Genomic DNA, 51,360 nt, shown 5'->3' with positions numbered 1-51,360 from the left:
TCGGACACAACCTCACTCTTTTGCCTTTGCCTTGTCTGAAATTGGTTCATCTTCGGACACAACCTCGCTCTTTTGGCTCTTCCTGGTCTGAAGTTGCTTCGTCTTCAGACACAACCTCGCTCTTTTGGCTCTTCCTTGTCCGAAGTTGGTTCGTCTTCGGACCCAACCTCGCTCTTTTGCCTTTGCCTTGTCCGAAGTTGGTTCGACTTTAAACACAACCTCGCTCTTTTGGCTTTGCCTTGTCCAATGTTGGCTCGACTTCAGACACGATCTTGACTTTTTTGCTTTTCCTTGTCCGATTATTAAACTGCCTCTATTTGTGGTAAGGTTCACAGCACCTGTTTAACCTGCAGCTTTTTGCAAAAATACATAATATAAAGGAATTCATGTATTTCCAAATACCAAAGACTAGAATACCATAAAATCGGTATTTTCATTAAAAAGACCTGTTGCAGTTCCCCTCATATCTCTTAAAATGGTTTGAAATTTTTCAAATGAAATTTCACCACGTGCATAGTGCAGACGTACTATTTCAGCAGCATCAATAGTTGATGATTTTTCACTTATAAAAATAGGCTATAACAAGGCTACAATTGATGGATATAAACCTTTGATAGAACAACAAAAAGGTATGCAAAATATTCACAATCTCGCATACCTTTTCCATATACTTATTTATATTTGTACTTCAAGACTGAACTCCCTAAAATTCAGTACAGTTTTATTCCGAATAACTATAAATGTCTTTTCTACCATATCCAATTCCTCATATTCCTTTAGAGCTTTTGTCCATTGGAGTGAATAACCTCTTGATACCAATAAAAACTATCTTTTTTGATTCTTCGTAGATCCATATTGTCATCATCAGTTCTATTAACGTAGACAAATCCATATCGTTTTCTAAATCCGCTGGTTGTGCTTAATAAATCCATGTACGACCATGGGCAATAACCAAATAATTGGACACCATCGCCGATGGCTAAACGGCACTGTTCAAGGTGTATTTTCAGATAATCTATTCGGTACTGATCATGTACTTTTTCATCCTCTGTTAACAAATCAACGGCACCAATGCCATTTTCTGTAATAATGATTGGAATTTGATAACGATCATTCAATTCATTCAACAGTGTACGAAGTCCAATTGCATCGATTTCCCAATCCCAATCTGTTTTTTCTACATATGGGTTTGAACTTCCCTGGTAAATACCCGGAACCACTTCAAACTCAGTCTCACCTTTTTTACCATTCATATTGATACTCATATCTTTATTCTCCATCGTTTCTGGAGCAAATTTTACAACCCTGCTTTGGTAATAATTAATTCCTAAAAAGTCAGGCTTTGCCGATTGAAGAAGTTCCATATCTCCATCCTCGATAGTGGGCGTTACACCGTTTTCCTCCATGTATCTCCAAACATTATCCCGATACTTGCCATGCATATATAAATCGGTAAACAAATAGGTTCGGAAATCATCGGCTTCACGGGCTGCTTGGACATCTTCAGGTCTGCAAGTCTCTGGATAATTTGGTGAAAGCCCAATGGCTGGTCCAATCTTCGCATTAGGAATCATTTCCCGGCACAAGTGAATGGCCTTTGCATGTGCAAGTGTCATAATATGATTCATTTCATATTTTTGCTTTTCCAAAGGCGATTCTTTATTAAATTCCATCAAATATGGCAGAAGAAACATATTGCTTTGTTCGTTAATCGTAAACCAGTATTTGACCTCTTCACCAAATTGCTCAAACAAAACCTTACAAAAGTAGGCAAACTCGTCAATAATCTTTCTGGAAGACCAACCTCCGTATTTTTCTTGAAGGCAAACAGGTAAATCAAAGTGGTAGATGGTTACTAATGGTTCAATCCCATTCTCCCGTAATTCATTTATAAGCCTTTTATAAAAATTAACTCCCTTTTCATTCACCTCTCCACGGCCATTTGGCAAAATACGAGGCCATGAGATTGAAAAGCGGTAGGCCTTCATTCCTAGCTCTTTCATGAGTGCTACATCCTCTTTGAACTTATGATAATGATTTGATGTAACACTTGTATCGGCATAATTAGGATTGATATTCTTATCAACAATGGATAAAGATTTGCCATCCTCCAAATGGGCACCTTCAAACTGGTAAGCTGCCGTCGCGGCTGCCCAGAAAAAATCCTCCGGAAATGCTATAGAATCTTTATATTTCATGATCCTTTCCTCCTAAAGGAAAATGCCAGACTATACCTGGCATTTTCCATAGTAACTATCTTTCTTCAAGCTTTCTCAAACGTTGATCGTACACTTCAAATAAACGGACAATATGATTAGCTGTATTCCACTCACTCATTATTGTCATTAATGTGTCTTGAGCATGGGCAAACAAGAGGGAGAATACAACCTTCTCACCACGTGCTTCTCCCTGTATAGTTTCTGTCTGGGCAGAGTGAGCAGCAGTGATTTTCTTTTTTGCTTCTGTTAGCTTCTCTTTGGCCATTTCAAAATCACAACCTGCAACATAATCTAGTGCTTCCTTTATAATCAATCTTGCATCTCCGGCATTCATGATTATGATCATAGATACTTCAGTCATATCATTGTCTCTCAAGCTGTTGTCGTTCATTATATAATCCTCCACTTTTAGTTCTATTCTTCCTGTTCCTTTTTAAACAATTGTAGGTCATAAACCTTAAAGAACGGGAACCAAATCAACCATGATACTACTATTATTACAACTAATAATAGTAATCCTCTTAAGTCTGAGTTAACCAGAAAGGTAGAAATCCCAACAGGCAAATACCATAGCTGTAATAGTTTTGCAGGAATTGTAACCCATCCTAAACTCAAAACAATGTAAGTTATAGCCGGAATAATCAGTCCATTTAACCACATTGGAATCATTAATATTGGGTTAAATGCTACTGGAGCACCAAAAATGACAGGTTCGTTAATATTGAATATCGCTGGAGTAATCGTTACCTTACTAATTGCTTTTAATTGATTAGACTTTGCAAAAAATAACATCATTAGCACCAATGGAAGTGTTGTTCCCATGCCGCCAACCCATACCCAGCCCATAAGGGATTCAAATGTATGGATATTATGAGGCTGTAGCCCCTGTTCCAATGCTTTGGTATTTGCTTGAATACCTTCTAACCAAACGGGATACATAATTGGGTACAATACCCAAGCGCTAATTCCGAATGAATAGAGGAAAATACCAATGAATGTGATTAAGACAAACCCAACAAAGCTTTGCGCAATTAATGAAAGCGGTTGGAAAAGTTTTAAAATTAAATTATACAAATCGATATGCATTTGGAACGCGAACAGCCATCCTACAAGCAATAAGAGAGTTACCGGTATAATTGTATCAAACCAAACAATGATAAAATCAGGTAAAGAACTGGAATTTTTAAAAAAGGATACCTTGGTGAATAGAAACATTACCGCACCCACGAGAAGACCTACGATAAGTGCAACAAACATGCCGTTCCCACCAAATCGCTCAAGTGTAAAGGTAATCCCGCCATCCGTTGTGAGCTTAGGCATAAGTAACATTAAAAACAAGGAAACACCTGTTAAACCCGAGATTATTTTTCTGTCGTTCTTTTTCTTTTTTTCCATAATGAAATAGGGAGTTAAAAGTGCAACAAAAATACTAATAAGTCCGAATGAAAAGGTCGTGATTGGTGAAAAATCAGGCATTTTCGAAAAGTAATTATTCAGGATTGAAATCAGTGTAATCAGCGATCCAACCAAAATCAACGGCAGAATCGCCATGAGGGCATCCTGGATGGATGAAACCCATACATTTCTCGTTATTTTATTCATTTTTGGCGTAAAGTTTTGGTTCATCCAATTAATAAACGTATTCATGGAATAACCTCCATTCTATTTATTTTTCGTCAAGCAGTTCCAAAATAAGGTCTAGACCTTTGTTTCCGTCCAAAAGGCCATAAATAGTCTGAGGGATGACCACAGCCGGAATGTTATAAGGTTTAACCTTCAATTTTAAATCCTCCTCCATATATTGCAGATGCGGTCCGATTAACAGAGCATTAATTTCATTCAAATATTCATCTACTTCAGACTCACTTCTTGCCATTACGTTTAGTTCAACATTTCTTTTTTTTGCTGCCTTTCGGATGTTTTGAGCCATAAATCCACTTGAAGCACCGCCACCACAAATTAATAAGATATTTTTTTCAGTCATTTTAAATTCCTCCTATGAAGTAAGATTGAATTAATCTTCCTGATGTAATTCTCCTACTTTAGTATCTTTCCGCTCAAGTTGAAAAAGTTCCTAGGGGTAGGAACTTTTTCAACTATAATTTTATTATTTGTTTTTTTATACTATAAAGTGGAAAACTAACGATAAATAAGCTCTGGAGGTTCTGAGTCATGAAAAGGGAGAGAGAAAAAGCGGTTATTCAATTTTTATTAAATAAGAATGATTGGGTAAAGGCAGATATTTTGGCGAAGCAATTCTCTGTGTCCAGCCGAAGCATTCGTAAATATGTAAATGAAATAAATGAAACCACCTCTCCATCTGTTTTGATTATGTCCTCTAATCTTGGCTATAGATTAAATGAGAGTGTTTACTATGAGATGCAACAGCAGGAGGAGCAGAAAGAAACACCTGACGGACTGAAACCGCTTGAACGGCTTTATTATCTATTAAAGCAATCCATAACCTATTCCGAGGGTATGGATATATTTGACCTGAGTGAAGATATTTATGTAAGTACCTCTACTATTGAGGGTGATTTAAAAAAGGCTAAAGGTCTATTGGCGCAATTCAACTTATCCTTCAAACGTAACGGAGATTTAATTATTTTAAATGGTTTGGAAAAAGATAAACGGAAGCTCATGAGTCATATTTTTCATGAAGAAACAAAGGAACAATTTTTGCATGTAGACAGTATTCAATCAGCTTTTGGTTATAATTTAAAAGACTTCAAGGAGGAGCTTATCAAAGTACTGGCCTCCTATGATCTTTTTGTTAATGAGTACACAATCGGCAACATTTTGCTCCATATAGTGATTGCAACGAAACGTATACATCAGCACAGTACTGTATCTGAGGAAAACATAAAGACATTGACCAAAACGAAGGAGTATAAGGCAGCATCAGGTATTGCCAAATTAATTAAAGCAAATTTTGGTGTAACTTTTGACGGAGCGGAGCTTTATTACTTAACGATTCTTTTAATTAGTAAAACTACGATCCTGAGCTATGACAGCCTTAATAAGGATAATCTCAATGAATATATTGAGCAACGCTACATTAATTTAGTAAATGAAATCATTCAAAAAGTAAAAGATTATTATTTAGTAGATATTTATGATGATGAATTTTTAATTAAATTTACGCTACATATTCGCAATTTAATCAACAGAGCAAGGCATAATTATTTGTCAAAAAACCCATTGACTAAACAGATTAAATCGTCCTATCCATTGATATACGATTTGGCAGTTTTTATTTCGAATCAGATACAAAAAAAGGAACACATACAAATAAATGAGGACGAGATTGCTTATATTGCTTTTCACATCGGTGCCTTTCTAGAACGTCAAAAAACGCTGGAAAATAAAATTACCTGCACTGTTATTTGCCCAGAGTATTACAATATGCATATTCCGATGTTAAAAAGACTTGACCATTCTCTCGGAGACCAAATTGAAATTAGCATAGTCATTACCGATGTCGATATTGAAATGGAACAAATAAACACTGACCTAATTATAACGACCATTCAAATTCCAAAATTGATGGGTTATGAATTAGTTAGTATTAATCCATTTATTTTAGATGAGGATATTCAAACGATACAGCACAGTATAACAAAAATTAATAAAAGGCGAAGTCGTATAAAGCTGAAAAATCATTTAATCAGCCTATTCGACCCCCACCTGTTTCAACAGAATATTTACCTAAATGATGAGTTTGAGATGATTCGGTTCATTGGAGTTAAGATGGTGCAATTAGGCTTTATCGAAATAGGGTCCATTGACGATATAATCGAAAGGGAAACCATGTCTTCTACTTCGTTTAATAATAATGTTGCGGTGCCCCATTCGATGCATATGAACGCATTAAAGTCTGCTATTTCGATTGTACTAAATGACAAGCCTGTTAATTGGGGAAACAATTCCATACAAATTATAGCGCTAATTGCCCTAAATAAGGATGAACGAAGCATTTTTCGAGATATCTATGATAGTTTTATCAAAATATTATCAGAACCGGAAAATGTCTATCTGCTATTAAAATCTAAAAATTATGATGAGTTTATAAATAGCCTTTTATCATTAATGGATGATTGAACATAACACTTTTAGCTTAGGAATTTTAATAGGCATCCAAAAATATAATGAAATTAATAAAAATTTAAATTAAATGAAAAAAGGAGCCTCGTTTTACGAAACAAAACTGGCTCCTTTTTTACACTTAATTTACTATTCAATCTCCATTTCCAAAATAGGAATAGATTTCGATATATAAATCTTTTACCTTTGGTACGATTCAGAGAAATTTTTGTAAAAAAACTGCCTCTATTTATGGTAAGGTTCATTCCGATTAATTCTATACGCCCGATAAATCTGTTCCACTAGAATCAGCCTCATTAATTGATGGGGGAAGGTCATCCTTGAAAAAGACAGCTGTTCATTTGACCTTTTAATCACCTCATCACTTAAACCAAGCGATCCCCCGATCACAAAGGCTACCTTACTTTTTCCATATGTAGCTAATTGATCTAAGTTTTTAGCCAGCTCCGCCGATGATTGCAATTTTCCTTGAATTGCTAATGCAATCACATAGGTATCTTGGCTAATCTTAGCTAAAATCCGTTCGCCTTCTTTTTGCTTCACTTGCAGCATTTCCAGTTCACTTAATTCCTCAGGAGCCTTTTCATCGGCAACCTCTACCATTTCAACTTTTGCATAGGCAGTTAATCTTTTTAAATATTCCTCGATACCCTGCCGTAAATATTTCTCTTTTAGCTTACCAACCGTTATGATCGAGATATTCACAATCCACAACCCTTTTCAACTAAATTACAAACAGCTTACAAACAAGATATCCACAGAAGTTATCCACATATTCACATTTTTTATCCACATCTTGTATGGAATCATTTGTTCGCCACCATATATACAGCTTGTTTTTCGCAATATTCACAACCTGCGTTTGAATTATCCACAGGCAATTGTGATAAAACTGGATATGTTTGATATTTATCCACAATATCATCTAAAGCAATGTCCACATGCTCCTCACAGCTATAAATCATCTTTTCTCCTCGCTTTCACTAAATCATTATCATTATTTTTACCCTTCTCACAGCCATCATACTTTTAACCTCATTTATCATACCATACAAATAAAAACGGGAAAGTGAATGGCTCACTTTCCCACAATGTGTGATTACTCCAGTTTTTCACCTGACAATGTTAAAGTAGTTTCCTTTAGCTTTCCTTGACGATAATACTTCACCTTTAACTTTTCGCCAATTTTCTTTTTCTGATATAAATGTTTACGCAGGTCGATCACATCATTAATTTTTTCTCCATCCATTTCCACAATCACATCCAGCTCTTGTAAACCCGCCTCGGAAGCTGGTGAATTAGGCATTACCTGGCGAAGTGCGACACCATAATTGACATCACGTGGTAATTTTAATGTTTGCGCTTGATAGTACGCAGGAATTTCACTAATCGACTTTAGATCAACACCCATATATGGACGTTTAACAACACCAAACTGCTCAAGGTCATCAATAATAGGTTTAGCGGAATTGATGGGGATGGAGAGACCAATTCCTTCAACAGCCTCCTGAGAAATTTTCATTGAATTAATCCCGATCACTTGACCTTCCATATTGATTAACGCACCGCCACTGTTACCAGGGTTAATCGCGGCATCTGTTTGTAATACCTCAGACTGCCAATCGACCACACCGTCCTGGTTGATATCGACAGGAATGGTCCGTTTTAGACCAGAAATAATTCCTTGCGTTACGGAACCAGAAAATGTCGCCCCAAGCGGGTTTCCGATGGCTATAACCGGTTCCCCCAACTTCAGACTGTCAGAATTTCCGAATTCCGCTACTTTTTTAATCTTACTTGCATCAATTTCAAGAACAGCTAGGTCTGTCCATATATCACTGCCAAGCAGATTAGCAGCAATCTTGGTTCCGTCATCCAGGCTTACTTCTAGACTGGCAGCCCCCTCAACAACATGGTGGTTTGTGACAACATATGCTTTATTGCCTGCTTTTTTATAGATAACTCCCGATCCCGTCCCCGCAGCCTCTTCTGATGAATCGCCGTTACCAGACCAAAAGCTAGAAGATTGGATGTTATTAATACCGACGACTGCTGCTCCTGCTTTTTCAACAGCCTTTGTCGTGTTGGTATTCACATCATAGGAAACCTTTTCAACTACATTCTGCTGGTTATCATGATTATTTGTTTCTGCTGCCTGATTTTGGTCCGCTGTTAGTTTATAAGGCAATACTCCTTGCTTTGATAAAGTTGGGATGGCAATAATCACTAGGATTGCCCCAATTATTGCTCCAACCAGGCTTGCTAGTAATACACCGCCTCTTTTACTGCTCTGCTCCCGATAGCGTCCCTGTGTATGATCGTCATAATAGCCCATTTACACCATTCCCTTCTTCGAAAAGTGCTAGTTATTATTTTGTATATACCACTTATAATTATAATCATTCTTCCTAAAATTACTAAGCTATTTCCGTATTTGTTGTTTTTGCGAACTTTAAACTTAAAAAAAATAGAGACCTTTATGGCCTCCATTCATTCATTATACCGCTGTTAAAATCGTTGGGGTTTTTGGATCTGTATCATAAAGTTCAAATTGTTCACCAACCATTAGACCGCGGCTTTCTAATGTTTGTGCAACCGCCATTTTCGCAAGGTCCTTCATATTATTATCAAGGCTCAAATGGGCGAGATAGACCCGTTTCGTCCGGTCACCTACTACATCACTCATGGCGAGGGCGGCATCTTCATTGGAAACATGCCCCACATCACTTAAGATCCGACGCTTAATATTCCACGGATATCTGCCCATCCGCAGCATTTGTACATCATGATTCGATTCAAAGATGTACACATCCGCATTAGAGATTGTCCCCTTCATCCGGTCACTTACATAGCCCGTATCCGTGATCAGCACCAGTTTTTTTCCCGACTGATGAAACACATAAAACATTGGCTCTGCTGCATCATGGGATACACCAAAAGACTCGATATCTGTTGAACCAAAACTTTTTACGGTTTCCATATTAAAGACAAACTTTTGCTCTGTAGGAATTACGCCTACTGAACTTTCCATGGCCCGCCATGTCTTTTCATTTGCATACACAGGCAAATGATATTTACGGGCGAGGACACCAATTCCCTTGATATGGTCACTGTGCTCATGTGTGACAAAGATGCCGGAAAGCTTGCTGATATCACGATCAATCTGTCCAAAAAGGGATTCCATCTGTTTTCCGCTGAAGCCGGCATCAACCAAAAAGGAATGCTCATCAGATTCTACAAACAAGGCGTTTCCCGTACTGCCGCTTGCTAGGATACTATATCGTAACGACATACTTTTTCACTCCACTTTACTATTTTCCTCACTATCACTATTAAACTCAATAATCTGCCCTTCAAACGCATTGACAAACAAGCTCTCCTTATCATTCACCACAAAGTGCCACGTTGGGGCTAATACTTGCGATGCAGCCAGCTGAATGAGTGTTGAATAGCCAAGCTCAATCTTCGTTATTTTACTTTTTGGTTTTAAGGCGCCCTTTTGATGCAAGGTCTCAATCGCCTTTAACGGCGGAAGAATTTCTTCCTTGGCCGTCAGCTTTTCAATTTCCTCTAAATAGGTTTGCTGATAGGAAGTAATCTGGTTTTCCTCATTTACATTAAATGTAATCATCCCATTAATATTTTCATAAAAGGGGTAATTATCGTATTGTTGAAAATAGGTAATCGTATGTTTCTTATCATCCTTCTCCCAAAATTGATAATGATCACCGTAAAGGATTCCTGCTTTTATAAAAGAGGCAATATCTGCTGGTTCAAATTTAGAACTTAGCTGAATCGGTTTATCAAGCATGACAGAGAGAGTCGAAGTCGGTTCCGTTGATAAGACCTTCTGTCCTTTTAATTTTGACATATCCCCTTTTGTAAACGTCTTTGGCTTTGCACTTAGATATTGGTCTTTAATCGGGGCTTTCGGAAGCTCCACATACGTAATCTCATCTGCCTTCAATTTATCTTCAAAGGAAGTTGGGGTTATCACTTCGTAATTATTAGCATCACGCATTTTCATAAATTGGAATAAGAGATACACGTCTAATATTAAAAAAGTAATGATAAAAATGGTTTTAATTTTACTCCAATCCATCTACAGAACCTCCTCCCAGGTCACTCAGCATAATTTGCCCCCAAGATTTGTTATACCGATAAAACCAAGCAGGTTCTAAGAGAATCAGTTTATTTTCATCCGAACTCCTAACCATTTGATAGCCAAGGACTAATTCTTCGAGAAGCTCCGGCTTAAAGTTCTTATTACTTTGTAAAATGGCTAAGATTTCATGTCCTGAAGGAGGAGTAACAGTTTGCATTTCTGTTGTTAAGGGAAGATCTAAGGTAATATTCGGACGGACATATTTATTAATCTCATCGCGTCCCCACTCCTCGGTCATTTCAGATAATCCATTATTATTAAAGATAGGATAGCCATCCGTACTATATAATCGAAACGTAACCGAGCGTTTAGATTCACTTTTAGAAACATAACGAAACGAATCTGTCCAGCCTCCATGTTCATTAACAAAATCAATACTTCTCTTGACCAAATCGTAGGAGCTATCTACAAAGCTGTCTTCTGGTGTCGGATTGATGTATTGCAAAATGTTACTATCATAGTTAACCGTCATTTTACTTGAGTCATTCGTAAATTCCTCACCATGAGGAATAGAGCTCCTTTGAACGAAACTTGGATCGTCAAAAAGGGCATCTTTAAATTCATCAGAATTAAGCGTTACAGGTAAATACTTATAGGTAGTCATTTTTACTTTAGCCTCTGGCAGATAAATGCTGCGTTTATCAGAAGACTTATAGGCAAAAAACTTTGGATAACGAGCCGCATTTTTATAGTAATCCCGATTAAACTCATTTAAATTAGCCGAGGAAATACGACTTACATAAATTTGTCCCGTTTCAGTAGAGGCAAAATAAACACTGCCATTCCCATTATCTAACTCATTAACATTTATAATAATCCGATTAAAATTGAAGGGAGGAATTTTCTTACCTTCAATATTTAAAACACTTAGATATAACTCAATCGGAATGTCCCCAGGGAAGACGAGTTCAGCATTGCCGCTGCCATGGATAAAACTGTCCAAATTCCCGGCCTTTTCGGTATAGTTTTTCACATCAGAAATGGTCCAGCTGCTTATTTCTTTCATTAACTTATCCAATTCATCAGGATTACTAGTTCCGTAGTGCTGCCCTTTCACATGAAATAATACCTGGTCAGGCCTTACTATTTTTGTTACATCTTGTTTTTTATCTACTGTTACCTCTGCTACTGTTTTACTTTTTTCCATCTTGTCATAGTTGGGCTGGTAAGTCCAAAGATTCCAAGTGAGCAGCAGACTTACCAAGACCAAAACGGTTAAAATTCCTGATTTTATATTTTCATATCTCATGACCATTCATCCTCTTCAGAACGTTCATATGGCAGGGAAAAGGATATCTTTGTCCCTTTACCTTCTTCACTTGTTGCCCAAATCGATCCGCCATGAGCCTTAACCATTTCCTGAGCAATCGCGAGTCCTAAACCTGTTCCGCCCAATTTACGAGTTCTTGCTTTATCCACCCGGTAAAAACGATCAAAGATTTTTCCAATATTCTCTTTTGGAATTCCTACTCCTTGGTCCGATACGCTGACAATAATCTTATCCTCTTTTTCTTTTATCGAAAAAGTAACCTGTCCGCCTTCAGGAGAATACTTTAAGGCGTTAGAAATAATATTGTATAAGACCTGGGTCATTTTATCCTCATCTACTTCCACAAAGATCGCCTGTTTCGGAAGCTTACGTTTAAAGGTAACGTTCTGCTCCTTTGACATTTCAAACCGATCAATAATGTTGTTGTAGAAGTCGACAAAGTTTACCCATTCCTTCGTTAACTTGTAATCAGTGCTATCCATTTTTGATAATTGTAGAAGGTCATTGACAAGACGAATCATTCTTTCTGTCTCGGTCCGCGTTACTTCTAAGAAATTAGGGGCAATTTCTGGGTCTTGCCATGCACCATCTGCAAGTGCCTCTAAATAACTGCGCATCGTGGTGAGAGGTGTCCTTAATTCATGTGAAACATTGGCCACAAATTCTCTTCTTTCAGCGTCAATCTTTTCTTGGTCTGTGATATCATGTAAAACGGCAATCAAACCATTAACGAAACCTGTCTCCTTTTGGATAATAGAGAAATTAGCTCTTAGTATATAGCGCTCTGCTTTTGTACTATAGTCTAAAATCAATGACTCATTTTCCTCCAAGAGGTCTTCAAATGTGTTCGTATCATCCAAGTCCAGTAATTCAACAATCGGTTGAGATAAAACTGTTTCACGTGAAACATTCAGCATTTCTGCTGCAGGATCATTAATTAAAATGACACGGCCTTTGCGGTCTGTCGCAATAACCCCATCTGTCATATAGGACAGGACGGAGGATAGCTTTCTACGTTCCCCTTCCGTCATCGCCTGGGCTTCCTGCAATTTTTTCGTCAAGTGGTTAAAGGTAACTGCAAGCGTTCCTATTTCATCCTGGCCATATACCTTTACCTTCCGAGAGAAGTTCCCCTTGGCCATAGCAAGTGCTTGTTTCTTCATATCCGCTATTGGCCGGGTAATCGTTTGGGCTAATAAAATTCCCAATACCGCCGTTATCGATAAGGCAATCGCTGTACCTGTAGCAAAAATATTATTAATGGTCTTCATTTGCTCAAACACATTTTCAATTTTTGCGACAAGGTAGATGGCCCCAATGACTTTTTTACCAGATTTAATAGGCGTTGAGAGGACCCAGATTCGATGCCCGGTTTTTTGTTCAATCTTAATGGAGCTTTGATTTTCTTCTAAAACCATCGATTGTTTTACCTGAAGAACTGTGGTCCTTTGACCAACAAGTCCCTGGTTACTGGATTGAGAAGTACCAAGGATCTTTAAGGAACGATTTTCAATCACTTGGACCTCTGTAATATCACTATCACCTTCATCAAAGTCCTTAAGAACTTTCTTCAAATCCTCTTCAAGTGTCGGGTCTTCTGGCTTTCTATCTTTTTTCATTTCCTCGACCACATTATAAGCAAGTAGATCAACCCGCTGTTGAATCGAAGTTTGAAAGTTTGTTCGCAATGTTTGTTCAAGTTGTTTGACAAAGTAAACACCGATAATTTGCATTGCTACTAGGATAAGAAGGACATAGATGAGAACAAACTTTACATGTATCGAGCGAAAGAAACCAACCTTTTTCATTAATTAATTACTCCTGTTCAGGATTGCGTAAATAGTAGCCAACTCCGCGGCGAGTGACAATCCATGTTGGATGGCTTGGGCTATCCTCAATTTTTTCACGTAATCGCCGTACTGTTACATCGACGGTTCGTACGTCTCCATAATAGTCGTATCCCCATACAGTTTGCAGTAAATGCTCCCTCGTCATCACTTGACCAATATGCTGTGCCAAGTAATAAAGCAGTTCAAATTCACGATGAGTTAGTTCAATTGTTTCGCCACGTTTTGAAACCACATAGGCATCTGGATGTATCACGAGCGAACCAATCTCAATTTCATTCGTTTCATTTTCAGCATCTGACTGTGCAATAATTTGATTATGACGACGTAAGTTTGCTTTGACACGGGCAATTAATTCCCTTGTACTAAAAGGCTTTGTTACGTAATCATCCGCTCCTAATTCCAGTCCTAACACTTTATCAATTTCTGAATCCTTAGCGGTCAGCATAATAATAGGCATTTCATATTTCTTACGGACTTCACGGCAAACTTCCATCCCGTCACGTAATGGAAGCATAATATCTAAGAGGATTAGGTCAGGCTGAATTTCATCCACTAATTGGAGCGCCTCATTGCCATCATAGGCACAATAAACGACATAGCCTTCTTTTTTTAAGTTAAATTGTAAAATATCTGCAATTGGTTTTTCATCATCCACAACAAGAATTTTCTTTTCCATACCATTACTCCTTTTTGTTCAATTGATCTAATCTATTCAATTAAAAGCCTTTAGAAGTCATACCTATACTACTTTACTTTACCATTTTATAAGTAAGAATTCACCTATAATCAGCATTTGGCAGGATTGGTATAACCTTCTTTGACTATTTTTTTAGCAAAATAGAAGAGTCTCTAGCCATGAACTAGAGACTCTTACCATTAATGTATATAAGATAACGGATTGACTAGACTTCCGTTTTTATAAACCTCAAAATGAAGATGGACTCCGGTTGCATCACCAGTTGCCCCCATAATTCCAATTGCTGTACCCTTTGACACCGTTTGTCCCGCTTTGACATTTAAGGAAGACATGTGTCCGTATAGAGTACGGAAGCCATTGTGGTGATCAATAATAACTTTGTTTCCATAGCCATTGCTCCAGCCTGCAAAAACAACTACGCCATTATCAGCCGCCTTAATGGTCTTATTACTAGGTCTTGCGATATCTATTCCTTTATGCATTTTCCCCCAGCGCATCCCTTGCTTACTTGAAATATAACCGCCGACAGTCGGCCAGGCAAAGCTGCCCTCCCCGCGCGAAGGAATGACTTTCGTTCCTTTTAAAACAATATGAGTAACAGGCTGGATGAGAATCTTCTCATCAGACTGATCTTTTTTAACTGTTACACCGTTTTGTTCTGAAATTTGATAAGTAACCAAACGCGACCCATTTTGTCCGGCTTGTTTTTCTTTTGTTTCCCCCTTTGGGATAGAGGAATCCTCCACAACTTGATTAGCAAATGGAATCGTTTCTTTTTGATTGACTTCCTTATCAACGATTACTTCAACAAACGGTTTAATCGCTGTAACATTTATTTCCTGGCCAATCTTTAATAGACTATCCGATGCCAAGCTAGGGTTTAATGTGATTAATTCTCCTACTGTTAAGCCATGATTATGAGCAATTGTTTCAAGAGCATCGCCTTTTGCTACCGTATACTTCTTTTCCTCTAAAGTACCCTTTTGTAAATAAGCTAAGGCATCCTCAGTGCTCATGATTTTCTCTGGGGTAATATTTTTCTCCTCAATCGATTCTTCCTTTGATAAGCGTACATCTAAAAGACGTGTTTCATTCTCTTGTAATGGTGGAAGTGCTGCATCTTTTTGATTTTTTCGTGCTTCTAGTTCGGTTAGCTGTGCGTCAGAAACATATTGCTGTTTGAGCTTTTTTATAACTTCCTCAGCAGAGTCTTTATTATCTAGATAAACGATTGGTGTTCCACCGATGACAATGGCGGAAGATTCCGCCTCCAATTGGAAGATATCATTAAATTTTTGAACTGTTTCCTGATTATTGACTGTTGAGTGCAAGACTTGTTCAGGTATATATTGAACTTGCGGTTCAATCTTCAGGTTAAAACTTGTAAACAATTTCTTTGCGTTCTCCACTTTTTCAGCAATTAACGTGTTCACTACACTTTTATCAGTAACATTACCTACATAAGTACCATTAAGGTAGACATGGTAGATTTTAGTTGAATTTGCTGATAGGGCAAAAGCAAGAGGTCCATTACTAAAGGCAACAACTGAAGCAGCGATTGCCGTAATGACGGTTGTTTTTAGCCATAAAAACTTATTTTTTTTAATTTCTCTATTTGAAAATAACATTTTTTCCCCCTAAACCACGGTAAAACCCTTCTCAGTCTGCTATGTATGTCTAATAAAGAATTTTCCATATTTTTGACCTCTATTACTTTAACATAGTTTTTTTTAGAAAGATTAATAGTCTTAGTAATGTAACAAAAATGTATAACACCTGACATTTTTCACATTTTAACGACATATTCCAGGTCTATTATCCCAAAGTTATTGGGGGAGTTTATTTCTAGGATTAGGAGAAAAAACCTTATAATGTATGAATTTAATAGGGCAAGAGTCACCCTGGTATCCACATAAAAGTTTTATGAAAAAAGAGGGAAACTACAGGATCTTTGCAGAAATAAAAAAAGAAGCTTGCAGATGCAGCTTCTTTTTTTATGGCTCAGGACGGAATCGAACCGCCGACACAAGGATTTTCAGTCCTTTGCTCTACCGACTGAGCTACTGAGCCAACTATGGCGGTCTGGACGGGACTCGAACCCGCGACCTCCTGCGTGACAGGCAGGCATTCTAACCAACTGAACTACCAGACCATATTTTAATTGATCATCAGCAAGGAAACCGTCCTTGCCAGTCACTCACTGACAATCAAAAGCCAATGACCCCTACGGGACTCGAACCCGTGTTACCTCCGTGAAAGGGAGGTGTCTTAACCGCTTGACCAAGGGGCCATGTTTAGATTTAAATGGTGAGCCATGAAGGACTCGAACCTTCGACCCTCTGATTAAAAGTCAGATGCTCTACCAACTGAGCTAATGGCTCGTACTCATGAAGTTTCCTAAATCTTGATTTTCGTCGGATGCCCACGCCTCAGTAAGTTTATTCAAGCAGCAGCTCGGCGTGTGCCCTGATGCTGTTTCAATGAACCTTATTCGATCGTGCTCTACCAACTGAGCTAATGGCTCGTAACTTTTTGTCGTATCGTGACGACGCTTATTAATATATCATGGATGTAATTATTAATGCAATACTTTTTTTAATGTTTTTCAAAAAAGTTTGAAGCCCTCACAAATGAGGGCTTCATTGTTAATTAGATTTGTCTCCATGGGCTGCGAACGACGTTTGTTTGCATACGATCGGGTCCGACAGAGAAGGTGGTTAATGGTACTCCAGTAAGCTGTGTTACTCGTTCTACATAATGACGGGCATTAACAGGAAGTTCATCCAATGATTTCACACCAGTAATATCCTCAGTCCAGCCTGGAAGTTCCTCATAGATTGGCTCACATTGTGATAAAATCCTTAAATTTGCAGGATATTCAGTAATAACTTCATCCTTATAGCGATAAGCCGTACAAATTTTCAACGTTTCAATCCCTGTTAACACATCAATTGAGTTAAGGGATAAATCAGTCAAACCACTAACACGGCGAGCATGGCGCACAACGACGCTATCGAACCAGCCGACACGACGAGGACGGCCTGTGGTTGTACCATATTCACGTCCTACTTCACGGATACGGTTTCCAATTTCATTATCTAATTCCGTTGGGAATGGGCCATCACCTACGCGGGAGGTATAGGCTTTACAAACACCGACTACATGGGTAATTTTAGAAGGACCAACACCTGATCCAATCGTTACTCCACCTGCAACAGGATTTGAGGAGGTAACGAATGGGTAGGTACCTTGGTCAATATCAAGCATAACCCCTTGGGCACCTTCAAATAATACACGTTTCCCTTCATCCAGAGCATCATTTAATACAACAGACGTATCACAGACATATTTCTGAATCTGTTGCCCATATTCATAATATTCGTCTAAGATATCTTCTTTTTTAAAGCCGTCGGTCTCATAAATCCGTTCAAATAAGCGGTTTTTCTCTTCAAGGTTTTGTTGTAATTTTTCTTCAAAAATTTCACGATCAAGCAAATCAGCAATCCGAATTCCAACACGGGCAGCTTTATCCATATAGGCAGGGCCAATTCCCTTTTTAGTTGTACCGATTTTATTTGCACCCTTACGTAATTCTTCCACTTCATCTAATTTTAAATGATAAGGGAGGATGACATGGGCACGGTTACTAATCCGAAGATTATCCGTAGTCACACCCTTTTCATGTAAATAAGCAAGTTCTGCTACAAGTGCTTTCGGGTCAACAACCATTCCGTTACCGATAACACTAATTTTTTCTTTATTAAAGATCCCAGATGGTATTAAATGTAACTTGTAAGTTTCTCCGTTAAATTTGATTGTATGGCCAGCATTGTTGCCGCCTTGATAACGTGCGATTACTTCTGCATTCTCAGAAAGGAAATCGGTTATTTTCCCTTTTCCCTCGTCTCCCCATTGCGTTCCAACAACTACTACTGATGACATGTAAGGCACCTCCAAATTAAATGGGCTTTCCTATTTACCATACACCAGTTTATCAATTTTCAGGTCTAAAAGCAAACGAAACACGAACATTTAAATAAAATTATAATATTATGTTCGTAAAATATTATTATAGTTATCTAGTCACTTTTTGCAGCAGTAAAATAAACAAGAAAAAAGGCCAGCCAAAGTGGGCTAGCCTTTCAACCTACGCACCTGGAGGCTCATAACGCGTCTCCAAGTTTACGAACTTATTATATTCCTTTACAAAGGCTAACGCTACCGTTCCGGTCGGGCCGTTACGCTGTTTAGCAATAATGATCTCTATAATATTTTTATTCTCGGATTCCTTATCATAGTAGTCATCACGATATAAGAACGCAACAATATCAGCATCCTGCTCAATACTACCGGATTCACGGATATCCGACATCATCGGACGCTTATCCTGACGTTGCTCAACGCCACGGGATAGCTGGGAAAGAGCAATAACTGGGACCTTAAGTTCACGGGCTAATTGCTTAAGAGAGCGGGAAATCTCAGAAACTTCCTGCTGGCGGTTTTCACCCGATCTGCCGCTTCCTAAAATCAGCTGCAAGTAGTCAATCAATATCATGCCGAGACCATGCTCTTGCTGAAGACGGCGGCACTTTGAACGAATATCACTAATTCTAACCCCTGGAGTATCATCGATAAATATCCCAGAGTTTGAAAGGCTGCCCATAGCCATCGTCAGCTTGCCCCAGTCATCGTCTGTAAGCGAACCAGTCCGGAGCCGTTGTGCATCTATATTGCCTTCTGAACAAAGCATACGCATAACGAGCTGTTCAGCACCCATCTCAAGACTGAAAATAGCCACATTTTCATTCGTTTTTGTAGCTACATTGGCGGCAATATTCAAGGCAAAGGCTGTTTTACCTACAGAAGGACGGGCACCTACAATGATTAAATCATTGCGCTGGAATCCTGCTGTCATTCGATCAAGTTCAGCAAATCCAGTTGAAATACCAGTAATCTCGCCAACCCTATTATGCATTTCTTCAATATTATCATACGTACGAACAAGAACATCTTTGATATTATGGAAAGCTCCAGCATTCTTTCGTTGTGCTACTTCCATAATACTTTTTTCTGCCTCACTTAAAAGTGCTTCAACCTCGTCTTCACGAGAATATCCATCAGAAGCAATATTTGTTGCTGTCCGGATTAATCTTCTTAAAAGAGATTTCTCTTCTACAATTCTAGCATAATATTCTATGTTTGCAGCCGTCGGTACAGACCCAGACAATTCACTTAAGTAACTAACACCGCCAATATCCTCAATCAGTTTGGCAGCAGCTAATTCCTCCGTTACGGTCACAAGGTCAACAGCTTTACCTTGGTCATTTAAATCCAGCATAACATTAAAGATCTTTTGGTGAGAGGCACGATAAAAGTCCTCAGGGATTAATATTTCTGATGCAACAGTAAGCGCAGAAGGCTCTAAAAAGATAGCTCCTAACACGGCCTGTTCCGCCTCAATATTTTGCGGCGGCATACGATCTGCTAATACATCATTCATCTATCAAAACCTCCTAGTCTAGAAGGATAATTAAAAACGATATTAAAAGTATCATATCTCGGAAAGAAAAAAGTGACCAGTTATAACCGATCACAAGAAATTTGCTACATATTATTCTATCATGTTTATTGTTACTTTCGTACTGGCAATTTTTCACCTTATTTTACTTCAGTTACTGAAACCGTTAACGTTGCTGTTACTTCATGATGGAGCCTTACTGGTACCTTTGTATGTCCTAAAGTCCGAATCGCATCATCTAACTCCATTTTGCGTTTATCAATTTTAATGCCATGTTTCTTTTGTAATTCTTCAGCAACTTGCTTAGTGGTAATAGAACCGAAGAGTCTGCCGCCTTCGCCAGCCTTAGCTTTCAGTTCAACTGTAATCTTATCTAACACTTCTTTCAGCTTTTTAGCCTCCGCAAGCTCCTCGGCCGCAGCTTTTTCTTCTTTTTTCTTTTGAGCATCAAGTGAACTGATATTGGCATTGTTTGCCTCAATCGCCAAACCTTGCTTAATTAAAAAGTTATGAGCATAGCCATCCGCCACGTTTTTAACTTCTCCCTTTTTTCCTTTTCCTTTAACGTCCTTTAAAAAAATAACTTTCATTCTTTTTTCACTCCTTCAAAATATTCATTAATGGCCAATTTTAATCGGACCTCTGTTTCGTCAATCGTCAGTCCAGTCAGCTGGGTAGCTGCATTGGTTAAATGGCCACCGCCCTTCAGGCTTTCCATGATCACCTGAACATTGATATTTCCCAGCGATCTCGCACTGATGGCGATTACACCCTCATCCCTTTTAGCGATCACAAAGGACCCGCTCACCCCATCCATAGCTAATAAGGTGTCTGCTGCCTGGGCAATGATTACTTGGTCATACTGGTCTTGTTCTGAGCCTTTAGCAATCGCTATCCCATCATGGTAGAACGAAACCGATTCAATTAACTTTGACCTTTTTATATAGGTATCAATGTCCTCTTTCAAAAACTTTTGAACTAGGATCGTATCGGCTCCATGCGCTCGAAGATAGGATGCTGCATCAAATGTCCGTGAACCGGTTCTTAATGTAAAACTTTTTGTATCAACAATGATTCCAGCTAAGAGAGCGGTCGCCTCAATCATTTCAATTTTACTCCGTTTTGGCTGATATTCCAAAAATTCCGTCACAAGCTCTGCAGTTGATGAAGCATATGGTTCCATATAGACAAGTAAAGGGTTTGAAATAAAATCTTCACCACGGCGGTGATGGTCAATTACCACCACGTGGTCAATTTTATTTAATAACCGTTCCTCGATCACCATGGAAGGCTTATGGGTATCAACAACAACAAGTAAAGTCTTTTCTGTGGCAATTTCTAATGCGAGTTCAGGTTCAATGAAATAAGAATATAATTCTTCTTGGTGGCGTATCTCTTCCATTAACCGTTTTACTCCGCTGTCCATTTCCTGCTTATTAACAACGATATAGGCTTCCTTCTGGTTCATTTGGGCTACCTTGTAAATCCCAATGCCTGAACCAATTGAATCCATATCAGGATTCTTGTGACCCATAATAATGACTTTATCACTTGCAATAATCAAATCTCTGATGGCATGTGAGATAACCCGTGCCCGCACTCTTGTCCGTTTCTCAACAGGGTTCGTTTTGCCGCCATAAAACTTCACTTTGCCGCTCGGCAGTTTAATTGCCACCTGATCTCCGCCTCTTCCTAAAGCCAGGTCAAGGCTTGATTGGGCCATAGCACCCAATTCTGGAAGGGAGGATACGCCTGTTCCCACACCGATGCTTAAGGTGAAGCTGACATTTTGTTTAGAAGTCATTTCTCTTACTTCATCGAGGATTGTGAATTTTCCTTTTTCAAGACTGCGAAGAATTCTTTCGCTAAATACGGCAATAAAACGCTCAGATGAAACTCTTTTCAAATAAATCCCATTATCCTGGGCCCACTTATTTAAAATCGAAGTAACTAAATTATTAATGCTGCCGCGCATTTGATCATCCATGCCTTGGGTCAGGTCATCATAATTATCAAGAAAAATGGTCGCAATAGCCGTTCGATCATCTTGATATTTTTTTTCAATTTCAGTTTGCTCGGTGACATCAAAGAAATATAACAGCCGTTCTTCACGTTTATGGACAACGCGGAACTTCCGCTCATGAAGGGTAATTACTTCTGTTTCCACCTCTTGTTTAATCAAAGGAATCAACGCATCAGCAACATCATAAAGGGATCTGCCTACCAATGTAGTTTCATCAAAACAGGAGGAAAGATAAGGATTCGTCCACTCAATATAATACTCCTCGTTGATCAGCATGATCCCGATTGGCATTTCCATCAGGGCTTCTTCGCCAACCTTCTTCACTCGGTAGGAAAGGGTGGAAATGTATTCTTCCATCTCTTTTCGCTCTCTGCGGTCAATGATTAACATATAGTAGAGGGGGACTAACATTAATAAGAACCCCGCTGTGCTTAAAATCCAATTATATAACCACAGGATGATAAGCAGAATCACCGTAACGCCAATTAGCCCATAAAAAGGGTAACGAATTGACCGCTTTTCAAAAAATGCAGGCAAAGTCTTCAGCTCCTTGACGTTTTTACTCTTTTTTTACGAATCGATTTCTAAAATCAAACCCTAAATCGGTAATGCCTAATATCATTATTATATAATGAACAATCGGCAGGATGAAAGATAGAATTACAATGAACACTGCAAGTCCTTTTCCAATGGACCGCTGATAGAAAATATAAAATAAACATGCTAACCCTTGGATTAATAAAAATAGCTCCAATACAAATCTCGCGTTAATTAATGCTAGGTATAGATAGGTGCCGTCTTGGGGATGAAACAACAAATATCCGCCTAATGCCGCTAAATAATACCATAAAAGGCTTTTCGGCAGTCTAAGATTTCTAAATTTCCCCCAAGAAGGAACTGTAATTCCAAACCTTTTGGCAATAGGAAAACAAATCCATTGGGTAATAAAAGCATAGACAATTGATACAGTTATTAGATATCCTGGCGCTAATTGTTGAATGTTTTTAATTAAGTTGGCAGTTTGCGCCTGCATCAGCTTAATTTGCTCTTCATTCCCCAATGCTTTCAACATTGCCGCTGATTGTTTCATTGATTGGTTTAACATTGTATTCATTTCTTGGATAAAATTGATGTTCATAAAAGTGACGAGCACGACATAAAAAATGATTAAACCTACAATAAAGGTTAGTGTACTTCCAATTAAAATAGCAGAACGGCTTTTTGTTTTTTGAGTCATATAGCCCATGACCGCACCAGCAGTCCCAAAAAGCACCATCAAGCCCAGCCCTTGAAATGAACTTGAAATAAACGAAATAATAATGGCAGCGATAAAGAAAACAGCGATATATTTCAGATCATTTTTGGCCGAAAACATGATAAAAGGCAGCGGCAGAATAAAGACACTAATGATGCTTAAAGGCGGGATGTAGATGGTTATTAATAAAAAGATAGTTAAGGCAGCTAAAAGAATAGCCCCTTCCGTTAAGTTACGGACATTTTTCACTTCAACACCTCTTACAATTAAATCTATCTCTTTATTTTAGCCACTTACTTGATTTGATACAACTATTGAGAAAAGAAAAAGACAGTAAGGGAAATCCTTACTGTCTTTTTAGACACAATTTATTATTCTCCAGCCACGAATGGTAGTAATGCCATTTGACGTGCACGTTTGATTGCAACTGTTAGTTTACGTTGATATTTAGCGCTAGTACCAGTTACACGACGTGGTAAAATTTTTCCACGCTCAGAGATGAATTTTTTAAGTAAATCTACATCTTTATAATCGATGCGAGTGATACCATTTGCTGTGAAATAGCAAACTTTACGACGCTTTGCGCGACCGCCTTTACGTCCTCCTGCCATGAAAATTCCCTCCTTTATTTATTTTATGAAACCCATCAAAAGGTTACTTTTTTAGAATGGAAGATCGTCATCAGAGATGTCAATCTGGCCAGTTCCCGCAAATGGATCTTCATCCATACGAGTAAACCCTTTGTTTTGATTTTGGTTTGGACGTTGATTCTGATTGCCGCTGCCATAGGAATTACCTTGTTGTGGTTCCATAGGAGGAGCACCATAATAATCGTTATTGCTTCTTCCGCCACCACCAGAAGAGGACTTAGGCTCTAGAAATTGAACACTTTCCGCTTGAACCTCTGTAACGTAAACACGTTTACCATCTTGTCCCTCATAGTTGCGCGTTTGAATACGGCCATCAACACCTGCAAGACTGCCTTTTTTTAAGAAGTTCGCCACATTTTCAGCTGGTTTACGCCAAACAACACAATTAATAAAGTCTGCTTCCCGCTCACCTGATTGACTAGAAAATGGACGGTTAACTGCTAAAGTAAAAGTAGCAACAGGAACCCCATTTGGTGTATAACGCAAATCTGGATCTTTTGTTAAACGACCTACAAGCACGACACGATTCATCATCAGAATCAACTCCTTTTCTTTTGGAAATATGTTCCACGTGGAACAATTTTACCAAGAAATCTATATAATTCTTAAGCTTCTTCTTTAATTACGATATGGCGAATGATATCTTCGCTGATTTTTGCAAGACGAGAAAATTCTTGTACTGCAGCAGCTGAAGATGTAGTTTTAGCGATTTCGTAGTATCCGTCACGGAAATCGTTGATTTCGTATGCTAGACGGCGCTTACCCCAATCTTTTGTTTCAGCAGTTTCCGCACCGTTTTCAAGAAGAATTGTGTTAAAACGCTCAACAAGAGCCTTCTTTGCTTCATCTTCAATATTTGGGCGGATGATGTACATGATTTCGTACTTATTCATCACAGTCACCTCCTTTTGGTCTAAACGGCCCAGTTATGGGCAAGGAGCAATTAATTAATTACTCACAAGTTGAAATTATAGCACATAATAAATGAAAATGCAATGACGTTCATGTTTCTGCCATTTAATTCATCCTAAATCTTTTAAATTAATGAAAAGAAGGTGTCCCAAAAGTATAACTTTTAGAAGCACCCTCTTTTTTTTATTCATTAAACTGGTCTGTTGATTTCCGCTCCAGGCACTTCGCTTTCCGCGGGCGGTCCGGGGAGCCTCCTCGTCGCTTCGCTCCTGCGGGGTCTCCCTAGCCCCGTACTCCCGCAGGAGTCTTCGTGCCTTCCGCTCCAATCAACATAGTGTGCATAATTTATTCATCATCCACCTATTGGGTCAGCCTCAAAAAATAACTTATACGTTAAAGCGGAAATGGATAACATCGCCGTCTTTTACTTCATAGTCCTTACCTTCTAAGCGGACCTTTCCTGCTTCCTTTGCTGCATTATGGCTGCCAGCAGCTAACAAATCATCAAAAGAAACGGTTTCCGCACGAATAAATCCACGTTCAAAATCAGAATGAATAACGCCGGCACATTGCGGAGCTTTCATTCCTTTTCTGAAAGTCCAGGCACGTACTTCCTGTACACCCGCTGTGAAGTAAGTAGCTAAACCCAGCAGGCTGTATGCAGCACGAATTAATTGATCTAATCCGGATTCTTCAATGCCTAACTCAGAAAGGAACATCGCCTTCTCTTCACCTTCAAGCTCAGCGATTTCTTCTTCAATTTTGGCACAAATGACAATCACTTCGGCATTATCTTTTGCCGCAAATTCACGTACCTTTTGTACGTATTCATTATCAGCTGGGTCAGCAATATCATCTTCGCTCACATTGGCAACATATAAAACCGGCTTAATCGTTAACAAGTGAAGACCCTTAACTAGTTTTAATTGTTCATCGGTAAAGTCAATAGTACGAGCCGGCTTCTCAGCTTCAAAGGCATCGCGCAGCATCGCAAGGACTTCAAATTCAGCTGCAGCTTCTTTATCTTTTTGCTTAGCCAACTTTTCCACACGGCTAATTCTTTTTTCGACTGATTCCATATCAGCAAGAATTAACTCAAGGTTAATCGTTTCAATATCATCAATTGGATCTACCTTACCAGATACGTGGGTGATGTTTTCATCCGCAAAGCAGCGGACTACCTGACAAATCGCATCTACTTGGCGAATATGTGAAAGAAACTTATTTCCGAGTCCTTCACCTTTACTAGCCCCTTTAACAATCCCGGCAATATCGGTAAATTCAAATGCCGTTGGAACCGTCTTTTTTGGCTGCACAAGTTCCGTTAATTTTTGCAGACGATGGTCAGGTACTTCAACAATTCCTACGTTCGGGTCAATCGTACAGAAAGGATAATTCGCTGATTCCGCTCCTGCTTGTGTTATTGCATTAAATAATGTCGACTTACCAACGTTCGGCAAACCGACAATACCAGCTGTTAAAGCCATTCACGTTCACTCCTAGTAATAAGTATCTATATAAAAATAAGTTCTTTATATATTAAAAAGCCTCTCACAATTATAAGACAACAAACACAAAAAATACAACTGCCGCTTTTTTTGCAGCAGTTAGTTGGTTTCCCACTTTTCGAGATTTACTAGACAATCGTAAAGGGTACTGCCCATCCCATTATCTGATTCCCGGCTCGAGGTCAGTTGATTAACAGAACCGCCAAACCTCTTCCAGATGCCTTCATCAATATTAATCGTGTTAGGATGTGCCTTCACTAATATGGAAATATACCCCTTCACTTCGCCGCGGTCATTCCATACTCTTACAAAATCACCGTTTACTAACCCTTTTTCTTCGGCAATATTTGGGGCAACCTCTACTTTAAGTCTAAGGGTCTCACCTAAAAGATGATAATTTTGGGAATGGTTCGAACGCATTGGATGGATGGTCAGCAGCTGATAGGGAAAGTCTTTGGCAAGCACAGGATTGTTCCACTTGGATTCCTCCGGAACGGCTAACGTTAACAATCCGTTTTTACCTCTTTGTTGACCTATTTTAGAAGTAAATTCAAATTTCCCGGAGGGGGTTTGAAATTCACGATTATGCCATGGCACCTTTTCAACTGGCAGTTCCATCGTGTGCTGCTCTTTTAATTTTTCAAGAGTAATGCCTGAATCTTTCAGCGGCTTTAAGGTCATCCTTAACCATTCATCTTGCGTATAAGCAAAATCATCACCGAATCCAAGTCTTGCTGCCAGCTGTGTCCAAATCCATAAATCGGATTTTGCTTCTCCAGGGGCCGAAACAAGTTTTGGACTGTAATTTACATAATGATGATACATAGAAGAATAATAAAAATCTTCTTCTTCAAAAGCAGTTGTCGTAGGCAAAACATAATCTGCAACTAATGCGGTATCCGTCATAAATTGCTCCAGCACTACAACGGTCGGCACAGAAGAGAAGGCCTTTTCAACTACGCCGCTATCCGGGACCTGTGTAAGCGGGTTCCCGCATGTCACCACAATCATTTCAATTGCTGGATCGGCAGCCTTTAAGGTCTCTTCCGCCTGTTTCATTATAGAGAATTGGCGGCTCTCTTGTTTACGATGAGGGAGGGTTAACTCATGAAAAGCGAAACTTTGGCCAACCTGGAGATTAGCATAATTGGCTCCTCCTCCAGGAAGGCCAATATTTCCACTGATAGCTGCCAGGGCATCGATCAAACGAATAGTATTTCCGCCATTTTCATAGCGCTGCATTCCTAAGCCCATAAAAGTAGCGGTGGGTCTGTCACTATAGACAAGTGCTAATTTGGTAATCATCTCATCAGACACTTCTGTCATTTCACTGATCTTTTCTAGGGAAATACTATCAAGAAGCCCTACTAAATCTTCAAATCCGAGTGTGGCTTGATTAATAAAATCCTGATCTTCTAGTCCAAGCCGGAGTATTTCTTTCATAATACCAGCAGCCAATATTCCATCCATTCCCGGTTTTATGGTAATAAATTCATCCGCTTGTTTGGCCGTCGCATTATAAAGCGGATCAATCACATATAACTTAACACCTTGTTTCTTTGCCTCTAGCAATCTTTCATATAAATGCATATTGGTTCTGGCAACATTTCGTCCCCAAATAATAATATTTTTGCTGTTAACAATATCATCGGGTTCATGGCTATAGGCATTTCCAAAATCCCACTTCTGGGCTTCAATTCCTGCTCCCCAGCAGAGAGATCCATAAACTTGCGTTACCCCGCCATAACAATTAAAAAAGCGCTGGTCTAAATTTTTTAAAATTCCATTATTAGCATAGTCATGGCTGTGCAGAACAGCAGTTGTCCCAACCGTTTGTTTTATTTCTAGAAACTTCGCTGCAATTTCATCAAGGGCCTGCTCCCATGAAATTTCTACAAATTCTCCATTTATCTTTTTTAACGGGTTTAATAGACGCTGCTTAGAATTGGTTCTTTTCTCTAGCATCCGCCCACGCCCGCATATTTTCCCTCTAGTGATCGGATGTGCCGGGTCACCCTCCACTTTGATCACCTTGCCATTGTCAATTGTTACATGAAAACCACAGCTATCCCAGCAGTTTAACGGACATGCCGCCTTTCGTATTTCCACCATCATCGCCACTCCCGTCATACTGTTTCTATTTATTCATCAGCTATAATAGAGCTGAATAAAAAAGAAGCATGAAATATTATCCTTCATGCTTGACTAAAATTTTTTTCATTTTCCTTGAAAATTCTCTTCTTGGGATCAAAACACTATGACCGCAGCCCTCACATTTGATCCGGACATCCATTCCCATCCGAATAATTTTCCAGCGGTTGGTACCACATGGATGTTGTTTCTTCATCTCTACAACGTCATTTAGGGCAAATTCTTTTTCTTCCATCTGTTTGTCCCCCTTAAACACTTGGTTCTTTCATATTACCATTATCTTTCGAATACATAACCATCCGTGGATACGGAATTTCAATTCCATGCTCATCTAAAGAAAGTTTAATATCTTTGCGGATTTTCCTTGATACTGCGGCATGCTGCATTGGCAGTGTTTCAGCCACAATTCTTAATGTCACCTCGGACGGCCCAAAATTTTGAATTCCAAGAAAATCCGGTTCTTTAACCAATTCTTCATATCTTTCCGGCATTTTTTCAAGTAACTCCCTTATAACCCTTTCAGCTTTATCAAGGTCCTCTTCATAAGCAATGCCAACATCAATGATCGCTAAGCTGTTATTAAGTGAAAAGTTTGTTACCTCTGCAATACTTCCATTAGGTAAAATATGAACTTCTCCTGTCCAGCTCTTTAATTTGGTCGTTCTTAATCCAATTGCCTGAACGTTTCCTTCAAATTGTCCAATCCGAACATGGTCACCCACAGAAAACTGATCCTCAAAAATAATAAAGAATCCGGAAATAACGTCCTTTACCAAGCTCTGAGCGCCAAAACCGACTGCTAAACCAACGACTCCAGCTCCGGCAATCAGTGCCTTTACATCGATTCCCAGTACCGATAGGACCATCATAAGGGCAATAAAGTAAACGACGTAGGTAAGCATATTGTCAAGCAGCTTAGAAAGTGTTGCTTCCCTTCGTTCAGATGTGTTCAATGGAGAAAGATTTCTAATTTTAAAAATGTTATGAATGGCCAGCTTGCCGATTCGAATTAAAATATTGGCAATAACTATGATGACAATTATTTTAAGCAAGCCTTCTCCAATATTCAACCAGGTGTCTTCATTTTGATATTTATCGATAAGCTTTTGTATTCCTCTTTGTGTAAGACTCATATAACACCTTCCTCTAACCCTCTGTATCCATTCTATTTTAACAAGTTTTCTTTTTAGATAATAGCATTATGAATTTGCATTTTTTGCCTATCCGATGTATAGATTTTCAAAATTTTCCGTATACTGATTAAAAACACGGATAACAGCCCCAAAACGAGCTGATTTTTTCAATGAATGATTATGTGTTAGGGAGTGGACGGAATGAATTTGAAGACTAGCTTTTTTGACAGGAGGGGCAAGGTAAGCATCGTACATGATGAATCGGATGCTGCTGAACAGCTTGCTCATGAATTACTCCTAAATATCCCTAGTGTCACTAGACGCCCTATTGTATTTGTTTGTATTGGAACTGACCGCTCTACAGGGGATTCATTAGGACCGCTGGTCGGGAGCCTTCTTGAGGAAAAGGAACTTCAATCATTTTACGTTTACGGAACTTTAGATGAACCTATTCATGCTGTTAATCTGGCAGATAAACTGCTTGAGATTACTACTATTCATGCCAATCCATACATAATTGGGATTGATGCCTGCTTAGGACGGATTAAAAATGTCGGTGTTATCCAAGTTGGGGATGGGCCAGTCAAACCAGGAGCAGGGGTTAACAAGGAACTGCCTGCCGTCGGTGACATTCATATTACTGGAATTGTCAATGTCAGCGGGTTCATGGAATTTTTTGTCTTACAAAATACAAGGTTGAATCTTGTGATGAAAATGGCTAAGACGATTGCATCGGGAATCGTTCAAGCCAGCCTGCTTTATCCAAACCAAAACTGGACAGAATTGGATTGGGTAGAGGAAGAAAAGACAAATTAAAAGAGCAATCGACCACTAATCGATTGCTCTTTTTCACTCATATAAAAAAGTGATGATAGCTGTAGAGAATCGTAACGATTATCCCTGTGACTACAATTCCTGGCAGTAGGTTTGCTACTTTAATTTTCACTATACCGGTAAGGTTCAGCCCGATGGCAAAAATCATCACACCACCCGTTGCCGTCATTTCAACAATAAATTGATCCATTAATTCTTTAGGAACGAAGCGATCAATTTGTGTCGCAAATAAAGCAATTAATCCTTCATAGAGGACAACAGGGATGGCTGAAAAAATAACGCCAATTCCAAGCGTAGTTGTTAGGATTAACGCCGTAAAACCATCGATTAATGATTTGGTGTACAATACATCATGATCGCCGCGAATACCGCTATCAAGAGCACCAATAATGGCCATTGCCCCAATCACAAAGATTAAGGTTGCCGTCACAAATCCCTCAGAAATACTTCCTTTCCCATTGGAACCTACCCTGCGTTCGAGCCAGCCGCCTAAATCATTTAATTTATCTTCTAATCTTAATAGCTCACCGGCAACAGCACCCACAACTAGGCTAATAATCACGATTAGAAAGTTTTCACTCTTTAAGCCCATTTGTAAGCCTAAAACCATAACCGACAGACCGATTGCATACATGACGGTCTTTTTCATTCCCTCTGGTATCCGATTTAACCATTTACCTAGAAGAGTACCAATAACAATTAATAGACCATTCACAAGTGTTCCTAATAAAAACATACTCTTTTCTCCTTCTTCGTCGCTCGAAATAATAATAGTTATAACCTAGCATGTCCACGAATGAATTGGAAGATTTTTTAACAAAGAAAAACCCGCCGAGTGGCGAGTCTATTTAGCAGAACTATAAAATTGACTTTGAGAATTGTCCAGCCGCAGCGCCTATGGGCTGTAGCTTTTCTTATTCCTCTTGATCAAGCATTTCTAAGATCCGCTCTAAATCCTCTTGTGAGAAAAATTCAATTTCAATTTTCCCTTTATTTTTCTTTTGAACAATATTTACCGTTGTTCCAAACCGTTCACGAAGAGAATGCTCACGCTGCTGCACAAATACATCCTTTTTCTGTTCCGGCTTTTTTGTTTCACGTGAAACATTCTCGTTTATTTGCTGGATTAACTTTTCTAATTGACGGACATTCAGTCCTTCCTTGATTACCTTGTCCACTAAAACAGGCAGCTTTGCTTTCTGTCGAAGTCCTAGTAATGCACGGCCATGTCCCATTGAAATACTCCCGCTTGAAATAAGTTCCTGAATTTTTGGAGGGAGGGAGAGCAGGCGGATATGGTTCGCTACATGCGGCCGGCTTTTTCCTAGACGCTTAGCTACCTCTTCCTGTGTAAGCTTTAACTTTTCTATTAATGTTTGATATGCTTGTCCCTCTTCTATCGGGTTTAAATCTTCTCTTTGCAGGTTTTCTAGGACAGCTAATTCCATCATTTGCTGCTCCGTGAGCTCACGGACAACAGCAGGGATGGTTTCAAGCTGCGCTTCCTTGGCAGCACGGAAGCGCCGTTCGCCGACTACAATTTCATAGCCCCTAATACTTTTGCGGACGACAATCGGCTGCAGAATCCCATGCTCTATGATCGAATCTCTTAGTTCGTCAATGGTTTCTTGCTGGAAGGTTTTCCGTGGCTGATATGGGTTTGGACGAAGCTCTTTCAGTTTAATTTCCTGGACTGTCTCTTCTTTACTTACTTCATTAAAGAAGGCATTCAATCCTTTTCCTAAACCTTTAGCCATTTGAGACCACTTCCTTCGCTAAATCTAAATAAACTTCAGCCCCCCGGGATTTAGCATCATAAGTAATGATTGGCTCCCCATGGCTGGGTGCTTCACTTAGACGTACATTTCTTGGAATAATGGTTTTATAGACTTTATCTTGAAAGTATTTTTTTACTTCTTCAATCACTTGAAGTCCAAGGTTTGTTCTTGCATCAAGCATCGTTAGCAGCACGCCCTCAATTTTCAAATCTTGATTTAAATGTTTTTGGACGAGTCTAACAGTATTTAATAATTGACTAAGACCTTCTAATGCATAGTACTCACATTGTACCGGGATTAAAACCGCATCCGATGCAGTTAGTGCATTTAATGTTAATAGTCCTAATGATGGCGGGCAATCGATAATAATGTAATCAAACTGATCTTTCACTTCCCCAAGAGCACGTTTTAACCGAACTTCTCTTGAAATAGTCGGAACCAATTCAATTTCAGCTCCTGCTAGTTGAATAGTAGCTGGAATCGCATACAAATTTTCAACAGAGGTTGCTTTAATGACATCCTTTGCTTCTACATCATCTACTAAAACATCATATATACACTGTTCAACTTCAGCCTTTTCAATACCAACTCCGCTTGTTGCATTTCCCTGCGGATCAATATCGACTAGTAAGACCCGTTTCCCTATGTATGCTAAGCAGGCACCTAGGTTGACAGAGGTTGTCGTTTTTCCGACTCCACCTTTTTGGTTTGCGATTGAAAGGATTTTCCCCACGTTGTCACCTACCTAAAATTAAAAAATAGTAAATCTAGCATTCTATCAAATGTATTAATTATCTCAATAACGGAAAAGAAAGTAAATTTTCCATTCCTTTATTCTAACATGATTTTAATTGGAGTTGGTTTGTTTCCTAAAAAAATTCCACTAGTAGATTTAGCTTATTTTTCCAATAGCGAACAAAACGGCAAAGGAGGGATTCTAAATAAAAAAGAAGAACCAAACATCATTCTGTCTAGTTCTTCGTTATCTATTTATTTACTTTTTCTTCGGGATGCGGATTGTAAATTGGTAAAATTCATCAAATTCCTCTTCCTCAGAGTCCAGGTTGATCCCGCTGTCCGATACCATGGAAAGAGATTGCCGGATGGTATTTACGGCAATTCTCATATCTTTACTAAAAGCCTTACGTTTCGGCTTTGGCGCTTGATTTTTTTGTTCAAGCAAGCGGACAACACGTTCCTCCGTTTGCTTTACATTTAAATTTCTCTCCATTACTTCAGCTAATAAGGTCACTTGTTTTTCCGGATCCTTAAGTGGAATTAAGGCACGGGCATGGCGCTCAGTAATGACTTTACTTAATAAGGCATCCTGAACAGGCTGTGGTAATTTAAGCAGACGCAGCTTATTAGCCACAGTGGATTGACCTTTCCCAAGCCGCTGTGCTAATGCTTCCTGCGTTAAATTGTGCAATTCAAGCAGTTTACCATATGCAATAGCTTCCTCAATCGGAGATAATTCTTCCCGTTGTAAATTTTCAATCAAGGCTACAGATGCGGTTTCTGTATCTGAGAGATTTTTAACAATAGCCGGCGCTTCTGTCCAGCCTAGCTTTTTCATCGCCCGCCAACGCCGCTCTCCGGCAATGATCTCGTATTTATTGGCTGCAAACTCCCGGACGACTATTGGCTGAATAATACCATGTATATGAATCGTACGTGATAATTCTTCAATTTTGTCTTCATCAAATACCGTCCGTGGCTGGAATCGGTTCGGAATTATTTGGTTAATCGGTATTTTCTTGATTTCTTCGTTTCGTTCTATATGCAGCTCCTGCTCAACCTCTTGCTCTCCCTTTTCGCCGAGGCCAAAAAAGCGTGTAAATGAACTCTTCATCCCCAACACCACCTTTAAGAAACTCCCTATTACTTATTCTATATGCAAATAATTTCTTCCTGCCTGGGATCCTGCTTTTGTAAAATTGTTATGTGCTTTTAGACGAAAACCAGTAATAACTTACCGGGGTTTTAGCTTATTCAATTGGCGACTTGCCAGGTGTACCTGGTTTGCGCGGGTACTTCTTTGGCGTTTGTTTTTCTTTTTTTATAATCAGAATGGTCCGTTCACTATCTTCCATTGGCAGCGTAAATGTATGGACCTTTTCTACCTTGCCGCCAAGCGTGGTAATCGCCTTTTGGCCAGCATCTAATTCTTCCTTAGCATGCAGGGCTTTCATTGCAAGAAAATGCCCGCCCACTTTTGCCAGCGGAATACAAAACTCGCTTAACACTGACAAGCGAGCTACAGCTCGTGCTGTCACGACATCAAAGCTTTCCCGATAGACGGGATTCACCCCAAAGGTTTCGGCGCGGTCATGAACAAAATGAATATTTTCCAAATGTAAAACATCAGCAAGATGGTTTAAAAAGGAAATCCGTTTGTTCAATGAATCTACGATTGTTACTTCGATATGTGGATAAACAATTTTTAACGGAATACTTGGAAAACCAGCTCCGGCACCAACATCACATAAATGAAAGGGTTTCGTAAAATCAAAGTAGAAGGAAGCTGTGATTGAGTCATAAAAATGCTTTAAATACACATCTGTTTTTTCCGTAATAGCGGTTAGGTTCATTTTTTCATTCCACTCAACCAAGGTTGTAAAATAGGTTTCAAACTGGTCAAGCTGTTTTTCGGAAAGGGTAATCCCCTTTTCCTGAAGGTTGGCTGTAAATTGTTCGATATTCATTAACAAATCTTCCTCACTCATTATCTAGCATTGCCGCAGGAGAGCTCTCTTAGCTAAGAGCTCCTCCGCGGTTTGCTTATTCTCACTCGTTTGAAACCCTGGCAATCCGCCCTTGTTCAAGATAAACAAGCAGAATGGAGATATCTGCTGGATTCACTCCGGAAATACGGGATGCCTGGGCAAGGGAGACAGGTTTAATTTGCTTAAGCTTTTGTTTTGCCTCTGTTGCGAGACCGTTTATGGCATCGTAATCGATATTTTCAGGAATTCGTTTGTTTTCCATTTTCTTAAGCCGTTCTACTTGCTGCAGCGATTTATCAATATAACCTTCATATTTAAGTTGAATTTCTACTTGTTCTTTCATTTCATCATCCAAAGGAAGGTCACTGCTAGTTAATTTTTCTAGTAACCCATATGTCATTTCCGGCCGTTTTAATAAATCGGAAGCACGGATCCCGTCTTTCAGTTCACTGCCGCCGATACTGCGAATCAACTCTTGAACTTCTGCAGATGGTTTTAAAATAATCGACTGTAACCGTTCCTTCTCTGCTTCAATTGCTTCCTTCTTGACTAAAAATGTTTCATAACGGTCATCACGGATTAGACCAATTCGATGACCAATTTCAGTCAAACGTAGATCCGCATTATCATGGCGCAATAACAAGCGATATTCCGCACGTGAGGTTAGCAAACGATAGGGTTCATTAGTCCCTTTTGTAATTAAATCATCAATTAATACTCCAATATAGGCATCGGAGCGGCTTAGAATTAATTGCTCTTTCCCTAAAGCATTTAACCCTGCGTTAATCCCTGCCATAATTCCTTGACCCGCAGCCTCTTCATAACCGCTTGTGCCATTAATTTGGCCGGCAGTGTATAGATTTTTGACAACCTTAGTTTCTAAGGTAGGCCATAACTGTGTTGGGACAATTGCATCATATTCAATGGCATAGCCAGCCCTCATCATCTGGGCATTTTCTAACCCAGGAACTGTTTTAAGGATTTGCAGCTGTACATCTTCTGGGAGACTGGTTGACATTCCCTGCACATAGACTTCCTGTGTATTTCTTCCTTCCGGCTCCAAAAAGATTTGATGGCGCGGCTTGTCATTAAAACGGACCACCTTATCTTCGATGGAAGGACAGTACCTTGGACCTGTGCCCTTAATCATGCCAGAAAACATCGGTGAGCGATGTAAATTATTATCAATAATTTGATGTGTTTGATCATTTGTATAAGTTAACCAGCATGGCAGCTGATCGGTAATATATTTCGTTGTTTCATATGAAAAGGCTCTTGGAACCTCATCCCCTGGTTGTATTTCCGTTTTGCTATAATCGATCGTATTACTGTTTACCCGTGGCGGTGTACCTGTCTTAAAACGGACTAAGTCGAAACCAAGCTCTTCTAAATGCTCAGACAACCTAATAGATGGCTGCTGATTATTAGGTCCGCTTGAATATTTCAATTCGCCCAGGATAACCTCCCCACGCAAATAGGTGCCTGTTGTGATCACTACTGTCTTAGCACGGTAGATCGCACCAGTCTTTGAAATAACCCCATTAACCACTCCATCTTCAACGATCAATTGTTCAACCATACCTTGAAGGAGCGTTAAATTAGGTTCTTCTTCGAGTGTTTTTTTCATTTCATGCTGATAGGCAAATTTATCGGCTTGTGCCCTTAAGGCTCTTACTGCAGGTCCTTTGCCGGTGTTTAACATTCTCATCTGGATATAGGTTTTATCAATATTTTTACCCATTTCACCACCAAGAGCATCAATCTCACGAACGACAATTCCCTTAGCCGGCCCGCCGACAGATGGGTTACATGGCATAAATGCCACCATATCTAGGTTAATTGTAATCATTAAAGTTTTAGCACCAAGTCTTGCGGCCGCAAGTCCGGCCTCACAACCAGCATGCCCTGCACCAACGACTATGACGTCATAATTTCCTGCTTCGTATTGCATGTGTTTCCTCCTTTTCCGTACCATTACGGAAACTTGCTTCTCCTAGCTCCCTGCGAGAGCTAACGCTTTTTTATTATCCTGTCCAGAATTGGCATTAGCAAAACGAATGCCTTCCCCAGAGTTCTTTATTTTCCTAAACAAAATTGGGAGAACAGTTGGTCAATGAGACTCTCATGAACACTATCCCCAATGATTTCACCAAGCAGCTCCCATGTCCGAGTCATATCGATTTGAACGATATCAATGGGAACACCCATTTCAACCCCTTCAATGGCATCTTCTATTGTTTGGAGACTCTGATTCAACACCGCAATATGGCGGGTGTTTGAAACATAGGTTATATCTCCTGCTTCAATTGACCCTGAGAAAAATAAAGAAGAAATCGCTTCTTCAAGATCATCGACGCCGCGTTCTTCCAACAACGAAGTGGTCACCAATTTATGCTCTTTAGCTAATTTCTGAACACGATCTAAATCAATTTGCTGTGGCAAGTCTGTTTTGTTCACTATAACAATAACATCCATTCCCTTGACCACTTCAAAAAGATTTTCATCTTCTACCGTCAACTGATCAGAATAATTCAATACAAGTAAAATCAGATCCGCCTCTTTTAAAACTTGACGGGAACGTTCCACACCAATCCGTTCAACAATATCTTCTGTTTCCCTTATTCCCGCTGTATCTAATAATCGAAGTGGAACACCACGAACATTCACATATTCTTCAATCACATCGCGGGTTGTCCCTGGGATATCCGTAACGATCGCTTTATTCTCATGAACGAGGCTATTTAATAAAGAGGATTTCCCGACATTAGGCCGACCGACAATGACGGTTGACAACCCTTCCCGTAATATTTTTCCCTGCTCCGAAGTTTTCAGCAGTTTTTGGATTTCTTCCCGTACAAAATGTGCTTTTTCTAAAAGCATTTTATGTGTCATTTCTTCGACATCATCATATTCCGGATAATCGATATTTACTTCTACATGGGCTAAAACCTCTAAAATTTCTTGTCTTAATGTTCGAATTAATTTAGAAAGACGACCTTCCATTTGCCCTAGAGCGACATTCATCGCCCTGTCTGTTTTTGCCCGAATTAAATCCATCACGGCTTCAGCCTGTGATAAGTCGATTCGTCCATTTAAAAAAGCCCGTTTGGTAAACTCTCCTGGTTCAGCCAATCGTGCCCCAGCCTTTAACACCTGCTGGAGCACTCGATTGACAGAAACAATTCCACCATGGCAATTAATTTCGACTACATCCTCTTTAGTAAAGGTTTTAGGTCCCTTCATCACCGAAACCATGACCTCTTCAATGACATCACCATTTTTTGGATCCAGCAAGTGCCCATAGTGAATCGTATGACTGGAAACATCGATAAGCTTTTTTCCTCCGATGCCTTTAAACATCTTGTCCGCAATCGGGATTGCCTTATCACCACTCAAGCGCACAATGGCAATAGCGCCCTCCCCCATCGGTGTCGATATTGCCGCAATTGTATCGTATTCCATTTACTTCACCTCACAAATAAAAGCTCAATCTATATATGATCGTAAATTTTATATCCAAAAAAATAGAATACCACATCATTTTCTGTTAAAAAAGTAAACCACTTCGACTATCTTACTTATCCACAGTCTTGTGATGTCCTTTTATTATTTTAACTTATCAACATGTGAATAACAATAAGCTGAGACCTGCACCTGCATTTTGTTAATCAACAAAAGTTATCAACAGTCTTATTTTCCAGGTTGCTTTCACCTTTAATGGTAATTTCCGCTTCATGCGGCTTCGCTTTCCGCTCCAATCAGCATGCTAAAAATAAACATAAAAAAAAAGGCACTCTACTTGGTAGAGTGCCCTTCATGTTAGTTACTTTTTCGCTTCTAGTTATCTTCTTACTGGTGTGATAACGATAAATCGATGTGGTTCAGATCCGTCAGAGAAGGTCTTAACGCGTTTATTATCAGATAAAGCACTATGAATAACTTTACGCTCATACGAAGGCATTGGTTCTAAGGCCACATCTTTTCCTGTCTTGACAGCCTTACCGGCAAGACGATGGGCTAACTGAATGAGTGTTTCACTTCTTCGATTCCGGTAATCTTCAGCATCCAAAATGACATTTAAATAGTGATTTGAAGAACGGTTAATGACCAGCTGAGTTAAATATTGAAGTGAATTTAGGGTTTGACCTCTTTTTCCAATTAAAAGAGCAATCTTTTCACCCGTCATCACGAAGGTCACTTGTTTACCATCTCGTATAATTTCAATTTCCGCCCGTGCACCCATTTGTTCACTAACTTGTTCTAAAAACTTCTTTGCCTCTTCAATTGGATCAAGGATAACCGTTACTTTGACAACAGCAGGCCTTGCTCCAAAAATTCCGAAGATCCCCTTTTTGCCTTCATCGATTATATCCACATCTGCGCGGTCTTTGGTAGTATTTAATTGAGCTAAAGCTGATTCTACTGCTTCTTCGACAGTTTGTCCTGTAGCAGTTACCTGTTTCACTTTTTTGCTCCTCCCGCATTACCGGCGGCCTGCGCCCTTAGGTCCGGTCCTTTAATAAAATAGGTTTGAACAATCATAAATATATTTCCGACAACCCAATACAAGGAAAGAGCTGCAGGGAAACTAAACGCAAAGAAAACAATCATAATAGGCATCATCCAGACCATCATGGCCATTTGTGGATTTTGCTCTTGTCCTGCCATCATCATTTTTTGCTGAATAAAGGTCGTAATCCCTGCCACAATCGGTAAGATATAATAAGGGTCCTTTTCTCCCAGATCAAACCATAAAAAACTATCGGAAGCAATTTCTCTCGTTCTGGAAATTGCATGATAAAAACCAATTAAAATCGGCATTTGTACGATTAATGGGAAACATCCAGCCATTGGATTGACCCCGTGTTTTTGAAAGAGTGCCATCGTTTCCTGCTGGAGCTTTTGCTGTGTTTTTTGGTCTTTCGAGCTATATTTTTCACGAAGTGCCTTCATTTCGGGCTGCAAAGCCTGCATAGCCTTTGAACTCCTTGTTTGTTTGACCATAAGCGGCAGGAGTACTAGACGAATGAGAATGGTTACCACGATTAGTGATAATCCATAGCTTCCCCCAAGCAGATGTGCTCCCTCTTTAATTACCCAAGATAACGGATAGACAATATATTCATTCCAAAAACCTGTACTTTCTGATGTAATTGGCTTTTTAATTTCACTGCAGCCAGTTAAAAATAAGAATACAGAAAGGACGCCGAACGAAAGTAATATTCGTTTTTTCAACCAAAATTTCCTCCCTACCTATACTAAGTAAACTAATATTTTGATATGTAATTTCTTTCTTTATCCTGCAGTTCTAACCCAACCAGCTAGTCCACAACTTTTGCTTCCATTTTAGCATTTTTATGGAGTGGATGTCTTTACTGTTTTAGGTATATTAAAACTATTTTTCCAAATGGTTAGTTTTTCTTCAATACTTTCCCAACCTTCAGCACATGGGTAAGACTCTTCTTCACTTCAAAAAAGTCCATTTCAGCAACAGGTTTCCTGGCGATGATTACATAATCATTCCCTTTTGTTAGTTGATCCTGCATTTCCATGACGGATTGCCTTACATATCGTTTAATTCTATTTCTAGTAACAGCATTTCCAAGCTTTTTACTTACAGACAATCCGATTCGAAAAAAGTCTTGTTCCTCTTTTTCTAATGAATAGACCACAAATTGCCGGTTTGCAAACGACCGCCCCTTCTTAAAGGCCGCTTGAAAATCGTTATTCTTCTTTACTCGGAATTCTTTTTTCATAAAAAAAACTCCTTTATCTAGGTTTATACGATGAGAATTGTCTTGCAGCAGCGCCTCGGGGCCCGGAGCCCCTGATCCAAACGCTTCTGCTTTTCTTTGTCTAGCTTCAGTGCCTAGGGGCTCAGGGTCATAAGCCAAACCGTCAAGAAGGCTAAACAACAGCCTTCTCGCCAGCTTGTCTTGTGCCTGTCGCCCCTGGTCAAGGCGCTTCCGCTTTTCTAATAGCGCTTCCACTATAATTGAAAAAAAGACCACTGAGACGTTTCAGTGGCCTAAGCTGATAATACTTTTCTTCCTTTTTGACGACGGCGAGCAAGAACCTTACGTCCGTTTGCTGAGCTCATGCGACTACGGAATCCGTGAACTTTACTATGTTTACGTTTATTTGGTTGATATGTTCTTTTCATATATGACACCTCCCTGAGGAATAGCTATCAAATTTAAATCTTAATTGACAGTCCTACTTATTATAAAGACGTCTACTTGTAATTGTCAACATCTCTCTAAAGATTATTCGTTATTTCCAATATTTCTCGGTATGAGTTCTTTGCTTACAAGAAATTCTATCGGTAAGATGCCGAACGATTAAATCACATCCCTGTCTGTCACACCTGATCAAGATGCTTCCGCTTTTCTAGATTGTCTGGCTCCGGTGACCAGCGACTAGAGTATTGGCCCTCTCCTCCTTACGATAAGTCAACATCGAATCTCTTACGCTCTTCGTGTTTCCTTTATCTCATGCGGAGCGGATCCAATCCTTACGTCGCTAAACGGTCACCTCCGCTTTCCTTGGCTGTGGAAAATTTTTCGACATTATTTTTATTATCCACACATGATATTGACAGGTTTTACACAAACCATCAGCTTGTGGACAAATTTTACACACAGAATGTTACAGTTGTGGATAAACTACGAAAAAGCATTGCACCTCAGGCAATTATTTGTTATTATATTTGTGTTTTCACTCTGAATAACTTCATCAACAGAAAAGTGTTATCCACAAATTGTGGATAACATGTGGATAGTTTATCCTAGCATTCTGTAAAAACTTGTCCACAAGCGGTGGATATTGTCGAAACTCCACTTTATTTCCTTATTATAAGTTTTTCCACAATCACTGTTTTGTATATTTATAAATTAATAGGTTGTACTGCCGGTATAACCTATTTTTTCACGGAACATTGCCGTTAATAAATATTTGTTTGGAGTTAGGCAGTAATTAAAGAGAGTGTCTGTTATGATAAATTGTTTTATAAAATGAAAAAGGAGGGATATTAGTTGGAAAATATTGCGGATCTTTGGAATGCAGCGCTGGCCAATATCGAGAAAAAGATAAGCAAGCCAAGCTTTGATACCTGGCTTAAATCTACAAAAGCCCATTCCTTACAAGGCAATCTCCTGGTGATTACCGCTCCTAATGAATTTGCAAGGGACTGGCTGGAAGAGCGTTATTCTCAGTTAATCTCGGGAATCCTTTATGAAATAACCGGTGAAGAGCTATCTGTAAAGTTTATTATTCCGCAAAATCAAAATGAAGCTGAAAATGACGTCCAGCTGCCGCCTAAAAAGATTAAAAAAGATGATGATCACGTCGAATTCCCCCAGGGAATCTTAAATCAAAAATATACTTTTGATACATTTGTTATTGGCTCAGGAAATCGATTTGCCCACGCTGCGTCACTTGCAGTAGCAGAAGCACCAGCAAAGGCTTATAATCCCTTATTTATTTATGGGGGAGTGGGACTCGGAAAAACGCACTTAATGCATGCTATTGGCCATTATGTTCTAGATCATAATCCAGCTGCAAAAGTAGTTTACTTATCATCCGAAAAATTCACGAATGAATTTATTAACTCAATTCGTGATAATAAAGCAGAGAGTTTCCGCAATAAATATCGGAATGTCGATATCTTACTTATTGATGATATTCAGTTCCTGGCCGGAAAAGAATCAACCCAGGAAGAATTTTTCCATACCTTTAATGCCCTGCATGAGGAAAGCAAACAAATTATTATCTCAAGTGACCGCCCGCCAAGGGAAATTCCCACATTAGAAGACCGGCTTCGTTCGCGATTCGAGTGGGGCTTAATTACCGATATCACTCCGCCTGATTTAGAGACGAGAATAGCGATTCTCCGTAAAAAAGCAAAGGCTGAAGGTTTAGATATTCCGAATGAAGTGATGCTATACATTGCTAACCAGATTGATTCGAACATCCGTGAGCTCGAAGGTGCGCTCATTAGGGTGGTGGCTTATTCGTCTTTAATCAATAAAGATATCAATGCAGATCTTGCAGCCGAGGCATTAAAAGATATCATCCCAAGCTCTAAGCCAAAGGTGATTACCATTCATGAAATTCAAAAGGTTGTTGGGGAGCATTATAGTATTAAACTAGAGGACTTCAAAGCAAAAAAGCGGACAAAGTCTGTTGCCTTTCCACGGCAGATCGCTATGTACTTATCACGTGAATTAACCGATTATTCCTTGCCAAAAATAGGAGAGGAATTTGGCGGACGTGACCATACAACCGTCATTCACGCACATGAAAAAATTTCAAAGCTCCTTCAAACCGATTCTATGTTTCAAAAACAAATGAAGGAATTACATGAGCTTTTAAAAATATAGTTTATTTTTTTTGTTTATACTGTGAATAACTTCTTGGGATCTATACACAGTCTGTCCACATGTGGATAGGCTGTGTTTCTATTGAAAATAGTAGTTATCCACATACTAACAGGGCCTACTAGTACTTCTACTATTTTTTTAAAAAATAATATTATATGTAACAGCAATAAAAATATGCATAATACGGAGGATTAAATCGATGAAATTTATCATCCAGCGCGACCACTTAGTTCAAAGTGTTCAAGATGTAATGAAGGCTGTCACTTCTAGAACGACTATACCAATCTTAACGGGGATTAAAATAACAGCTTCAACTGAAGGAGTTACATTAACCGGCAGTGATTCAGACATATCGATTGAATCATTTATTCCTAAAGAAGATGATGGAAATGAAATTGTGGAAATCAGACAACCAGGTGCGATTGTCCTTCAAGCCAAATTTTTTAGTGAAATTGTTAAAAAGCTTCCTACCGATACGGTTGAAATAGAAGTTCTAGGATCGTTACAAACCGTTATTCGCTCTGGAAAGTCCGAATTTAATCTGAACGGTCTTGATGCAGAAGAATATCCACATCTTCCTCAAGTTGAGGAAAACAACAAATTTCACATTGCGACAGATCTTCTAAAAGCAATGATTCGTCAAACACACTTTGCGGTGTCCACCTCAGAAACACGCCCCATCTTGACAGGTGTAAACTGGCGGATTGAAAATGAAGAACTAACCTGTATTGCAACAGACAGCCATCGTCTTGCTTTACGAAAAGCTAAAATTGAATCAGAAAGTCACGAAAACTATAATGTGGTCATTCCTGGCAAAAGCTTAAATGAATTAAGTAAAATTATTGCTGACTCGAATGAATTAATTGATATTGTCATCACAGAGAATCAAATTTTATTCAAAGCGAAACACTTATTATTCTTCTCAAGATTATTAGAAGGAAACTATCCTGATACATCAAGATTGATTCCTGAGGAAAGTAAAACTGATGTAACAGTGAATACCAAAGAGTTTCTACAAGCGATTGATCGTGCCTCCCTTTTAGCTCGTGAAGGAAGAAATAATGTGGTGAAACTGTCTACCATTGAGGGAGGAACAATTGAAATTTCATCAAATACTCCCGAAATTGGAAAGGTAGTGGAAGAAATTCAGAGCCAATCCATAGACGGAGAAGAGCTGAAGATCTCTTTTAGTGCAAAATATATGATGGATGCGCTAAAGGCCTTAGAAGGAACAGAAATTAAAGTAAGTTTTACCGGCGCAATGCGTCCGTTTGTTATTCGTCCACTTCATGACGAAACGATTTTGCAGCTTATATTGCCAGTTAGAACCTACTAAATAAAAAGCCCTTTACAACCTATAAGCCACCATATTACTGGTGGCTTCTTTATATGCTAAGGTTGAGTTTACTGTGTTACTTCACTGCAGCAATAGACCGCTTACTTTTATTTTTTTCTAGTTTCCTTTGTGTCTGACTAATTTTTTTAGTAAAATAAAGTATTGGGACCATTTTTAGAAATGAGGATGAAAAGATGCCTGAAAAAATTAAATTGGATACCGAGTATATTACATTAGGGCAATTTTTGAAGCTGGCGGATGTAATCCAAACAGGCGGTATGGCCAAATGGTTTTTAAGCGAGCATGAAATATTTATCAATGGTGAGCAAGACCAAAGAAGAGGGAGAAAGCTTCGCGTTGGTGACAAAGTCGAAATAGTCGGTTACGGGGAATTTGTAATTAGCGAGTAGCTAAAGGATGTTGTTGCCATGTATATAGAAAAATTAGCACTTAAAGATTATCGGAACTATGACGAGTTATTCGTCGAGTTTGAAAATAAGGTAAATGTTATTTTGGGAGAAAATGCTCAAGGGAAAACCAATGTAATGGAATCTATTTATGTGTTAGCAATGGCCAAGTCACACCGAACGTCTAATGACAAAGAACTTATTCGCTGGGACCAGGAGTATGCTAAAATAGAAGGAAGAGTTCAAAAGCAGCACAGCTCCCTGCCCTTGCAGCTGGTAATCTCAAAAAAAGGAAAAAAGGCAAAGCTGAACCATATTGAACAGCAAAAATTAAGCCAATATGTTGGAAACCTAAATGTAGTCATGTTTGCACCCGAGGATTTGAATATTGTAAAAGGCAGCCCTCAGGTACGAAGACGATTTATTGATATGGAAATTGGCCAGGTATCACCGATTTACTTACATGATATGAGTCAATATCAAAAAATACTTCAACAACGCAATCATTATTTAAAAATGATGCAAATCAAAAAACAAAGCGATCCAACCATGCTCGAGGTTTTAACCGAACAATTTATTGACATGGCTGTAAAGGTCGTTAAAAAAAGGTTTGAATTTCTGAGATTACTCGAAAATTGGGCTAAACCTATTCATCAAGGTATTTCAAGAGGCTTGGAAACACTTGAAATTATGTATAAACCTTCTGTAGAGGTATTAGAAGAACAAGATTTGTCGAAAATGATAGAAAGCTTTCAGGAAAAATTTTCTAAAGTGAGAGGCAGGGAAATAGAACGAGGAACTACCTTGTTTGGCCCGCATCGTGATGACGTATTGTTTTTCGTTAATGGAAGGGATGTTCAAACATACGGCTCCCAAGGGCAGCAACGTACAACGGCCCTCTCTGTAAAGCTGGCTGAAATTGAATTGATTCATAATGAAATTGGTGAATATCCAATTCTTTTGCTTGATGATGTTTTATCCGAATTAGATGATTACAGGCAATCCCATTTACTCAATACCATTCAAGGGAGAGTCCAGACATTTGTCACTACGACAAGTGTGGAAGGAATTGATCATCAGACATTAAAAGATGCTTCAACCTATATTGTGCAGGCAGGCACCATAAAGAAGGTTAATTGAGGTGGGTTAATGTATATTCACATCGGGGAAGAGTTAAATATTAGGGCGGAAGAAATTATTTCAATATTAGATAAAGAAAGTGCCAATCAATCACCATTGGTGAATGAATTTTTGAAAAAACAATGCGAAAAAGTCATTAAATTGTCTAAAAACCCCTATAAATCAGTCATTATTACATATGACAAGATTTATTTATCCCCCATTGCTTCAGGAACATTAAAGAAACGTTCAAATCAAATGAGTATACATGAATTTTAATATAGATCTTTATTTTAATCATTTAGTTAGAGATATTTTTGTCAGAAGGTGTAGGTGAACAAGTATGACTTTGGAACAAAAAGCAGTAGAGGGAGCATACGGCGCTGATCAAATTCAAGTTCTTGAGGGGCTTGAAGCAGTACGGAAAAGACCAGGTATGTATATTGGTTCAACAAGCGGAAAGGGTCTGCATCATCTTGTTTGGGAAATAGTTGATAATAGTATTGATGAAGCCCTGGCAGGCTACTGTGATGAAATCAATGTCATTATTGAAGAAGATAATAGTATCACGGTAAAGGACAATGGCCGTGGAATCCCAGTTGATATTCAAGAAAAAATGGGCAGACCAGCGGTCGAAGTAATCATGACCGTACTTCACGCGGGTGGAAAGTTTGGCGGTGGAGGCTATAAGGTTTCCGGCGGTTTGCATGGTGTAGGTGCATCGGTTGTTAATGCTCTTTCTACCAAACTTGAAGTTAATGTTCATCGTGACGGTAAAATTTATCAGATTATCTTTGAACGCGGTGCAGTTGTTTCTGAACTAAAGGTAATTGGAACTACTGACAAAACCGGAACGATCACTCATTTTAAACCAGACGGTGAGATCTTTACGGAAACATTAGTGTATGAATATGATATTCTTGCTACTCGTTTACGTGAGCTTGCCTTTCTTAACAGAGGAATCAAAATCTCAATTGAGGATAAACGTGAAGAAAATAAACGGAATGAATATCACTATGAGGGTGGTATTAAATCGTATGTTGAACATCTAAATCGTACAAAAGAAGTAGTCCATGATGAGCCCATCTACATGGAAGGAGAAAAAGACGGCATTAGTGTGGAAGTCGCACTCCAATACAACGAGGGCTATACAGAAAATATTTACTCTTTTGCAAATAATATTCATACCTATGAAGGCGGTACACATGAATCAGGTTTTAAGACCGCTTTAACAAGAGTGATAAATGATTATGCTAGAAAAAATGGCATATTCAAGGAAAGTGATCCAAACCTTTCCGGTGAGGATGTACGTGAAGGCATTACAGCGATTGTTTCAATCAAACACCCTGATCCTCAATTTGAAGGACAAACAAAAACGAAGCTTGGAAACTCAGAAGTCAGAGCGATTACTGATACCGTTTTTGCAAGTACCTTTGATAAATTTTTATTAGAGAATCCAACCGTGGCAAGAAAAATTGTTGATAAAGGATTGATGGCATCAAGGGCAAGGCTTGCTGCTAAGAAGGCTAGGGAATTAACTCGCCGCAAAAGTGCCTTAGAGGTTTCCAGTCTGCCTGGGAAATTAGCAGATTGTTCTTCAAAGGATCCTTCAGAAAGTGAATTGTACATCGTAGAGGGTGACTCGGCCGGCGGGTCAGCAAAGCAAGGACGTGATCGTCACTTCCAAGCCATTCTACCGCTGCGCGGGAAAATTCTTAATGTAGAAAAAGCACGTTTAGATCGAATTTTATCTAACAATGAAGTTAGAGCGATGATTACTGCAATAGGAACAGGAATTGGCGAAGACTTTGATATATCTAAAGCTCGTTACCATAAAGTGGTTATTATGACAGATGCCGATGTGGATGGTGCTCATATTCGTACCCTTCTTTTAACGTTCTTTTACCGCTTTATGAGAAAAATTTTAGAAGCTGGTTATGTTTATATTGCCCAGCCGCCTCTTTACAAGGTACAGCAAGGCAAACGAATTGAGTATGCCTATAATGATAAAGAACTTGAGCGGATATTTGCAGAGCTGCCAGCTGCACCGAAACCTAATATCCAACGATATAAAGGTTTAGGGGAAATGAACCCTGAACAGTTATGGGAGACAACGATGGATCCTGCTAATAGAAGTATGCTCCAAGTAAGTCTTGAAGATGCAATTGAGGCAGATGAAACCTTTGATATGTTAATGGGTGAGAAGGTAGAACCACGTCGAAACTTCATTGAGGAAAACGCACAATACGTAAAGAATTTAGATATATAAAAAGCGGAGGGAGGTATGTAATATGACGGAAACACCTAATTCAAAAGTAAGCGAAATTAATATTAGTCAGGAAATGAAATCATCCTTTCTTGACTATGCGATGAGTGTTATTGTTTCACGTGCCCTTCCAGATGTTCGGGATGGGTTAAAACCAGTTCATCGCCGTATTTTATATGCCATGCATGACCTTGGCATTCATGCAGATAAACCATATAAAAAGTCTGCTCGTATCGTTGGGGATGTTATCGGTAAATATCACCCGCATGGTGATTCTGCTGTATATGAAACAATGGTCCGGATGGCACAGGATTTTAACTACCGTTATATGCTCGTAGATGGACATGGAAACTTTGGGTCTGTCGATGGAGACTCAGCGGCCGCAATGCGTTATACAGAATCAAGAATGTCCAAAATCTCGATGGAACTACTAAGAGATTTAAATAAAGATACCATCGATTACCAAGATAACTATGATGGTGAAGAAAGAGAGCCGGTTGTGCTGCCGGCCCGATTCCCAAACCTTTTAGTAAATGGTACAACCGGGATTGCCGTAGGTATGGCAACCAATATCCCGCCACACCAATTAGGGGAAGTGATTGATGGGGTATTAGCAGTAAGCCGCGAACCTGAAATCACTATCCAAGAATTAATGGAAATCATTCCAGGTCCGGACTTTCCAACAGGCGGGATTATTATTGGCCGCAGTGGAATTAGAAAAGCATATGAAACAGGCCGTGGCTCGATTACCATCCGTGCTAAAGTGGAGATTGAACAGAAAACCAACGGTAAAGAAGTCATAATCGTTAATGAAATACCATATCAAGTAAATAAAGCAAGATTAATTGAAAAAATTGCCGAGCTTGCCCGTGATAAAAAAATTGAAGGAATCACCGACCTTAGAGATGAATCCGACCGCCGCGGGATGCGGATTGTCATTGAGGTCCGTAAAGATGCAAATGCGAATGTTCTTTTAAATAATTTATATAAGCAAACAGCTCTGCAAACCAGTTTTGGAATAAACACATTGGCATTAGTAGATGGACAGCCAAAAGTGTTAAGCCTAAAGCAGTGTTTGGTTTACTATTTAGATCATCAAAAAGTGGTTATTCGCCGGAGAACGCAATTCGAATTAAACAAAGCAGAAGCCCGTGCACATATTCTGGAAGGATTAAGAATTGCACTTGATAATTTAGATGCTGTCATTACCCTGATCCGAGGCTCTCGTACAACGGATATTGCCCGTGAAGGCTTAATGACCCAGTTTAATCTTTCTGAAAAACAGGCCCAAGCCATTCTTGATATGCGGTTACAGCGTTTAACTGGATTAGAAAGAGAAAAGATTGAGGATGAATTCCAAAGTTTGATGAAGCTAATTGCTGAACTAAAAGCAATTTTAGCTGATGAGGAAAAGATTCTTGATATTATTCGAGAAGAATTATTAGAAATTAAAGAACGTTTTAATGATAAGCGCCGGACGGAAATTGTCATGGGCGGAATTGAAAATATTGAAGACGAGGATTTAATTCCACGTGAAAATATCGTTATTTCGTTAACTCACAATGGATATATTAAACGGCTCCCAGTGTCCACTTATCGCGCGCAGAGACGAGGCGGCCGAGGGATACAAGGAATGGGAACGAATGAGGATGACTTTGTTGAACATCTAATTACTACTTCATCCCATGATACGATTTTATTCTTTACCAATAAAGGTAAGGTTTATCGTTCTAAAGGTTATGAGATACCAGAATACAGCAGGACAGCTAAAGGACTTCCAATTATAAATATGCTTGGTATCGAAAAAGGTGAATGGATCAATGCCATTATCCCTGTAGATGAATTTGTGGACGATTGGTTCTTATTCTTCACAACGAAGGAAGGGGTCTCAAAGCGTTCACCACTTTCATCTTTTGCTCATATCCGCAACAATGGGCTGATTGCCTTAAGTCTGCGCGAAGGGGATGAACTAATCTCTGTTCGTCTGACTGATGGGACAAAACATATTATTATTGGTACTAAAAAAGGTATGCTAATCCACTTTCCAGAAACGGATGTTCGATCAATGGGACGTACGGCAACAGGGGTCAAAGGGATTACACTTGACTCAGATGATGAAGTAGTGGGTATGGAAGTAATAGAAGAAGATAACGATGTACTAATTGTAACCAAAAATGGCTATGGAAAACGTACCCCTGCTTCTGAGTACCGGATTCAAGGCCGTGGTGGTAAAGGGATCAAAACCTGCCATGTCACAGAGAAAAACGGTAATCTAGTCTCCATGAGGGCTGTAACTGGCGAAGAGGATCTTATGCTGATTACAACCGGTGGTGTGTTAATTCGGACTGATGTTGCAGGTATTTCACAGATGGGTCGGAATACACAAGGTGTTAAATTGATCAGTCTAAAAGAAAGTGAAAACGAATTTGTTGCAACTGTAGCAAAGGTTGAAAAAGAAGAGGAACTAGACCAAACAGCTGAAGATGCTTTAGATGATAGCAATGAGGCAGTCATCGATGAGGATCAACATGGCAGTCTTCCTAAAGGTGAAGAATAACTTTGATTAAGAGGGGCACTTTAAAGTGCTCCTTTTATTATGGCCAAGAGTTGAGGTATTATATAAATCCCAAAAAATATTTAAAAAATTATTGACTTCACTTGATATGGGTGGTATATTTATAAAGTCGCTTCGGGGCGATGGTTGTTCTTTGAAAACTAAACAAACAAAAACGTCAACAAACAATACTATTCATTTCTTACGAAATGAAGCCAACGTAACAAAATGAGCTAATCAACTTTCATGGAGAGTTTGATCCTGGCTCAGGACGAACGCTGGCGGCGTGCCTAATACATGCAAGTCGAGCGAATCAATAGGAGCTTGCTCCTGTTGGTTAGCGGCGGACGGGTGAGTAACACGTGGGCAACCTGCCTGTAAGACTGGGATAACAACGGGAAACCGGTGCTAATACCGGATAATCCTTTTTCTCTCATGAGGAAAAGCTGAAAGTCGGTTTCGGCTGACACTTACAGATGGGCCCGCGGCGCATTAGCTAGTTGG

The 51,360-nt window shown here is 39.2% G+C and carries 45 protein-coding genes, 4 tRNA genes and 1 rRNA gene; 10 read left to right on the top strand and 40 right to left on the bottom strand.

Going from position 1 to position 51,360, the window contains the following annotated elements; all coding sequences use genetic code 11:
* Positions 1–776: 776 nt before the first annotated feature.
* The 4 genes from J7E81_RS27320 to J7E81_RS27305 are packed head-to-tail and all read right to left on the bottom strand — an operon-like array spanning position 777 to position 4,203.
* Complete coding sequence (locus J7E81_RS27320) at positions 777–2,198, bottom strand: glycoside hydrolase family 1 protein (RefSeq protein WP_215047325.1); 1,422 nt, start codon at positions 2,196–2,198, stop codon at positions 777–779.
* 55 nt (positions 2,199–2,253) lie between these two features.
* Positions 2,254–2,610 carry a PTS sugar transporter subunit IIA gene (locus J7E81_RS27315; protein ID WP_251028917.1) on the bottom strand — a complete coding sequence of 119 codons (357 nt, stop codon included), beginning with the start codon at positions 2,608–2,610 and terminating at the stop codon, positions 2,254–2,256.
* A 23-nt stretch (positions 2,611–2,633) separates the two neighbouring features.
* Positions 2,634–3,866 (bottom strand): PTS sugar transporter subunit IIC, encoded by a 1,233-nt coding sequence (locus tag J7E81_RS27310; protein WP_215047324.1) that lies wholly within the window; start codon positions 3,864–3,866, stop codon positions 2,634–2,636.
* Positions 3,867–3,885: 19 nt separating this feature from the next.
* Positions 3,886–4,203: a PTS sugar transporter subunit IIB gene (locus J7E81_RS27305; protein WP_215047323.1), complete on the bottom strand. Its 318-nt coding sequence runs from the start codon at positions 4,201–4,203 to the stop codon at positions 3,886–3,888.
* 188 nt (positions 4,204–4,391) lie between these two features.
* Here J7E81_RS27305 and J7E81_RS27300 point away from each other — a divergent pair, with 188 nt between their 5' ends.
* The gene (locus J7E81_RS27300) at positions 4,392–6,320 is read left to right on the top strand and encodes a BglG family transcription antiterminator (protein WP_215047322.1); all 1,929 of its coding nucleotides are present in this window, start codon (positions 4,392–4,394) and stop codon (positions 6,318–6,320) included.
* A gap of 228 nt (positions 6,321–6,548) precedes the next feature.
* Here J7E81_RS27300 and rlmH read toward each other — a convergent pair whose 3' ends face one another.
* The 25 genes from rlmH to J7E81_RS27175 form a co-directional block, all read right to left on the bottom strand.
* Positions 6,549–7,028, bottom strand: coding sequence for a 23S rRNA (pseudouridine(1915)-N(3))-methyltransferase RlmH (gene rlmH / locus J7E81_RS27295; protein ID WP_215047321.1), 480 nt, complete (start codon positions 7,026–7,028; stop codon positions 6,549–6,551).
* Between the two features lie 101 nt (positions 7,029–7,129).
* Positions 7,130–7,288, bottom strand: a complete 159-nt coding sequence (locus J7E81_RS27290) for a CxxH/CxxC protein (protein WP_215047320.1) — start codon at positions 7,286–7,288, stop codon at positions 7,130–7,132.
* Between the two features lie 134 nt (positions 7,289–7,422).
* Entirely contained in the window at positions 7,423–8,658 is a 1,236-nt protein-coding gene (locus J7E81_RS27285; RefSeq protein ID WP_215047319.1) for a S1C family serine protease, read from the bottom strand.
* 162 nt (positions 8,659–8,820) lie between these two features.
* Positions 8,821–9,615 carry an MBL fold metallo-hydrolase gene (locus tag J7E81_RS27280; RefSeq protein WP_215047318.1) on the bottom strand — a complete coding sequence of 265 codons (795 nt, stop codon included), beginning with the start codon at positions 9,613–9,615 and terminating at the stop codon, positions 8,821–8,823.
* 6 nt (positions 9,616–9,621) lie between these two features.
* Entirely contained in the window at positions 9,622–10,425 is an 804-nt protein-coding gene (locus J7E81_RS27275) for a two-component system regulatory protein YycI (protein ID WP_215047317.1), read from the bottom strand.
* Complete coding sequence (locus tag J7E81_RS27270; RefSeq protein WP_215047316.1) at positions 10,412–11,737, bottom strand: YycH family regulatory protein; 1,326 nt, start codon at positions 11,735–11,737, stop codon at positions 10,412–10,414. The genes J7E81_RS27275 and J7E81_RS27270 overlap by 14 nt, the downstream gene beginning before the upstream one ends.
* Complete coding sequence (gene walK, locus J7E81_RS27265) at positions 11,734–13,566, bottom strand: cell wall metabolism sensor histidine kinase WalK (RefSeq protein WP_215047315.1); 1,833 nt, start codon at positions 13,564–13,566, stop codon at positions 11,734–11,736. The genes J7E81_RS27270 and walK overlap by 4 nt, the downstream gene beginning before the upstream one ends.
* A 7-nt stretch (positions 13,567–13,573) precedes the next feature.
* Positions 13,574–14,284, bottom strand: coding sequence for a response regulator YycF (yycF, locus tag J7E81_RS27260; RefSeq protein ID WP_215047314.1), 711 nt, complete (start codon positions 14,282–14,284; stop codon positions 13,574–13,576).
* A 200-nt stretch (positions 14,285–14,484) separates the two neighbouring features.
* A complete protein-coding gene (locus tag J7E81_RS27255) occupies positions 14,485–15,933 on the bottom strand; it encodes a M23 family metallopeptidase (RefSeq protein ID WP_215047313.1) in 1,449 nt (482 codons plus the stop codon).
* Positions 15,934–16,302: 369 nt separating this feature from the next.
* Positions 16,303–16,375: transfer RNA gene (locus J7E81_RS27250), tRNA-Phe, on the bottom strand.
* Positions 16,376–16,380: 5 nt separating this feature from the next.
* Positions 16,381–16,457 (bottom strand) — tRNA-Asp (locus tag J7E81_RS27245).
* A gap of 66 nt (positions 16,458–16,523) precedes the next feature.
* Positions 16,524–16,595, bottom strand: a tRNA-Glu gene (locus J7E81_RS27240).
* Positions 16,596–16,610: 15 nt separating this feature from the next.
* A tRNA-Lys gene (locus tag J7E81_RS27235) sits at positions 16,611–16,686 on the bottom strand.
* 268 nt (positions 16,687–16,954) lie between these two features.
* The gene (locus tag J7E81_RS27230) at positions 16,955–18,247 is read right to left on the bottom strand and encodes an adenylosuccinate synthase (protein WP_215047312.1); all 1,293 of its coding nucleotides are present in this window, start codon (positions 18,245–18,247) and stop codon (positions 16,955–16,957) included.
* 205 nt (positions 18,248–18,452) lie between these two features.
* On the bottom strand, positions 18,453–19,805 hold the full coding sequence (gene dnaB / locus J7E81_RS27225) for a replicative DNA helicase (RefSeq protein WP_215047311.1): 1,353 nt from the start codon (positions 19,803–19,805) through the stop codon (positions 18,453–18,455).
* Positions 19,806–19,963: 158 nt separating this feature from the next.
* Positions 19,964–20,413 carry a 50S ribosomal protein L9 gene (gene rplI, locus J7E81_RS27220; RefSeq protein ID WP_215047310.1) on the bottom strand — a complete coding sequence of 150 codons (450 nt, stop codon included), beginning with the start codon at positions 20,411–20,413 and terminating at the stop codon, positions 19,964–19,966.
* On the bottom strand, positions 20,410–22,383 hold the full coding sequence (locus J7E81_RS27215) for a DHH family phosphoesterase (RefSeq protein ID WP_215047309.1): 1,974 nt from the start codon (positions 22,381–22,383) through the stop codon (positions 20,410–20,412). The genes rplI and J7E81_RS27215 overlap by 4 nt, the downstream gene beginning before the upstream one ends.
* A gap of 22 nt (positions 22,384–22,405) precedes the next feature.
* A complete protein-coding gene (locus J7E81_RS27210) occupies positions 22,406–23,350 on the bottom strand; it encodes a YybS family protein (protein ID WP_215047308.1) in 945 nt (314 codons plus the stop codon).
* Positions 23,351–23,472: 122 nt separating this feature from the next.
* Positions 23,473–23,712, bottom strand: coding sequence for a 30S ribosomal protein S18 (gene rpsR, locus J7E81_RS27205; RefSeq protein WP_007088219.1), 240 nt, complete (start codon positions 23,710–23,712; stop codon positions 23,473–23,475).
* A 51-nt stretch (positions 23,713–23,763) separates the two neighbouring features.
* Entirely contained in the window at positions 23,764–24,285 is a 522-nt protein-coding gene (gene ssb / locus J7E81_RS27200; protein WP_144566168.1) for a single-stranded DNA-binding protein, read from the bottom strand.
* A 71-nt stretch (positions 24,286–24,356) separates the two neighbouring features.
* On the bottom strand, positions 24,357–24,644 hold the full coding sequence (gene rpsF / locus J7E81_RS27195) for a 30S ribosomal protein S6 (protein WP_098530221.1): 288 nt from the start codon (positions 24,642–24,644) through the stop codon (positions 24,357–24,359).
* A 405-nt stretch (positions 24,645–25,049) separates the two neighbouring features.
* Positions 25,050–26,150: a redox-regulated ATPase YchF gene (ychF, locus tag J7E81_RS27190; protein WP_215047307.1), complete on the bottom strand. Its 1,101-nt coding sequence runs from the start codon at positions 26,148–26,150 to the stop codon at positions 25,050–25,052.
* Between the two features lie 120 nt (positions 26,151–26,270).
* Complete coding sequence (locus tag J7E81_RS27185; RefSeq protein WP_215047306.1) at positions 26,271–28,283, bottom strand: molybdopterin-dependent oxidoreductase; 2,013 nt, start codon at positions 28,281–28,283, stop codon at positions 26,271–26,273.
* A 76-nt stretch (positions 28,284–28,359) separates the two neighbouring features.
* On the bottom strand, positions 28,360–28,557 hold the full coding sequence (locus J7E81_RS27180; RefSeq protein WP_098530218.1) for a DUF951 domain-containing protein: 198 nt from the start codon (positions 28,555–28,557) through the stop codon (positions 28,360–28,362).
* A gap of 13 nt (positions 28,558–28,570) precedes the next feature.
* Entirely contained in the window at positions 28,571–29,455 is an 885-nt protein-coding gene (locus tag J7E81_RS27175; RefSeq protein WP_215047305.1) for a mechanosensitive ion channel family protein, read from the bottom strand.
* 201 nt (positions 29,456–29,656) lie between these two features.
* On the opposite strand from J7E81_RS27175, the gene yyaC reads away from it, so the two are divergent.
* On the top strand, positions 29,657–30,271 hold the full coding sequence (gene yyaC / locus J7E81_RS27170; protein ID WP_215047304.1) for a spore protease YyaC: 615 nt from the start codon (positions 29,657–29,659) through the stop codon (positions 30,269–30,271).
* Between the two features lie 37 nt (positions 30,272–30,308).
* On the opposite strand, the gene J7E81_RS27165 is transcribed toward yyaC, so the two are convergent.
* The 11 genes from J7E81_RS27165 to rpmH all read right to left on the bottom strand — a co-directional run bounded on the left by J7E81_RS27165 (position 30,309) and on the right by rpmH (position 40,956).
* Positions 30,309–31,025 carry a DUF554 domain-containing protein gene (locus tag J7E81_RS27165; RefSeq protein ID WP_215047303.1) on the bottom strand — a complete coding sequence of 239 codons (717 nt, stop codon included), beginning with the start codon at positions 31,023–31,025 and terminating at the stop codon, positions 30,309–30,311.
* Positions 31,026–31,203: 178 nt separating this feature from the next.
* Positions 31,204–32,046, bottom strand: a complete 843-nt coding sequence (locus J7E81_RS27160) for a ParB/RepB/Spo0J family partition protein (RefSeq protein ID WP_215047302.1) — start codon at positions 32,044–32,046, stop codon at positions 31,204–31,206.
* A complete protein-coding gene (locus J7E81_RS27155; protein ID WP_101650089.1) occupies positions 32,039–32,800 on the bottom strand; it encodes a ParA family protein in 762 nt (253 codons plus the stop codon). The genes J7E81_RS27160 and J7E81_RS27155 overlap by 8 nt, the downstream gene beginning before the upstream one ends.
* Before the next feature lie 261 nt (positions 32,801–33,061).
* Positions 33,062–33,919, bottom strand: a complete 858-nt coding sequence (noc, locus tag J7E81_RS27150) for a nucleoid occlusion protein (RefSeq protein WP_215047301.1) — start codon at positions 33,917–33,919, stop codon at positions 33,062–33,064.
* A gap of 136 nt (positions 33,920–34,055) precedes the next feature.
* Complete coding sequence (rsmG, locus tag J7E81_RS27145; protein WP_215047300.1) at positions 34,056–34,772, bottom strand: 16S rRNA (guanine(527)-N(7))-methyltransferase RsmG; 717 nt, start codon at positions 34,770–34,772, stop codon at positions 34,056–34,058.
* An 82-nt stretch (positions 34,773–34,854) separates the two neighbouring features.
* A complete protein-coding gene (gene mnmG, locus J7E81_RS27140; RefSeq protein ID WP_215047299.1) occupies positions 34,855–36,744 on the bottom strand; it encodes a tRNA uridine-5-carboxymethylaminomethyl(34) synthesis enzyme MnmG in 1,890 nt (629 codons plus the stop codon).
* 125 nt (positions 36,745–36,869) lie between these two features.
* Positions 36,870–38,255 carry a tRNA uridine-5-carboxymethylaminomethyl(34) synthesis GTPase MnmE gene (mnmE, locus tag J7E81_RS27135; protein ID WP_215047298.1) on the bottom strand — a complete coding sequence of 462 codons (1,386 nt, stop codon included), beginning with the start codon at positions 38,253–38,255 and terminating at the stop codon, positions 36,870–36,872.
* Between the two features lie 379 nt (positions 38,256–38,634).
* Positions 38,635–39,258: an RNA-binding cell elongation regulator Jag/EloR gene (jag, locus tag J7E81_RS27130; protein ID WP_215047297.1), complete on the bottom strand. Its 624-nt coding sequence runs from the start codon at positions 39,256–39,258 to the stop codon at positions 38,635–38,637.
* On the bottom strand, positions 39,255–40,028 hold the full coding sequence (spoIIIJ, locus tag J7E81_RS27125; RefSeq protein ID WP_215047296.1) for a YidC family membrane integrase SpoIIIJ: 774 nt from the start codon (positions 40,026–40,028) through the stop codon (positions 39,255–39,257). The genes jag and spoIIIJ overlap by 4 nt, the downstream gene beginning before the upstream one ends.
* 176 nt (positions 40,029–40,204) lie before the next feature.
* Positions 40,205–40,549 carry a ribonuclease P protein component gene (rnpA, locus tag J7E81_RS27120; protein WP_215047295.1) on the bottom strand — a complete coding sequence of 115 codons (345 nt, stop codon included), beginning with the start codon at positions 40,547–40,549 and terminating at the stop codon, positions 40,205–40,207.
* Positions 40,550–40,821: 272 nt separating this feature from the next.
* Positions 40,822–40,956, bottom strand: coding sequence for a 50S ribosomal protein L34 (gene rpmH, locus J7E81_RS27115; RefSeq protein ID WP_063255153.1), 135 nt, complete (start codon positions 40,954–40,956; stop codon positions 40,822–40,824).
* A gap of 871 nt (positions 40,957–41,827) precedes the next feature.
* Between rpmH and dnaA the strand changes: the two genes are divergently transcribed.
* From dnaA to J7E81_RS27075, 8 genes are all read left to right on the top strand, one after another.
* Positions 41,828–43,174, top strand: a complete 1,347-nt coding sequence (dnaA, locus tag J7E81_RS27110) for a chromosomal replication initiator protein DnaA (RefSeq protein ID WP_215047294.1) — start codon at positions 41,828–41,830, stop codon at positions 43,172–43,174.
* 199 nt (positions 43,175–43,373) lie between these two features.
* On the top strand, positions 43,374–44,510 hold the full coding sequence (gene dnaN / locus J7E81_RS27105) for a DNA polymerase III subunit beta (RefSeq protein ID WP_215047293.1): 1,137 nt from the start codon (positions 43,374–43,376) through the stop codon (positions 44,508–44,510).
* Positions 44,511–44,704: 194 nt separating this feature from the next.
* On the top strand, positions 44,705–44,920 hold the full coding sequence (gene yaaA / locus J7E81_RS27100) for a S4 domain-containing protein YaaA (protein WP_215047292.1): 216 nt from the start codon (positions 44,705–44,707) through the stop codon (positions 44,918–44,920).
* An 18-nt stretch (positions 44,921–44,938) separates the two neighbouring features.
* Complete coding sequence (gene recF, locus J7E81_RS27095; protein ID WP_215047291.1) at positions 44,939–46,057, top strand: DNA replication/repair protein RecF; 1,119 nt, start codon at positions 44,939–44,941, stop codon at positions 46,055–46,057.
* A 9-nt stretch (positions 46,058–46,066) separates the two neighbouring features.
* The gene (gene remB / locus J7E81_RS27090) at positions 46,067–46,315 is read left to right on the top strand and encodes an extracellular matrix regulator RemB (RefSeq protein WP_215047290.1); all 249 of its coding nucleotides are present in this window, start codon (positions 46,067–46,069) and stop codon (positions 46,313–46,315) included.
* A gap of 64 nt (positions 46,316–46,379) precedes the next feature.
* Positions 46,380–48,305 carry a DNA topoisomerase (ATP-hydrolyzing) subunit B gene (gene gyrB / locus J7E81_RS27085; RefSeq protein WP_374104106.1) on the top strand — a complete coding sequence of 642 codons (1,926 nt, stop codon included), beginning with the start codon at positions 46,380–46,382 and terminating at the stop codon, positions 48,303–48,305.
* Positions 48,306–48,327: 22 nt separating this feature from the next.
* The gene (gene gyrA, locus J7E81_RS27080; RefSeq protein WP_215047289.1) at positions 48,328–50,859 is read left to right on the top strand and encodes a DNA gyrase subunit A; all 2,532 of its coding nucleotides are present in this window, start codon (positions 48,328–48,330) and stop codon (positions 50,857–50,859) included.
* Between the two features lie 240 nt (positions 50,860–51,099).
* Positions 51,100–51,360: ribosomal RNA gene (locus J7E81_RS27075) — 16S ribosomal RNA — on the top strand; the annotation flags it as partial.

The sequence above is a fragment of the Bacillus sp. ISL-18 genome, assembly GCF_018613415.1.
Lineage (GTDB): Bacteria > Bacillota > Bacilli > Bacillales > Cytobacillaceae > Neobacillus.
This window is presented reverse-complemented; position numbering and strand designations above follow the sequence as displayed.

Bases quoted from the DNA above. Each gene is read 5' to 3' on its own strand.
- dnaN (WP_215047293.1), top strand. From the start codon at position 43,374: ATGAAATTTATCATCCAGCGCGACCACTTAGTTCAAAGTGTTCAAGAT.
- mnmE (WP_215047298.1), bottom strand. From the start codon at position 38,255: ATGGAATACGATACAATTGCGGCAATATCGACACCGATGGGGGAGGGC.
- J7E81_RS27280 (WP_215047318.1), bottom strand. From the start codon at position 9,615: ATGTCGTTACGATATAGTATCCTAGCAAGCGGCAGTACGGGAAACGCC.
- J7E81_RS27255 (WP_215047313.1), bottom strand. From the start codon at position 15,933: ATGTTATTTTCAAATAGAGAAATTAAAAAAAATAAGTTTTTATGGCTA.
- ychF (WP_215047307.1), bottom strand. From the start codon at position 26,150: ATGGCTTTAACAGCTGGTATTGTCGGTTTGCCGAACGTTGGTAAGTCG.
- J7E81_RS27275 (WP_215047317.1), bottom strand. From the start codon at position 10,425: ATGGATTGGAGTAAAATTAAAACCATTTTTATCATTACTTTTTTAATA.
- rsmG (WP_215047300.1), bottom strand. From the start codon at position 34,772: ATGAATATCGAACAATTTACAGCCAACCTTCAGGAAAAGGGGATTACC.
- J7E81_RS27175 (WP_215047305.1), bottom strand. From the start codon at position 29,455: ATGAGTCTTACACAAAGAGGAATACAAAAGCTTATCGATAAATATCAA.
- yycF (WP_215047314.1), bottom strand. From the start codon at position 14,284: ATGGAAAAGAAAATTCTTGTTGTGGATGATGAAAAACCAATTGCAGAT.
- J7E81_RS27180 (WP_098530218.1), bottom strand. From the start codon at position 28,557: ATGGAAGAAAAAGAATTTGCCCTAAATGACGTTGTAGAGATGAAGAAA.
- rnpA (WP_215047295.1), bottom strand. From the start codon at position 40,549: ATGAAAAAAGAATTCCGAGTAAAGAAGAATAACGATTTTCAAGCGGCC.
- J7E81_RS27185 (WP_215047306.1), bottom strand. From the start codon at position 28,283: ATGGTGGAAATACGAAAGGCGGCATGTCCGTTAAACTGCTGGGATAGC.
- rpsF (WP_098530221.1), bottom strand. From the start codon at position 24,644: ATGAATAAGTACGAAATCATGTACATCATCCGCCCAAATATTGAAGAT.
- ssb (WP_144566168.1), bottom strand. From the start codon at position 24,285: ATGATGAATCGTGTCGTGCTTGTAGGTCGTTTAACAAAAGATCCAGAT.
- J7E81_RS27300 (WP_215047322.1), top strand. From the start codon at position 4,392: ATGAAAAGGGAGAGAGAAAAAGCGGTTATTCAATTTTTATTAAATAAG.
- mnmG (WP_215047299.1), bottom strand. From the start codon at position 36,744: ATGCAATACGAAGCAGGAAATTATGACGTCATAGTCGTTGGTGCAGGG.
- J7E81_RS27285 (WP_215047319.1), bottom strand. From the start codon at position 8,658: ATGGGCTATTATGACGATCATACACAGGGACGCTATCGGGAGCAGAGC.
- yaaA (WP_215047292.1), top strand. From the start codon at position 44,705: ATGCCTGAAAAAATTAAATTGGATACCGAGTATATTACATTAGGGCAA.
- J7E81_RS27310 (WP_215047324.1), bottom strand. From the start codon at position 3,866: ATGAATACGTTTATTAATTGGATGAACCAAAACTTTACGCCAAAAATG.
- J7E81_RS27290 (WP_215047320.1), bottom strand. From the start codon at position 7,288: ATGATTTATAGCTGTGAGGAGCATGTGGACATTGCTTTAGATGATATT.
- yyaC (WP_215047304.1), top strand. From the start codon at position 29,657: ATGAATTTGAAGACTAGCTTTTTTGACAGGAGGGGCAAGGTAAGCATC.
- J7E81_RS27315 (WP_251028917.1), bottom strand. From the start codon at position 2,610: ATGAACGACAACAGCTTGAGAGACAATGATATGACTGAAGTATCTATG.
- recF (WP_215047291.1), top strand. From the start codon at position 44,939: ATGTATATAGAAAAATTAGCACTTAAAGATTATCGGAACTATGACGAG.
- J7E81_RS27320 (WP_215047325.1), bottom strand. From the start codon at position 2,198: ATGAAATATAAAGATTCTATAGCATTTCCGGAGGATTTTTTCTGGGCA.
- noc (WP_215047301.1), bottom strand. From the start codon at position 33,919: ATGAAGAGTTCATTTACACGCTTTTTTGGCCTCGGCGAAAAGGGAGAG.
- J7E81_RS27160 (WP_215047302.1), bottom strand. From the start codon at position 32,046: ATGGCTAAAGGTTTAGGAAAAGGATTGAATGCCTTCTTTAATGAAGTA.
- rplI (WP_215047310.1), bottom strand. From the start codon at position 20,413: ATGAAAGTTATTTTTTTAAAGGACGTTAAAGGAAAAGGAAAAAAGGGA.
- J7E81_RS27305 (WP_215047323.1), bottom strand. From the start codon at position 4,203: ATGACTGAAAAAAATATCTTATTAATTTGTGGTGGCGGTGCTTCAAGT.
- walK (WP_215047315.1), bottom strand. From the start codon at position 13,566: ATGAAAAAGGTTGGTTTCTTTCGCTCGATACATGTAAAGTTTGTTCTC.
- remB (WP_215047290.1), top strand. From the start codon at position 46,067: ATGTATATTCACATCGGGGAAGAGTTAAATATTAGGGCGGAAGAAATT.
- gyrB (WP_374104106.1), top strand. From the start codon at position 46,380: ATGACTTTGGAACAAAAAGCAGTAGAGGGAGCATACGGCGCTGATCAA.
- J7E81_RS27270 (WP_215047316.1), bottom strand. From the start codon at position 11,737: ATGAGATATGAAAATATAAAATCAGGAATTTTAACCGTTTTGGTCTTG.
- gyrA (WP_215047289.1), top strand. From the start codon at position 48,328: ATGACGGAAACACCTAATTCAAAAGTAAGCGAAATTAATATTAGTCAG.
- rpmH (WP_063255153.1), bottom strand. From the start codon at position 40,956: ATGAAAAGAACATATCAACCAAATAAACGTAAACATAGTAAAGTTCAC.
- J7E81_RS27230 (WP_215047312.1), bottom strand. From the start codon at position 18,247: ATGTCATCAGTAGTAGTTGTTGGAACGCAATGGGGAGACGAGGGAAAA.
- dnaB (WP_215047311.1), bottom strand. From the start codon at position 19,805: ATGAATGATGTATTAGCAGATCGTATGCCGCCGCAAAATATTGAGGCG.
- J7E81_RS27165 (WP_215047303.1), bottom strand. From the start codon at position 31,025: ATGTTTTTATTAGGAACACTTGTGAATGGTCTATTAATTGTTATTGGT.
- rpsR (WP_007088219.1), bottom strand. From the start codon at position 23,712: ATGGCAGGAGGACGTAAAGGCGGTCGCGCAAAGCGTCGTAAAGTTTGC.